The organism is Paraglaciecola algarum, from assembly GCF_021532655.1.
GTDB lineage: Bacteria > Pseudomonadota > Gammaproteobacteria > Enterobacterales > Alteromonadaceae > Paraglaciecola > Paraglaciecola algarum.
Map to the genome: position 1 here is coordinate 1 of NZ_JAKGAS010000018.1, position 55,763 is coordinate 55,763.

Here is a 55,763-nt window from a genome sequence, read left to right on the forward strand (position 1 = left end):
CATCTCACCCGTACAATATGAGATGAAATTAATGCAATGCGCCTAACAATCTGTCCATGAATACTTGACCATTACAATAGCTGTTGGTTTATGTTTAGTGAAATAAATTATGAAATTATTTAACAGGCCGGTTTGAGCGATCAACGGACATTCGAACAACCTCAGTCGAACGACTGCTTAGCCCAAGAAACAGGTCATCATTCGTCATCTAATTATTAATGAATACTTTGTGCGGATTTAAGACATTAACTAACTCATTTAGATAATGTCTTCATAGAGTTGCTAATCGGACATTAATGAAGTTAATTTTTTGTCTATGGTTTCTCTAAAACCGACCTGAATCATTTTTCTTGCGTCTGTAGTTGTTTTTCCCATTGGTGTAAATTCTTTAATTGCATCCTCTAAAAAGGTGATTTGCTCATTAATAGACATCCCTGAATTAAATTTGTTGATATGCATGATGTAAAAGAATTTTTGTTCTAACGGTATATATTTAGCTTTTAAATTCGAATATTCACTTATTACATTGAAATAAGTTTCAATGATTGTAGGAGCTTCACTAACATCGAAAGATTGACTATCAAATAAGTCAGTGTAGTACTTCCCAAATATATGTTGTTTTTGATTTGATGACTTCTCAGGGAATCCTTTTAAGGCTAAAAGTAATTGCCCAAACCTTTCCATACTTATTTTATACTTGTAGATCTTATTATCTGATCTACCTGTGTCTCCAGTCTTACGAGCATAAATTATGTCGTGTTCCTCAAGAAACTGCTCTATTGCAATCTGCTCTGAACTCAACGACTTAAGATCAGTGGCTGAAATTGTATTTTGACTATTCGTATACTCTGCTATTTTATTCACTGAGTTGTCATCAGAATCAGTTACAAATATTCTAACCAGAATCTCACTTTTAGATAGATACTCAGAAATATTTAATGCATCTTTTGAATTGAAATTATGTATGGAACGTACTGTTTGACCACCATTCAATATTTGAAAGTCGTCAATTTCAAGTTTTAATTTTTTGTTGGCGTTGAATGGTGTTGTTTTAATTGTTTTAGCAACAATTGTTATTCCATTGTTGTACATAAAGAATTTTGAAGGGGCTTCTTTTAATGATTTTTCAATATTCTGATTATATTTAGATTTAACTACAAACCCTCTTACATTGTCAAATAATGAACCAAAATCTAAGTTTACTGAAGCAATAGGTCCTAAATCCTCAATATTGTATTTATTTCTTAAAACTTGATCATTGCAAGTTATCCTAACAACTTCACTACTTGTCAACCTTGCAATATATGACTTTGATGATGATAAACTATGCTCTGTGTATGACATCAGTGCTTCAGGCTCTAATATTAAGCTAGCTTTAATAGGCTCTGGTCTTATTGATAAAATATCCGCTATAAATGGTAAACCAATGGGGATTAGTTCCAGATCATAGAGTTGCTTCAATTGTTTTATGTTAAATTCATCAGTTGATATTTCAACGCTTTCATTACTTACAACATATAAATTAAATTTCCAAACATCATTACTATTTAATTTTTCAATAACTTCATCAGCAAACTTCTTTGGTTTGCCATTCATTTCAGTTGTATCTTCGTTGATTATTGCATTAACATATTTTGTTGAAAGAATAGTCTCATTTAAACTTTGATGATTATTGGCTTTAAATTTTTCCCTATATTTAAAGTTGAATAGGTTTATTTGTTTTTCATCATCATCTATATAAACGGCGTCTATTCCAAAGTCTTCATCGGTTGTACCATTTAAATATTTATTAAAATCAGTATCCGTGATTAGTGAAGCAAGATCTTCAATTTCCTTAACACCACATAAAGATTCAAGCATAAAAATATAGAAACCTAAACGAGATTTTTGTACTTCACTTTCTGCTTTTTCTTCGAGTTCAACAGTATCCTCAAGGAGTTTATAATATTTTCTACACTTCAGATTCAAAATCTTAAAATCGTTTATATTCGCCATTACACTAACTCTAAATTATCTTTTATATTCTATTGGGTTACCCTAACTTTAGGAGGTAGATATTACAAATATTATGTAAATAAAAAATCTAGCTAAGTAACACCCACATAAACATATTCCGTTTGCAATCTGGTTAATAGTTATTGCAGTTTTTTAGTCCGCTATTAGTATCAATAGCAGAAAATTTTAAGAAAAAAATAGGTCTTAAAGTAATAATTGGGGTCGTCGTCAATTTAAATAATAGTTTCACGCAAATCTGTTATTTCTTGGTTGAAAATCGGCATCGCTTAAGTCAGCAATATCCCATTTTCTGTCATTTATTATAGAATGACTCGACCGACTGCTTTTAGACTCATAGCTGCCAGTCAGGCAAGTTCTTCTATTAGACCGCAAGTGGCACAAAGTTAGCTATCACCATAAATCATTTTCTTGAAATCAATCATTAATAAACTATATTTATTTGTAAATACCCTCATGGACGAGCATCATGCAAAACCCTCCAGTAATACTAGTAAAAACTTGGCTTCAAACTCTTCAATCAGATATGGAACAAGAATATAAACTTGAAGTAGAAAGAAAGATTATCAAGGTTTTTGGTAGCACAGAAATCGCTATCATTTATCTACAAGATAATGATGTTCATTAATTCTGAATGACCACTTAGTGACCACACTCGATATACTTTATGCAATTTCATGCAAGCTTATGAATCTTTAAGTTATTGATTTAAATGTAAGTTATTGATTTTAAAGCGGGCTAAATGGGTTCAACTCCCGCCAGCTCCACCAAACATACAGAAGACCCTAAATCTTTAGTAAAATCAAAGGTTTAGGGTTTTTCTTTATCTAGCCTTTTGGACCCCCTTTTTGGACCCCTTAAATTCTGTTAGGATGCTAAACGTCATCTATAACAAGGGCTTACAGGTAATGTCGAAAAATCGCGTCCCTAGCGGTAAACGGGGGATCTATTGGAAAAGTAATACATTATACGCTCGAATGGTGGTCCCTAAGGACGTCCGTGAGCACTTTCCTACAGGTGAACTTCTTAAGTCACTCTAGACTAACGATCTAAAGGTAGCTGAGTATAAGGCCGCTCAGTTGTTTCATGAATGGAGATCTCAGATTGAAAAGTACCGAGGCTCCTCTTGTAATGGTCTACCTATACTGATCGTATCTATTAATTAGCTGTTAACTACAAATTCTAGTTGTAACACCTCAAGTTGGCTGGGGCCCAAGCCCTCGCCAACTTTGATATTTCTTCATTAATCTTCAAAATTTTACGCAAATTTTACGCGTTTTAACTCCCCTACCCTGATACATTTAACTGAACACTTTCAACAACAATCGAATTAAATGTATGCGCGCTCTCGCAGTTACATGTACCACCATGGTATTTGCTGTTCTTATAAGTTGGCTACTAGGTAGTTTGTTTTTGCCTATAGGTGGCACATTACTCATATTGCAACTGGGCTCGGTCACTTGTGCAATTTTATTTTCACGCATTAACGGTATTTTAGGGGCTCTGTTGGGCGCCGTTAGCTTCAATTTCTTTTTCACCGAACCTTTGTATTCAATTAGAATGAGCAATGCAGACGATGTCGTTAATATGGCAACTTTTATTATCGTCGCCATTCTGGCAAGCGAATTAACCGCGTTTTACAAGAAACAACAAACAGCGCTTCGAAAAGCCCGATTACAGGCGAATGTACTTCGGTCAGTTTCACACGACTTACGTACACCACTCTCCTCAATTATAGGTTCTATGGAAACATTAGATTCTTACTACCACTCATTATCTGAAGAAGATAAGCGCGAATTAATAAAAGGTAGTATCGCTGAGAGCAAGCGTTTACACACCTATGTCGAGAATATTCTCCAAGCCACAAAAATTCAGAACGATTTACTCATTGCAGGAAGAGAGAAAGTCTCTATCCGCTTTATCATTGATAACCTCTTAGCTAGGTTTAGCACCAACCGGATTTCCGTTACCTATAAAAACAGCAATGAGCATTTTACTGCTAGCGGACCGCTTTTGGAGCAAGCGTTATTTAATATTATCGACAATGCACTTAAATTTAGCAGCCAAGCAGTGAAAGTGATTGTTAGCAACGACGCGAAAAACACATACTTTTCTATCGAGGATTCAGGCATTGGCCTTAAGAATGGCGATACTGAATCACCTTTCCTCTTGTTCTCTTCTTCACGCGATGGTGATGTTGGAAGGGGCGGTATTGGTATTGGACTAAATGTTGCCAAAGGAATAGCTGAAGCCCATAAAGGAACGCTGATACTTCAAAATTTGGAGCAAGGTTGTCGTGCAATTCTATCTATCCCTAATCTAAGCGAGCAGTCTTCATGAATACCGTTCTTATTGTTGAAGATGAAACTCACATTCGCCGAATGATAAGCATCGCTTTGAAAGCTGAAGGGTTTAAAACCAAAGAATCTAGTAACGTGCAAGACGGACTAGTACTTGCCCTTAAAGAAAAACCTGAATTAATAATATTGGACCTTGGCCTTCCCGATGGGGATGGCAAAGAAATTCTAGAGCGTGTGAGACAGACTAGCAGTGTCCCCATTTTGATTTTATCAGCACGACATTCAGAGAATGACAAAGTCGAGCTTTTAATGGCGGGAGCAAATGATTATGTGAGTAAGCCATTCAGTATAAAGGAACTGATTGCTCGCATAAGGGTTCTCCTTCGCGATATAACGCCAGTTATTCCGGAAGCTGAACGCATCAGAAAATTTCAAGACCTTAACCTTGACATGAATAGTGGGGTATTAATCTTTGGAAAGACGCATGTCTCTCTCACACCTAAAGAACTATTGTTGATGGATATTTTAACTAGGGAAGTTGGAGTTTTCATCAATCAGACTGTGCTTATGCGCACAATTTGGGGGAACTACAATAGCGAAGATACCCATTACATAAGGATTTTAGTTAGCCACTTAAGAAAAAAGCTTTCATCACTTAGCACAGATCAATTCTCAATAGAAACTTCCGCGGGCCACGGCTACCGCTTTGTATTTAATCATTCGGAGTAAACTCATGGCACATTTCACGGTAATAGGGTTAGGCCGATTTGGATTGACAGCTAGCATTGAGCTTATACATATGGGGCATACTGTCACAGGAATCGACAAAGACGAGAAGCTCGCTGAACAATACGCAGGACAATTGACTCAAACGCTTATATGCGATGTCACTGATGAAAGGGCGTTAAAAGAATTAAACCTTTGTCAAAGTGAAGCGGTTCTTGTTGCTATAGGTGAAGATATGCAAGCCAGTTTGCTGTGTACACTTCATATTAAAAACTTAGGCGTCAAAGACATCTGGGTGAAAGCGAACACAGCAGCACACCATACAATACTCTCCAAATTAGGTGTGACGCGAATTGTACACCCCGAGGAAGAGATGGGTGCGCGTGTTGCACAGGCATTAAATTATCCCATGGTGAGTGATTATCTAAGCGTTGGCCATGGCAATTATATTGTCGACATACACCTTCCATTGACTTTTCAGCCTACTAGCATAAAACAATTAATCAAAGGTTTTGAAAATTCGATACATTGTTTACTTTTAAAACGTGAGCAAGAAGTAACACAATCTCCATCCGCTTCTCATATTGTCCGCGAACGCGATACGCTTATTATGTACGGCCCTAAAGAGGCCTTAGTCAGAATTGCCCCAAGGTTGAAGTAATGACACGCTGGAACTTGCAACAACGTCCAATATCCAGAAAAGCAAAAAGCGCTTACAAAATACAGGCAGCACCGCCTCTCATTTTATCGCTGAGTTTTTTAGCAGTAATAGCGATTGGTACCTTGCTACTACTGCTTCCCGGCATGACAACACAACCTATATCTTTTTCACAGAGCCTATTCACTGCAACGTCGGCAGTAACTGTCACTGGATTGGTCGTTGTTGATACAGGAACGGTGTTTACTCAAGTAGGGCTCACTGTCATTGCATTTTTGATCCAAATTGGCGGGCTTGGGTTGATGACATTCGCCGTGGTTACCTTAATTGCGCTTGGCAGCAAGATTTCATTTTTACAGCAATCTGCTATTAAAGAGGCATTTAACCAAACAGATCTATCTACCCTCGTTTCTACCGCTAAATCAGTTCTCTTGTTTGCGTTAATAATCGAATTGCTAGGCTTTATTATTTTATCGCTGTTTTGGTTACAGACAAAGCCTATTGGAGAAGCGCTGTTTCACGCATTTTTCTATACGGTTTCTGCTTTCAACAACGCAGGTTTCGCGCTTAGCGCCAATAGCCTTTCCTTGTATGTCGGAAATCCAGTGATCAATCTCACGATAACTGCCCTATTTATCATTGGTGGTTTAGGCTTCTCCGTATGGATAGATTTAAACAAAAAGCGAGCATGGCAAACCCTATCTGTTTATAGCAAGCTAATGATTAGTAGCACTTTTATCATTAACGGCATCGCACTTATTCTGATTTACCTTATAGAAAAAGACAATCCAAACACCCTTGGTGGTTTAGACAGCACATCTAAATTATGGGCGGCATGGTTTCAAGCCGTAACACCGCGCACCGCAGGATTTAACACCGTTGATATCAGTGCGCTAGAAAATGCAACAACATGGCTAACGCTACTGCTTATGTTTATAGGTGGAGGGTCAATGAGCACAGCAAGCGGAATTAAGCTTGTCACTTTTGTCGTGCTAATCATGTCAGCGTATAGCTATTTGCGCCGTGACCCCTCGCCATCAATATTCGGAAGATCGCTATCTAACGAGACTAGAGGAAAAGCCCTAGCACTCACTCTTCTTTCAACTGCGGTATCGTGGCTGGCAATATTCATTCTATCGATAACCGAAAAAGCTGACTTCCTAGACGTGGTTTTTGAAGCTATTTCTGCACTCGGCACGGTGGGGTTATCTAGAGGGTTAACTGGTGATTTGTCTGATCCTGGTACAGTCGTTATTATCTTTTTGATGTTTATAGGCCGCTTGGGGCCGTTAACTATTGCGTATTTTCTGGCTAGCCCTCGTCAGGTAACAATCAAATGCCCAAATAGCACTATTCCCGTAGGGTAAAAGATACATTGAAAGGCGCCCGATGAGGCCTTTCGTACTTTAAATCAGAAGTTACGAAACCAAACTCTTAACATATGACGCTATTGATTCGGACGGACACTTCGAACTTAACGAGGACGGAACCGTTAAGGAGTTCAAAAACGAACCACACCTCGAAGATCTCGAAATGGTCATACATACGCTTTGTTACGTCGTTCTCGACGCGATCGAGTTCGTTGGACAAGCTCTCGAGTATGACGTCCCGGAGAACGAACTTAGAAGTATAGCGGAAGCTCTCGAGGCGTGTCACAAGGACGCGGGTTAAGTTCCCAAATGAGGAGCTGGACCGAGACCGAAAGAAGAAGAGCCGGAAATCTATTTTGGACCCCTATTTTGGACCCCTCAAGACTTACAACCCATTGAATAAAGGCGCTTAAAGGGCTTCAAGGTCAAATGTCGTAGACTCCCGCCAGCTCCACCACTTAACAATAAACCCAGCTTATACGCTGGGTTTATTGTATCTATTAGAGGGTAAACATGCTGAAAATGTTTAGCCAAAATAACTGCAAATATTAAATCCACTCATTTACACCTGCTTTAATGCATAAATGCACCTACTCGGTAATGTAGGTTACAATGGCTTTTTTTGTTTTATTAACGGGCTTTTATATGACTTGTATAACCAATGTAATTCTAACAACCGCGATTCAAGATGGGGCATGGATGAACAGTGATTATGGCAGTGTAGATGAGCTGAATGAATATCTTTGTAATAACTATCAAGGTTCCACTTTAAAAATGGTGCATTGCCATGCCGGTGGAAACAAAGGTATGAGTTGTGATGTATTTATGGCTGCAATAGACTACTTGAATATTGAAGAATTTATTGAGCAATTTAAGCAAATTCAGTGGGATAAGCCATTAGCTGCTCAGCTACTTTTAAAAAGTGAGCCCGATGATATTTTTCAATCCTATTCTCCTGAGTGAATTTTGAGTAAATGGCAGCTTTAGGCTAGTCAATGTCATAGTAAACAATGTTAACTAATTGATTTTCCGCCTATTTAGGCTCAATTAAAAATAAAAAGTGATAATTTATGTCTTGTCCTCCCTGCCCCAACTGTGATTCTGAATTTGTTTACCAAGATCGCAATCAACTAATTTGCCCTGAGTGTTCCTATGAATGGGATCCCACAGAAGTCGCTGCAGAAAATGAGATAAACGTCAAAGATGCAAATGGCGTTTTGTTAGCTGAAGGCGATATAGTCACTTTTGTGAAAGATCTCAAAATTAAAGGCAGTTCCCAGGTACTTAAAATAGGCACAAAAGCAACAATTAGGCGAATTATGGACAGTAAAGATCATCAATTAGACTGTAAAGTTGATGGCGCCAGTGACATGATGATTACAGCTAAATATGTGAAAAAAGCTTAGTGGTAGTTGTTAGTTGGATCCCAAGTTTTAAAAAGGTCGGTTAAAAATGAAAAAGCAATTTTATGCACTGATAGTTATTTTATTAGCACACACCAATAACGTATGGGCGAAAAATACAGACCAAGAGCTACAAGTGCTTTTTGCCGTCAATCAACTTTTACATTCGATCAACACTAATGACTTAAAGTTAATGGCCAAGGTGAGTCGCGAAGATGGTGTGAACTTTATCTCGACAAAATTAGAAAATGGCAAGTTTTCTGTAAGATCCGTTGCTCAATCCAAATATTTACATCCTGAAAACGAACCTCAAGGTCAATATTTTGAAAGGATCTGGGAGCCACAAATAATCCTAAATGAGCAAATAGCCGTTGTTTGGGCAAAATATGATTTTCACATAGACGGCAAGTTTTCCCACTGCGGTGTAGACATATTTAATCTGATTTTAGATAACGGAGTATGGAAAACCGCCAGTATGACGTGGACAGTCCAAAAACAAGATTGTGCTCCCTCACCTCTGGGTAAAATTATCCCTTAATATAAATACAGTTACTCCCGAGTATTTATCGCAGGCCCTGCTGCGATTTTACTAACCACCAAATGGATTTATTCATACAGTTTCATCACCCTTAATTATTGATCTTTAAGGTTTAGTTTTATTCCTTGTCTAAACAGTATATGTTTACCACTTGTAATAATTTTAAATTTTTTCAATACCAGATTAGGGGCAACATGCGTACCTTTACATTCAATATTTTATTAGTAGTCAGTTTAAGTTACGCGCTTACCAGCTACGCAAATTCATTAAACGTTGAAGTTGTCACGCCTAAATTACAAGCTAAAAATCTAGAATTAGAATTAAGTGGTAATGTTGTGGCACTTAATGACGCGCAGTTGACTAGCTTAGAATCCGGTGTGGTTAACACTATTTTGGTTGATGCGGGCGATCATGTTGAACAAGGCCAAGCATTAGTAAAATTAGACGATGCTTTAGCGGTTATCGAGTTATCTCAGGCTCAAGCTGAGTTGCAATCTGCAATGGTCAGATACCAAGAAGATCAAAGACTTTACGAGGAAGTGGTTGGATTAACCAAGCAAAAAGTGGTGGCCAAAACCTTATTAGCTGAGCGTAAGGCTAATTTAGCCAATAGCCAAGCTATGCTTGCTCAAGTCAAAGCTAAACTTAAGTTGCAACAAGAAATAGTCAAACGTCATGTTCTATTAGCGCCTTTTGCAGGCACCATTTCTCATAGAAACGTAGATGTGGGTGAATGGATCAGCCAACAAAATAATATCCTTCGACTAGTGTCTGACGACGCATTACGCATTTATGTGGATATTCCTCAAGAGTATTTTGACCAAATCAATAGTGCTTCATCGATAGATGCCTTGGTTACGCCAGATACATTGTCTAGCGATCCTATGAACTTGACTGTATCAAAATTTATTAAGGTATCTAATTTAAGCAGCCGTACTTTTCAAGCTCGTATTGATTTACCTAAATCAACTAAACTAGTAGCCGGCATGTCAGCAAGAGTAAAGCTGGTTTTACCGACTCCAATGGCCTCTCAAGTGAGTTTGCCCAAAAGTGCGCTTAAACGCCATCCAGACGGTAGTTATAGTGTTTACTCTGTACAAAATAATAAAATCAAACGACTGAGTATTAAATTGCTAAGTAGTAGTTTTGATCAAGTCATAGTTCAAGGAGTAGACCAGGCAGCAGTCATAGTTGTATCGGGCAGTGAGCTATTAAAAGAAGGTACCCCCGTCACTACTACTCAATCTAGCGAGACAAACTAGTGTTTAAGTCAGTCATAAATAAAGGCACTTTAGTTGCCGTAGTTGTTTCGATTATCTGTGTGTTGGGCATAGTGGGCTCACTCAAGATCCCTGTACAAATGATCCCTGATCTTGAAGTTAGAACCATAAGTGTACGTACTGGCTGGTCTGGGGCTACCCCCCAAGATGTAGAAAAAGAAATACTCATAGAGCAAGAAAGATACCTACGTAGCATACCTAATTTAAAACGTATGACCTCATACGCCTCTATGGGCAGTGCCAGTATCGAACTGGAATTTCCCTTTGGAGTCGAAGTAAATGACGCCATGATCAATGTGAATAATGCCTTGAGCCAAGTGTCGTCCTACCCTGAAAATGTTGATCAACCCAGATTAATCTCTAGTTCATTCTCCAGTAATGCATTTTTATATTATTCGTTAAAACCCCAATCGGGAAATCCATTGGGTTTAGATATGGATCTCATCCTTGATTACGCGGAAGACTATGTCAGACCACAGATGGAAAGTGTATCAGGCGTATCCGAAGTGAGGGTAAGTGGCGGCGCTGCTAGGCAAATTCAAATCAAAGTCGATCCCTCACGCTTAGCGCAGCGAGGAATTAGCATCACCAATATTAGAAATGCTATTCGTAATCGGAATAAAGATGCTTCAGCCGGTGATATCGAAACTCAAAAAGAACGCTATTTAATTCGAGTATTAGGCCGCTTTGATAATGTATCTGATCTAGAAAACCTGATCATTCAGCGCAAAGACAACATCAATATTTACCTTAAAGATGTAGCTGAAGTGGTACTCGACCACTATGAAACACGGGGCTTGTCTTATTTCGATGGTGAACGAACCATTCGCCTATCAGTTAGACGAGAAAGCGGCTCAAATGTAATCGATATAAAAGACCAAATGCTCAAAGTAGTTGAGCGTATCAACAGCGATTTATTACAACATAATGGCCTAGAATTAGTCCTCACCAGTGACGATGTGAAATACGTTAAAAGTTCTTTGTTTAACGTATGGGTCAACTTATTGTTAGGTGGATTATTAGCCACTTTAGTCATGTACTACTTTTTACGCTCAGCTAAAGTCACGCTTATAGGTGTTTTGGGTATTCCCATGTGTACCATAGCCGCGTTTATGGCTTTGTTACTTTTTGAACGCACCATCAATGTTATTTCATTAGCAGGTGTGGCTTTTGCCATAGGCATGACAGTCGATAACACAATTGTGGTGCTAGAAAGTATTATGCAAGCCAAAAAACGGGCTAAGAGTAGCTTTGAAGCGGCGATAATTGGTGTGACAGATGTATGGCCTGCGGTACTGGCTTCAACTGCTACCACTATTTTAGTATTTGCCCCTATTTTGTTTGTACAACAAGAAGCGGGACAACTTTATTCAGATATCGCCATTGCTATCTCAGGGGCCATTATTGCTTCTATGTTAGTGGCGATTTTTGTGGTACCTGTTACCTTGGCTAATTTTACTAAAAACCCAAACAAAAACAGCGACAAGCCAGCCAAAGAGCAAATACAGCTGTCAAACAAATGGCTAAAATTTGTTGATATATTTATTCAAACTAAATCTCGAGCGTTGACTACAGTAGCAACATTTAGCATTATCACCTTAGGATTAGCTTATATTTTAATGCCTGCAGCAGAATACTTGCCTGAAGGAGAAGAGCCTAAAGCCTTTTCTAACATGATAGCGCCCCCAAGTTATAACCTTACTGAAATGGAACGTATTGGCGCTGAAATCAGAACTTATTTAGATGACTTCGTGCACGATAGCAGTGAGCGATTTGCCAATGGTAAGACAGATATGCCACCACTTGCCTATTACATGATGTCGGTATCTGCAGGGCGTATTTGGGTGTTAAGTAGCCCAGAAGATGCTAACTACATTCATAACATGATGGATGCGCTGACTACTAAATTTGAAAGTTACGAGGGAATGCGCGCATTTTCCTCAAGAGGATCGATTATCTCAAGTAATGATGGAGGCACTCGCGCGGTTGCTGTGGATATATCTGGCCCGAACTTAGTGGAACTTTATCAAGCGGCTGAAGCGGTATACGAACAAGCAAAAGTGATTTTTGATAACCCACAAATTAACTCTCAGCCAAGCTCCTTAAGTCTCAATCAACCTTTGATTGAGGTTAAACCTAGGTGGGATCGCCTGGCTGAACTAGGTTTGTCTAATAGCGAATTGGGGTATTCCATTTCTGCATTTAGTGATGGAGCATACGTGGATGAGTTTATTTTAGATGATGACAAAGTTGATATATTTATATTTAGTCATGCCGGAAATAAACAAAATATCGAACAGTTAACTAACTCGCCTATTATCACGCCTATTGGTCAAGTCATGCCATTAAGTGCCTTGGCTGATATGCAAGCTAGTTACAGCAGTGATAGTTTAAGACGAGTAGACGGTAATCGAACGGTTTCTGTTTATATTATCCCACCGCGTAATGTCGCTTTAGAAATTGCCGAGCAAAAAGTCAGAACCGAATTACTGACTGAGCTTTTACAAAAAGGCAAAGTAGCCCAGGGCATTAACCTCACCATTAGTGGTGCGGCTGATCAACTCGAGGCCACTAAAACGTCATTATCGTCTAATTTTGTGATTTCAATCGTGTTGAGTTATCTATTGTTAGTAGCCATTTTTACCCACTGGCGTTATCCACTATTTATTCTCACTACCATTCCTTTGGGGATGGCCGGTGGTCTACTGGGTTTGATTTCGGTGAATGGCATCAATGCCGTATTGACTCAAATAGGTTTACCCGCCTTCCATCAACCACTAGATATGATCACTATGTTAGGCTTCTTAATTCTATTAGGTACAGTGGTGAATAACCCAATATTGATAGTTGATCAAACTCGCAAAAACATGCTTCAAGGCGCAACAGATGTAACCACGGCAGTCAGAGCGGCAGTTGAAAAACGCTTAATGCCTATTTTAATGTCCACTTCAACCACTGTATTTGGCCTAGCACCATTGGTACTGATAGCCGGTGACGGCACCGAATTATACCGAGGTGTAGGTATAATTGTGTTATGTGGCATTATATTCTCTACCCTACTTTCACTCACCTTTTTACCCGCACTATTAGTTAGCGTACTAAAAACTCAATTAAAACCCCTTAATGGAGTGTTAAGTGAGAATAACCCCCTAAACACCCCTAAGGGGGTTTAATAGAGATGATTGAAAAACAACATAAACAGTGTAATAATACTTTAAAGGATGCTAAACAACTAAAAGCTACATAAAGCATCGTTTAGGGGTTATTATGAATTTAAAGTTAGACTCAACCAAAACTATTATCTCTGAATTAGGCGACCGAATTCGACTCGCTCGGCTTAATGCTGATCTCACTCAAAAAGAGTTGGCAAATGAAGCTGGAATATCACTAAAAGCAGTCACCAATAGTGAAAAAGGAAAATCCACTTTGGAGTCGTTCGTAGCGATAATGGTCGCTTTAGATCTCACAGAACATCTAAATACATTTTTACCCAAACAAGATATATCCCCAGTTCAATTAGCCAAATTACAAGGTAAAACACGACAAAGAGCCACTGGCACTAAAAAAGCTAATCAAGTCAATGAGGATAAACCCTCGTGGTAACCGAAGTCATAACAGTCAAATATCAAGACCATGACGTGGGAGCTGTAAGTTATGATACTGATAAACAGTTAGGCGCATTCGAATACTTTCCAAGTTTTGTCAAAACGGGCATTCAGTTATCTCCCATAAAAATGCCTTTGTCAGACAAGATCTATTCTTTTTCAGAGTTAGATCACCACACCTTTAAGGGTTTACCTGGGCTAATTGCTGATTCGTTACCTGATGATTTTGGTAATGCGGTGATGAATGCTTGGATTGCAAGCCAAGGTAAATCAACAGCAGATATTAGCCCTTTGCAACGACTTCAATACACTGGAACCCGTGGTATGGGTGCATTAACTTTCGCTCCAGCTTATCGCCGAAAAAACCTTAACGCCTCACAATCAATCCAAGTAGAGTCACTCGTAGCCATAGCCCAAGATGTATTAAATAAACGGGCAGAATTTCAGGTCAATCTAGCTAACCAAGGCCAGCAAGATACTCAAGCTATGCTATCGCTATTATCAGTAGGTATGAGCGCAGGCGGAGCAAGGCCCAAAGCCGTACTTGCCTTTAGCCAAGACTTTAGCCAAGTACGCTCAGGACAAACTAATGCACCTAGTGGCTTTACCCATTATTTAATGAAGTTTGATGGCGTGAGTGAACATAATAAAAATCAAGAAACCTTTGGTGATCCTTTAGGTTACGGCGCCATGGAATATACCTATTATTTAATGGCCAAAAAATGTGGAATTAATATGATGCCGTGCCATCTGCTCAACGAAGGTAAGCGTCGACATTTCATTACCCAAAGGTTTGACCGTATTGGTAATAACAAAGTACATATGCAAACCCTTAACGGTATTGAACATGTAAGTTACAAAAAAATTGGCAGTTATTCCTATGCGGAATTATTTGGCACAGCACGAAAATTAGGTTTATCGCCAGATGATGCCATACAAATATTCAAACGTATGGTATTTAACGTGATTGCCAGAAATCACGACGATCACGCTAAAAACTTTGCTTTTGTGTTAGATAAACAAGACAAATGGCAACTTTCACCAGCCTATGATTTGGCATACAGCTATAAACCAGACAGCCACTGGGTAAGTAAACATTGGATGACCTTAAACGGTAAACAAGACAATTTCACCAGAGATGACTTTTACAGTTTCAAAAAAATTAGTCCACTATTCAACAAAAGAACAATTAACGACATTTTAGATAACACCAAAGAAGTCGTATCAAAATGGCCAAAATTAGCTAAAGAGCAAGCTGTACCTAGCTCTTTAATCAAAGAGATAAACCAAAACTTAAGGTTAACAATATAAGCTTCAATTTAGGTTCAAAAAATATAGCGATATAGCCACTAATCTTGTCTATTATGGGATATTGAAGTCATTAAAAAGGAAAGGAGTACCTATGAAATTAGTATTTAGTCATAACAACAATTTGTTAGTAAGTAATGCCCAGAATACCCTTGAAAATGCTGGGATTGAAACAGTGTTAAAAAATGAACATGCCTCTACAGGTGGTCATACTAACTTTGTCCATTTGGAACTATGGATAAAAGATGATCATGATGAAACAAAAGCCACTGAGTTATTAGACGCTATTAGCAAAGATCAAACAGCTGAAGATTGGGAATGTACAGCTTGCCATGAAAAAAATGGTGCTGCATTTGAAGTTTGCTGGAAATGCCAACAAGCAGTTGAATTATCAGCTTAATCTAACCCGAATCTCGGATAAGCAACGCCTGTCAACCAAGCTATTTTTGCCCCTCTCTGCGTTACTCATCATGGGTTTAGAGCGACTAGACAACATAATGAGTGCCTTGATATGAACAAAAATAGCATGATTTACCCTAACAGCACATCTACTAAGCACCGATGAATTTTTTATATCATTGAAATATATAATAAAATTTACTATCTCCGACATTTCTAATCCAAGACTCGGGTTAATCTATAAAAATTATAATCAAGTAAAACTAATTCGGTAGAACTAGTTTTACTTAATAACTATTTAATTGTTAACGGGTTTTATAACGCTCTATACAATTAAGCTCTTCGAAAGCAAGCACGAGGCGCTCAGCCATGGACTCTTCTAATTTTCGTAACCAAACTCTAGGATCATAATACTTTTTATTCGGCGCATCTGGATCAGAGTTATTGCCAATTTGAGTATGCAAACAATCTTGATTAGCCTGGTAGTAATCCAATACCCCTTTCCAACTAGCCCATTGAGTGTCAGTATCAATATTCATCTTGATCACCCCGTAACTGATCCCTTCTTCAATTTCTGCTGGTGTTGAACCCGAACCACCGTGGAACACAAAGTTTAAGGAGTTGTCAGGCAAGTTATGCTTTTTAGATACAAACTCTTGTGAATTTTTCAAAATAACTGGCGTTAAGTTAACGTTTCCAGGCTTGTAAACACCATGCACATTACCAAACGACGCGGCAATGGTGAATTTTTCACAAACTTGGCTTAGCTCTTCATAAGCATAACTTACATCTTCTGGTTGGGTATACAGTAAGGCATTGTCGATATCTGTGTTATCCACACCATCTTCTTCTCCACCAGTGCAGCCCAATTCTATTTCAATGGACATATCTAATTTAGCCAATCTAGTGAGATACTCTTTACAAGTGGCGATGTTTTCTTCTAGCGGCTCTTCAGATAAATCTAACATATGTGAACTAAATAGAGGTTTACCCGTTCGAGCAAAAAGCTCTTCACTTTCAGCTATTAATCCATCAATCCAAGGTAATAACTTTTTAGCAGCATGGTCAGTATGTAAAATAACCGGAATATTATAATGTTTAGCAACATTGTGAATATAATGCGCGGCGGCTATAGCACCAACAATTGCTGGCTCATGGCCAGATAAAGGCGCGCCTTTACCACAGAAAAATGCAGAGCCACTATAAGAAAGTTGAATGATTATTGGAGACTGGATCTTATAAGCTGCCTCTAATGCAGCATTAACCGAGTTTGTACTCACTACATTCACACCTGGATAAGCAAACTTATTTTCACGAGCTACGCGATATAAAGTTTCCAAATCTTTTCCACTTACTACACCAGCAGGTACCAAATCGACTAAGTTAGTCATTATAACTCCCATAACAGTAATTTTCAGATAACAGATTCAGGACTAAACATGTTAAGTCTAGTATTTAGTTATGATACCTATTAAAACTTAACACTACACCGAACAAAAAACGATATTTAATAACTCAATTAACAGTATTGTTAACTGTTTACTAGCTAAGTTTCATAAATTATAAATTAACGGGTTACATTATAAATCGTACGCGTCTTTCGCAAGACTATAGGTTAGGTCATAAGCTATTTTTTCAGCCTGCTTTTCACTAAGCCTATGATCAGAAACTAATTCTGCTAAAAATGCACAATCCATTCGCCTAGCTACATCATGACGAGCAGGAATAGACAAAAATGCCCTAGTGTCATCATTAAAGCCCACTGTATTATAAAAACCAGCGGTTTCTGTCACTTGTTGTCGATATCGACGCATTCCTTCTGGGCTGTCATGAAACCACCACGCAGGACCTAATTTTAATGCAGGGTAATGTCCAGCAAGTGGCGCTAATTCTCTGGTGTAATTTGTTTCATCTAAAGTAAACACAATCACTTTAAATTTAGGATGTGAACCATATTTATTGAGTAAAGGTCGTAAGTTATTGACATACTCAGTGGCAACAGGGATATCCGCTCCTTTGTCTCGACCAAATTGCTCGAATAAAGATTGATTATGATTACGATAAACCCCCGGATGGATCTGCATCACTAGCCCATCTTCAATACTCATAGCCGCCATTTCGGTCAACATTTGCGCTCGGAAACGATCAGCGTCTTCTGCGCTAAAGTTTGTTGAACGAATGGTTTGATATAAGGCTTCTTTTTCATCATCTGATAAATCTAAAGTACGGGCAGTCGCGTGGCCATGATCAGTTGATGTGGCGCCCATTTCTTTAAAGTAATAACGTCTGTTTTGTAAACTGGCTAAGTAACCAGCAAAGGTATCGATATTGATATTAGTAACTTCAGCTAGTTTAATAAGGTTTTCTTCAAAACCTTCAAACTCTGGATCGGTGACATTATCCGGACGAAAAGCAGTAATGACGCGACCATTCCAATCACTTTGTTTAATCTTTTTGTGATGTCGTAAATCATCAAGGGCACCTTCGGTTGTCGCTATTACTTCAATATTAAAACGCTCAAAAAGTGCTTGGGGTTTAAACGATGGCGTCTGTAACGCTGCTGTTATCGTTTCGTAATAAGTATCTGCATTTTCTGCACACAAAACTTCTTTCATGCCAAACACATTCACAAACACATAATCTAACCAAATATTGGTAGGTGTACCCTGAAACAAATAATAGTGGCTAGCAAACGTACGCCAAATCACCTTAGGATCAGTTTCAACCGGTATACCTGTATCGCCTTTTGTTAGATCTCGGTTTTTAAACCCTAATGCTTGTAAAGGGATACCAAAACTAAACAACATTCTGAGTAAATAATGATCAGGTTGCACTAACAACTCGGTTGCATTGGAAAAGTTTTCGTTATCAGCAAACCAAGATGGATCGGTATGCCCATGAGGACTTACGATAGGTAAATCTTTAATTTTTGCATATAGACGACCTGCTATATCTCTTTGTATGGGATCTGAACTAAATAAGCGATCCGGGTGCAATGAAAGCGTCTCAGCCACAATAATTACCTACTTTTTGTTAATAAAAAAATTCAAAATCTAAATCACACATTGTGATTGTGATCATGCTCATTTGACAGCGCCGAAAGGCGCTACCATTTTCCCACTTTAAAATTGGTAAGGCCACTTACCAATATAAAAGTTTAAACACTATGGGATAAGAATATTTACTCAGTCGTACTCAATTGGATCTTTAATATGTTTGCTTCGATAAAGTAAAAGTCTGCATAAACAATTGAAGTATTGATTTCACTCGCATTAGGTAAGTTACCTGTCGCTTCAGTCAATACAAAACCAAGATCATAATCTTTATTTTTATGTTTGGAGGTTAAGTAATCTTGACTCAATGCCGCCATAATCTTGTCAGCTAACTGAACCACAGTTTGCTTTAGTTCAGCTTTATCAGTGTGAATAGCTAAACGATACAATGCAGAGGCATATAATGCAGCGGCGGAGGTGTCTTTAGGTATTTTATGACCTAAATTCTTATACGCAGACGCACCACACGGCAGCACACTATCACCTTGAATTAACGCTTGTCCATAGGCTGATTTTTTGCCCTGCATGAAGGCTAGAGCTGATTCACTATAAATCTCTTTGTCCACTGTAATTGGGCTATATCCAACGTATGGTAAAATATCATCCTCAATTAAAAAGTCACATAAATCTAATATCCTAGAAAAACGATAAGTATCTTTTGACTGATCCGCAGCAATAACCGCTGCGTTTTCTTGAGTAGCGAAGTAATCCCAATGAGGAACAGCTTCCCCATCCAACAAATACACAACAGAGTCGACTAGACGTTCAACATGGCGTTCAAAGTCAGGAACTTGCATTTCGGGAGCTTGTTTTTTCAAGGCTTCTATTACGTTAACAAAACCATATAGTGACCAGCCTTGTCCACGAGCCCAAGCTGATACATTGCCTAAACCTTGCCAATTCCCAGGTCTTTGACTGCCATATTCGTAAACATGATAAGCGATTGGAAACGCCTGTTCAGTGTCATCAGAAGTATAAAAGTAATGATTCTTTAACGTCTGCTTAGCATGGGAAAATGCTAATTCGCGATGAGCTTGTTCTGAGCTTTCAAACATAAACTCTAAGTTCATCATGTTATCAACAATAACGGGGAATTCCCAAGGATTAGCCACTGGCACTTTATTCGCCAATACAGTACCGTTTTCTTCATAATTAATAAGAGAAAGTGGTTTCCAATCCCAAGATTTTATTAATCCATAACTAGGATCATAACGTGTTGCTAAGGTATCGCGACCAGTTTGTAACGCTTGTTCATATAAGGCACGAGTATCTTTTGGTAAATTGGCATAATGCAAAGCTTCACCAAAAGAGTCATATAATAAAAAGCCTAAATCATGGGTGGTTCCGCGCTTCGTTTCAGATAGTAAAGCAGCCTGATAAAATGTAGCTTTGTCAAACATCTTAGTTTGCTGCTCTTGGCTAAATCCGTCAATTTGATCTGTAACTGACAGTATTTTCCAAAATACGCCGGGGTAAAATCCGTTCGTCCACTTGGTTAACTTTTCCATATAGATTTGATCATGTTCAAGTGCCCGAGGAAAACATACAGAGTCGATTTGTAGACAGGTATCTGCCCATTTTAATTGCTGGTTACTATCCACCACATCAATCATTTTCAAATATTGGTCTTTTATAAACACCAGATTACTTTTTGCTTGTTCAGTATCAAAATCCGTTTTAGGCGCTGACTGTTTTGAATTTGTGTGGGCATTCGAAACATCAATACTTGAGGTTTCTTGTGGTTTATTTGCTTGCTCTCCGCATCCCATCAAACATATAAATAATAATGAACTCATGTACAGTTTCATTTTTTAGTACTCGCTTTTAGATTATTTGCCAAATTGGCCTGACCAAACATAATATTATATAATATTGGTTAACTTTTAAAGAACTAAATATACAAAGACATCCCAATATAAGCTATGACTCTTAAACCTCAAAAATATGATAGACCTAAACTTATATTAAGCAGTTTTTTAAGTAGCTTATGCTTTCCCATTTTAATCGTCATATCGAGATATGACTAGTAATATGATGTCTCATAAGTGATATTGAAACAAGTTTAGCAAAATTCAGTTTAGTCATTATGGTTTTCTAGTTATCAATTTGATATGCTGACCTGTACAAAATGCTTAGGAACAACTTACCCATCATGGCAACTTTTCAACTTGCTCGAGTACAAAAATCAGGTGGTCTTACAACTGAATTGGTTGAATCCCTTAGGGCAGAAATCCTAAAAGGTAATTTTAAGACTGGTGATAAACTTCCATCCTCAAAGATAATAGAACAACAATCTGGTGTCAGCCGCAGTGTTGTTCGAGAAGCTATTGCTCAATTAAAAGCAGAGGGATTAGTTGATAGTAAACAAGGTGTAGGCGTTTTTGTTACGTCAAAGAAAAATACTCAATCATTTCAGATTACTAAAGCTGAATTTGAATCTATTCATAACGCCATTCAAATACTTGAACTACGTATGTCAGTTGAAGTAGAGATGGGCGCTATGGCTGCGGTAAAACGTTCTGATGATCAAATGCAAAACATTACTAACTGCATGTTAAATATGGAAAATAAAATCTCTCAAGGTGAGGATTCTATAGCTGAGGATTTCGCATTTCATAAAGCCATAGCTGATGCTTCTGGCAACCCGTACTTTAGACGTTTTATAGATTATATTGGCTCAGGTGTTATTCCCGCAAGAGAGATGATTACAAACTATGAAAATGGTTTTGGCAGTGACAAGTTATTGGCAGTCATTCAAGAAGAACACAGACAAATTTGCCGAGCTATTGAATCTCAAGATAGTGATTTAGCCAGAGCTTCTATCAAGGCTCACTTAGGTAACAGTATTAAGAGGCATAGCCAAATTGAGGAATCTTTTAATATCAATCAAGAGCAATGATTGATTATTAGATTTTTTAATCTGATGCAATTCAAAGTTTTATAGTAGGTTTCGAGGCAAACCTACTGTTCCTTTCCCTAACAATACCTGTGGGTAAAAGAGGTTGTTTGATTTAATCTTAGTTATATGAAGTCTGAGCTAAGACAAATCATATCTTGCATGTATTACAATCAGGGTTCTTAGCAATTTTAAATGTTTGCCAATTCATACTTGAAGCGTCAAACAACATTAATTTATTCGCTAAAGGTTCACCAAATCCGGTTAAGACTTTAATTGCTTCTAATGCTTGCATAGCCCCAATCACTCCCACTAATGGCGACATCACACCGGCTTCTACACACGATAAATTCTGTTCAACAAACAACTCACTTAAACACTCATAACAAGCGTTATCGGGGTGAGGAATAAAAGTGCAAATTTGACCTTCCATACGGATCGCAGCACCTGAAACTAAGGGTACTTTTTGACTAATGGATACTTGATTGAGTATATTTCTAGTGGCTAAATTATCGCTACAATCTAGAATAATTTGATGTTGCAGTGCCTGTGAGCAGAGTTCTTGGTGATCTAAACGTTTTTCTACACAGTTAATTTTACAATTTGGATTAATTAACATCAAAGCTCTTTTGGCCGATTGGCATTTAGTGTCACCTAAGTCAGCCTCACCGTGTAACACTTGCCTGTGCAGGTTAGACAGCTCAACGCTATCGTCATCCACTATAGTTATACCACCAATGCCAGCTGCCACTAAGTACTGAGCAGCAGCACAACCCAATCCCCCTACCCCAATGACTAAAACTTTACTATTTAACAAGATTTCTTGTTTTTCTAAATCGAACCCAGGTAATAATATCTGGCGACTATAACGCATAGCTTGTTGAGTGGTTAACGTTTTTTTGTTCAATATATTGCTCATCTAGCTGCTGGTCATCAAGGCTTAACGTGATAGTTTTGCATAAATTGAATAAAATCTTGTTCTGCTAATGGGCGACTAAAATAATATCCCTGAATTTCATCACACCCCATGTCCTGCAACACTGTTAATTGTTCTAGTTCTTCAACGCCTTCAGCAATCAGTGTCAATTGCAGATTTCGGCCTAGTTCAATTATGGCTTTTACAATAGATTTGTCTGCTGAATCAGATGCGATGTGACCGACAAAAGATTGGTCAATTTTCAGTTTATCAATATTAAACTTTTTCAAATAACTAAGTGAAGAGTAACCGGTACCAAAATCATCAATTGCTAATTTAACGCCTAAATCCTTCAAAGCTTTGAGGGTTTCTAAAGTCTCCACTTCATTATAAATAATCACTCCCTCAGTAATTTCTAATTCTAAGTTTTGAGCTGGTAACCCCGTTATTTCAAGCACTTCGGTAACATTATTTAAAAAGTCTGGGCGCGCAAACTGCACAGGAGAAATATTGACAGCCACCACTAAATCATTAAATCCGTGAGAAATTAGGTGCTGAGCTTTTTCGCAGGCAGTGCGTAAAATCCAATCCCCAAGTTCAACAATCAAGCCTGCAGATTCTGCTAAAGGAATAAACTCAGCCGGAGAGACCCAATTACCATCTCTAAACCAACGTATTAATACTTCTGCACCAATTACTTTTTGGCTTTGAAGAGACAACTGGGGCTGAAAATATAATTCAAACTCTTCAGAAACGAGAGCTAACTTTAGATCATTCACCAACTTTTGTTCGTGAGCTAATTTAGCGCCTAACTCAAGATCAAATACCGCGTAACTCTTATCATCGCTACGAGCTGATTTATCTAGAGCAGCCATTGAATTAATATGTAATTGAGTGTAATTCTGACCGTGCTCAGGATAACAAGAAAATCCAAAATCTAATTTCACTTGATATTGATGATGAAACTCTTGGTAGCTAATTTTTTGCTCTATTTGCGCAACTAAAGAGTCTATTTGCCCTTTCTTTAAATAATAAGTACTAATCAGTGCAAAACTTTTTTCACCAATTCGGTAAGCCTCACAAGTTCCATCACCTAACTTGCTAATAATGTCTTGGATCGAGATCCCTACTTCTTTAACAACATGCGAGGCCGTAGTTAAGCCACTACTGGAAACGAGTTGTCCGTACGAGCGCAGCTCAATTAGACCTAACGAAAATCGCACCTGATTGGCACTAAGTTCCTTTACCGTTCTTTCTAATTCATAACGTTTTTTAAGGCCTGTATCAGGATCATGGCTAGCGCGGTACTCCAATTCTTTTTCAACCTTTTTACGCGCAGTAATGTCATTTAAATGCACATCCCATTGCAGTTGATCTGCCAACCAATGAATTTCGCACTGAAAATAAAAGTCATCAATCGCATATTCAAATAGCAATGAATCGATGTTTTCGTCATCTAGAATAACCTGTTGATATGATTCAATATTAGGCGCGAGTAAAAACTCCGCTTGCCCTATAGGTTTTCCAAGTTGTTTAAGTACACGATCACTAGCTGGGTTACAAAACGTCACTGTATTTTTTGCATCTAAACTAATAACAGGATTCGGATTTCGTTTAGGGAATAAAGATAATCGTTCGTTAGCGGCCGAACTAACTAGATAGGCTTTCCATGCCTTAACCACGCTATACACAATAAAAAGGGTGGCTAGTGCATAAAAAATCACAAAAAAGTTAACTGTACCCAAATCTCGAACAATGTAATTTTCAGACTTTTTTACATTATCTTTGGTCAATTCAATCAGTTGCTGAATTTGTGGAATAACCGCTAATCTAACCTCACTTAATTGGCTTAGGTGTTCACGAGCCATGTTCCAATCAGTATTATCAGAGCGGATATTTTGAATAAAAAGATCAGTTAACTTATTAAATTCTTCGTATCTATTTTTAGTTGTCACTATAGGAGGAACGTCACCAAACACCTCCAACAATTCGACTAACTCTTTTTGAGCTTGCTGTTTGGTATTCAAATAACCATTAATGAACTTATCTTCATCTTCTGTAGCATAAAACTCATATAGAAACCGTTCTTGCTCTGTCAAATTATTGTTAAATTCACGGAGTAAATCGTAAGTGGGTAATTTTTGAGTGAGCAAGCCTTTGGTGTTATCCGCGATTTGATTACCTGTGTGGTAAATAAACCCACTGATCACCACGCCTAACAGCAATATAACCACAAAAATAATATTGATGTAGGAGTGTGATGGTTTATTGGTCATTTAGTTGACCTCTTAAAAAACATGAATATTATTTATCTAGGTGGAAACATACCACCCATCCCACCAGGACCTCCTGGAGGCATCATACCTTTCATGTTACGCATCATTTTCTTCATGCCTCCGCCTGACATTTTTTTCATCATTTTTTGCATCTGAGTAAACTGTTTCAACATACGGTTTACGTCTTGAATTTGGGTGCCAGAACCCGCTGCAATCCGACGTTTTCTGCTGCCTTTAATTACTTCTGGTTTAGCTCTTTCTACTGCGGTCATAGAGTTAATAATGGCTTCCATTTGATTAAAGGATTTATCGTTCGCTTTATCTTTTACTTGCGCGGACATATTGCCCATACCCGGCATTTTATCCATAAGTGACATCATGCCCCCCATGTTACGCATTTGCTCTAACTGCTCCTTAAAGTCCTGTAAATCGAATCCTTTACCTTTTTGAACTTTCTTAGCCAGTTTTTGCGCTTTTTCTTTGTCTACTTTGCGTTCTACTTCTTCGATTAAACTAAGCACATCACCCATGCCTAATATCCGAGAAGCCACTCGTTCAGGGTGGAAGGGTTCTAACGCGTCTAGTTTTTCACCCATACCCAAAAATTTAATCGGTTTACCGGTAATGTGTCTCACCGATAAAGCGGCACCACCACGAGCATCACCGTCAGCTTTAGTTAAAATAACACCAGTAAGAGGTAGGGCTTCATTAAAAGCTTTAGCGGTATTGGCTGCATCTTGTCCTGTCATGGCGTCAACCACGAATAACGTTTCGACAGGAGTAATGGCTTTATGCAAAGCTTGAATTTCTTCCATCATGTCGCCGTCTACATGCAAACGACCAGCGGTATCCACTAATAACACATCAAAGAATTGTTTTTTGGCGAACTCGATTGCACCGGTCACGATATCAATTGGTTTTTGTTCAATTGAGGATGGATAAAAACCTACATCCACTTCACTTGCAAGTGTTTCAAGTTGTTTGATTGCTGCAGGGCGATATACGTCTGCACTCACCACTAATACTTTTTTCTTGTCTCGCTGTTTTAATAAGGCGGCTAATTTACCCACACTGGTGGTTTTACCGGCACCTTGCAGACCCGCCATTAGAACTACGGCCGGAGGTTGAGCGCTTAAATCTAACGACTCATTCACCTGCCCCATGACAGATTCGAGTTCAGATTGGACAATTTTTATGAATACTTGCCCTGGATTTAAACTTTTACTGACTTCAGTGCCCACGGCCCTGTTTTTTACTTGACTAATAAATTCCCGAACCACAGGCAAAGCCACGTCAGCTTCTAGTAGAGCCATTCTTACTTCGCGTAAGGTATCTTTAATATTATCTTCGGTTAATCGACCGCGGCCACTGATATCTTTTAGCGTTTTACTTAATCGTTCTGTGAGATTTTCGAACATCTGCTTTTTCACCTACAATTGTCATTAATATCATTATATCGAATGTAAACGCAGATAAGAATGGCTAATAACATAAGCTTTTGATATCAGTGCATCTTTGTAAACTAAATTGTTTAAGCTTTATCAGCCCGCGCTATGTCATGTACGCAAAAATAATGATAGTTTTAGCTTTGATATCAACTATTACAAATATACGGACATGGCTATTTTACGAAAACACTTTGCTCAAATGCGATTCTTTAGACCTATAACTCATCTTAAATTTAAAGGCTAATACATGTTGTTAGTGTATATTTGTTTTGCGTTCTATTTAGTGACGTCTGGTTTAGTGGTGACAGGCATGTTCCGCGAACAAGGTCATAACAAAATACTGGCCTTAGCCACTGCTACCACGGCCATTGTTTTACATACCTTTATATTAAAATCCACCATATTAATTGAACCTGGGCAAAATATGAGTATGCTCAATGTGGCCTCTCTCATTGGTTGGATAATCAGTATTACTATGTTATGTGCTTCGTTTAAGGTACCTAATACTATTTTGTTACCTGTGGTATATGGATTTACTGCCATATTAGTTATGTTAAGCCAAACCATGCCCAGTGCACATGTCATTCAAATGAGTGTGCAACCCAGCTTAATTATTCACGTCAGTTTGGCTCTATTCGCCTATGCGTGTTTAGGCATTGCATTTTTGTATGCTTTGCAATTGTTTTATATCAACTTAAGATTAAAAGAAAAAAACGCCTCCATGTTACATTCATCTTTGCCCCCACTTATGGCTGTTGAACATATTTTATTTAAATTATTATTAATCGGAACGGCCTTACTTACTCTATCGCTAATAAGTGGTTTTGTATTTTTAGATGATATGTTTACCAAAGAGCAAGCTCACAAAACTGTGTTGTCTTTAATAGCTTGGGCTATTTATGCCACTATCGTTTTGGGCCATGCAAAATTCGGCTGGAGGGGAAAACCTGTGATCATGTCTACCATAATTGGCAGCGTATTATTGACCCTAGCTTATTTTGGTAGTCGTTTTGTGCGAGAAGTGTTACTTAACTCTTGAATACATAAGCAATAGCACTTAAAGTGCAACTTCACTTTTTATAAAGGATTTGCCCAGTTGGACAGCATCACCACCAGTAGTTTATTCATTATACTGGGTGTTTTAATTTTACTCTCCGCTTACTTTTCTAGCTCTGAAACAGGCATGATGTCAATCAATAGATATCGCCTAAAACATCTTGAGAATGAAGGTCACAAAGGGGCGATTAGAGTACAAAAACTTCTACAACGCCCAGACCGATTAATTGGCTTGATCCTAATTGGCAATAATTTGGTAAATATTGCAGCATCTTCCATCGCTACCATTATTTGCATGCGTTTATTTGGCCACTTAGGACTCGGTGTGGCCACTGCCATTACCACCTTTTCTTTAACTTTAGTGGTACTCATTTTTGCCGAAGTCACCCCCAAAACCTTAGCGGCTTTATATCCAGAAAAAATCTCATTTCCCAGTTCCTTCATCTTATTACCTTTGATGTTTGTGCTGTATCCATTTGTATTTTTAGTCAATGGTATTTGTAACGGATTATTGGCATTATTTAGAATTAGTCCAATCAACGATGATGGTAAAAACTTAAGCCGAGAAGAGTTAAGAACCGTAGTACATGAAGCCGGTGCGCTCATTCCACAAAAACACCAAGACATGTTGGTAGGTATTCTAGATTTAGAAAAAGTTACGGCTGAAGACATTATGGTGCCTCGCAGTGACATAGTATCAATTGATATTAATGACGACTGGAAGGATATTCAAAAACAACTCGTCAACTCTCAACATACTCGAGTGTTGCTTTTTCGAGATAGCATTGATGATGCAGTGGGTTTTGTACATGTACGAGACGCTCTCAGATTATTATCTAAAGATCAATTCACCAAATCGTCACTCTTAAGGGCGGTACGTGAAATATATTACACCCCCGAATCGACTCCTCTACATACCTTAATGTATAAGTTTCAAGCCGCTAAAGAACGAATAGGTTTAGTGGTGGATGAATATGGTGATATCCAAGGTTTAGTTACCCTAGAAGATATTTTAGAAGAAATTATAGGCGACTTTACTACCAGTTTCTTGCCAGACCATAGTAAAGAAGCCGATATGCAAACTGATGGAAGTGTACTCATCGACGGCAGTGCAAACATCAGAGAGCTCAACAAAGAACTAGATTGGCAATTCCCTACTGAGGGACCAAAAACTTTAAACGGCTTAATTTTAGAATACCTTGAGGAAATTCCTGAAGCGAATATCAGTATACGTTTAGCAGGTTATCCGATAGAAATTATCGAAATGAAAGATAATATGGTTAAAAAAGTGAGGGTCTTACCAGAATATTTTCGCTCGGCAGAGTTAGAGCAAACTGAATAAAAACCAAAATCAGTACAACAATTATTTACTGTTCTTGTTCTTTATTTTGTCGATTCACTTTAATTTTTTTCTTTAATGATTCTACTTTTTCATTCAAATTACTAAGACGATCTATAATTCCCTGAAGCTCGTCGTCATGAGTCAGTTGAGATTCATCAACATGGTGTTTTAATACCTGTTGCAAATAGGCTGGTAAACTTTTAGTCGTCATATTATGTCTATCGGCCGAGTACCACCTTTTCTAAAGCTAAATCGCTGAAAAGTTAAAAAATACTTAATGCCATTCGGCATAACAACTAATTAGGATGGTAAACACATTCCAACAGCCCAGCCGATTCAGACAAATCGTAATCAATCACCACAATACTAGAGGTATCGAATAACATAGCACACTTATTAATAGTCACCTCTTCTACAAAGTAACTTATAAAAGGCATATGACTAACCAACAATACATAGTTTTGCGTATCTGCTGGAGTAATTAAACTGTCGATATAATCATGGGTTAACTGGTAGTTTCCACTAGGAATTATATCCTCCGATACTATTTTTTGCTTACAAGATATTTCTTTAAGAAGCTCTACATAGGTTTGTTCTGCGCGAACAAAAGGGCTCACCATAGCCAAATCAATGGACTTGTCTTTGCCTAAATATTGACGTAACCAAGTGCTAGCAATTTGAGCTTGTTTAATACCATTTGGAGTTAAACATCTGGCGCTGTCTAAAGGCCCGTATGTTTCAGCTTCTCCATGACGCATGATAATTAATTTCATATATTTGGCGAGTTTTTATTGGTAACAACAATATAGCAAATAATTAGATGAAAAATCCTTAACATCTTAAAATTAGTTTATGCTAGTGGGTATTTCGTAACTAAGGTTGTTAGCAAGGAGTTTAAGTTTTGCGTAAAAGTGAGCATGATCATCGTCAATTTAAATACACAACTCTGGATAATGGATTACGTGTATTTTTAGTTCAAGATACAGATTGCGAAAAAAGTGCTGCTTCTATTACCATTAATTCAGGACATTTTAATGATGACAAAAACAGCCCAGGATTAAGTCATTTATTAGAACATATGTTATTTTTAGGTGATCATAACAACCCGACTGCGAATCACGTTTCAAGTTTTCTAGAATCAATAGGGGGCAGTATAAATGCCCAAACTGGTACTGAGTACACCAGTTATTTTCTAGACTTCCCAGATGATTATCTGGCCAAATGCCTCAAACTTTTCAGTACTATGCTGATCAAGCCCATATTTGATGAACAATTATTGAAAAATGAAATTCAAGTCATTGACGCTGAATTTCAGGCAAAAGTTAGAGATGATTTACGTCGCCTTTACCAGGTTCATAAAGAAACCTGTAACCCCAATCATCCTTTTAGTCGATTTTCTGTGGGTAACAAAGAGATATTTGAGACATTTTCTAGTTCAGAATTACGTACAAAGTTAATAAACCTTCATCGGAAAAACTACCAACCACAACAGGCGTGTATGTGTGTTATCAGCTCTGAAGATTTATTGGTTATTGAACAGCAAGTAACACAAAGTTTTGCTACATGGCAAACTAACAACACACACAACACTCTTGAATTACCGAGTCTCTATCAGCCTGATAACTTAGCCATTAAAGTTAACATCGAACCAATTATTCACACACAGCGTCTCATAATTACTTTTGCCCTGCCCAGCCAAAAACAGCACTTTAGAAGTAAACCTTTGACAATTTTAAGCCACTTATTGGGTGACGAGGGTGAAGGCAGTTTATTGTATTTTTATAAACAACAGGGCTGGGCAACAAATTTAAATGCAGGCGGTGGCATTGAAGGCAGTAACTTTAAAGACTTCAATATTAACATTCAGCTTACAAGCTTAGGCATAGAAAAAACTGATACGCTGATCCAAGTTCTATTTGCATTTATATCCCTGATTAAAAATAACGGTATCGAGAACTGGCGAATAGAGGAAGTTGCCACAATTAATCAACTAATGTGGGATTTTTCAGATGCGACAAAAAGCATAGATGAAACGCTCCACTTAAGCCAAGCTATGTTCGAATACCCTGCGGAGTTTCTATTAGCTGGCGAGCACATTTTAGATCAAGTCAATGCTGAATTAGCGCTAGGTTTATTGGACTATTTTGTGCCTACAAATATGCGCATAAAAGCTATCTGGCCTAAAGTAAAAACCAATAAAATTGCTAATTGGTATAATACTCCTTACGCGGTAGAGAAGTTAACTAATCCAATTCTTCAAGCTTATCTTAATCAAGAGAGCCGAGAGGAACTTAACTTAACTACATTAAACTTATCTAAGCCCAACCCATTCTTACCCCAAAAACAAATAGCTAAACCTATCAACCAGGAATACGACACACCTATTCAACTTATTAACCAAGCTGGATTACAAATTTGGTATGGGCAAGACAATAAATTTTCTCAACCTAAAGGTGACTGTTTTTTATCTTTCGATTGTCCAGCCGTAACACAAGGCATTGAAGTTGTCGCAGCAAAACGTCTTTGGATTGCACTATTAAATGAAAAATTAAACCAAAGATATTATCAAGCGAATTTAGCAGGTATGTATTTTCATTTTTATCCGCATCAAGGTGGATTTTCATTACAAACCAATGGCTTTAGTCAAAATCAACTAACCTTCTACACTAAACTTCTCACTCAAATAGTCGAACACGAAGATTTTATTCACAGTTTTGAGCAAGTAAAAAACCGCCAATTATTAGCTTTATCCAATAAATTATTAAATAAACCGATAAATAGCTTGTTTTCACGACTCGCAGTATTAATGCAACAAAATAATTATTTACCTTTAGATATGGTTAATACTACGCAAAGTGTTACACCAGAAATTATATATCAAACTAAAAAACAGTTATTAAATCAATTTCACTTAAAAGGTTTGATGTATGGAGACTGGACATCAGACGAAGCGGATCAGATATCCTCTGTCATTAAATCTTTTAGGGCTAACTATAAAGTTGCTGGTAAAACTAAAAGAGGCGTAGCTGATATTCGCCAAGACAATACATATATTCACCAGGTTGATAGCCAACATACTGACTCTGCAGTGGTTATCTATTTTCAATCACCAGATGCAAGTATTCTTAATACTGCATTAACCATCATAGCTGAACAAATCGTAGCTGGGCCGTTCTTTCATACTTTACGTACAGAACAACAATTAGGCTATTTAGTTGGAAGCGGTTATATTCCCTACAATCAACATCCGGGTTTAGCATTTTATATTCAATCACCTCACGCATCAGTTGAGCAGTTGATCCAAGCTATTCATCAATTTATGCAAAACTTCAGCAACAACCTATTGGAATATTCGAGTATTTGGCAATCCATTAAAAAAGGTGTTATTAAGCAGCTTTCAGAAAAAGACACAAATTTAAGTATGAAAGCTCAGAGATTATGGATGGCTATTAGTAATAACGATTTTGACTTTTCGAATTCACAAAAAATGTTTCAAACAATTGAAAAGCTGGAATTAAGCGACTTAGTAAGCTTCTTCGAAAAACTAATAACCAAGCAAGGCTTTGGTGAAATTATTCTGCACTGCGGACCATTATCAACACAATCCCAAATTAATAATTTTGCCCCCATACTTGATCCCAAAATATTCAAAAAAACAATAGGATATCTTTAAACAAAATTGAGACTTGCATGTTTTTCCGGCAAACCTACCGTTTTTAGCTATTTTGTACGACTTTTCTTACATTACCACTTGTAGCGCAGCCTCAAATTAGGCATATTTAGTTACTAGCGATACGGATACGCTACAAATTAATAATAATAAAAATAGGGTAGATTTCTACCATAGGTGTAACGTGAATATTCGTAGTTTAATCAATCAAATATTGTTTCTTTTTCTGTTGGGTATTGGAATTCTAAATCCGCTACTTGCTGCCAATAACGCTTTTGTTAATTACAACAAATCACATAATTTAATCCAAAACACAGTCACTGACATTGTCGAAGACAAAGACGGTTTTATCTGGTTTTCCACTTTTGAAGGTTTAAGCCGATTTGACGGCTATGAGTTTAAAAACTACGTACCATCAGAAAAAACCAACAACGCTCTGCCCGCTGGGTTTATTAAAAAATTACAAATCGATACTCAAGGGAACCTGTGGGTTGCTACAGTTAATGGTTTAGCTAAATACAATACATTACAAGATAACTTTAGCATTTATGATAAAACCAATAGCACTTTAAAAAGCAATGAAATATACACTCTCGCCATTGATCGCAATGGTGAATTGTTAGTCGCTACTGATGAAGATTTGTATTTATATGATAGACAGTCAAACAACTTTTTACCTTTTATTGTAAACGGTGAAAAACTCCCTAATGAAGTCAAAGTCATCTTCAGCGAACAAGACAAAACTTGGATAGGCAGTTTAAGCCAAGGCTTATTTTTATTAGACCACGTTTCAAATACACTCCACGACTTAAAAAAGGAAAACAAGTGGGAAGTGCAAATTCCAGCTAATTACATTTACGAAATAAAACAAATTAATAATGAATACTGGATTGGCACAGAACAAGGTGCCTATGTTGTCAACATAATAGCTGCTGAGACAATCTCATTAAATACAAGTAGCTCCCCCGCCATAGTAGGCCAAGAAGTACGTAGTATTATTCAAGATGGTGGCAATAATATTTGGCTAGGAACGAGCACAGGTATCAGTATTCTTGATGCTAATAAAAATACTTTAGTTACCTACAATGAGCAAAACAATATAGATTTCGGTTTAAATAGTAGTCATTTCTTTAAGTTATTTGTAGATTCAAATAATTCTATATGGTTAGGTACCTATTCGGGAGGGGCATACAAACACAACCCAAACAATAGCAAAATTAAATTATTCAACCATTCTGCTAAAAATGAGAACTCTTTATCGGGAAACTTAATATGGGGAGTAAAAGAAGATGTTAATGGTAATATTTGGCTAGCAACCCAAACTGACGGTATCAATATGTTTGATCCCAAAACTAAATCATTCAAACGATACTTGACAGACTTTAAACACCATATTTGGTCCATTACAATAGACGATATTCAAAGAATTTGGATAGCTAGTAATGGCGGCATTTTTGTATATAAATTTAATGGTGATGAACTTGAGTTAGTACAAAGCTTATTACATGACCAAAGCGTACAAAAAGTCAGTTTTATTAATGGTAAGATTTGGCTCCCATCTAACGAAAACAAGATTAAATGGATTAATACTAGTGATTTCACAATAGAGTCAATTACCCTATCTAATCCAAATACCAACTCAGTCAATCCACTTTTTTTAGATAGCAATCAAAACCTTTGGTTTGATACCAATGTTGGCATATTACATTTTAACGTTGTGACTCAAAACATAAGTCATTTAATCTTAGATATAACGGACAACAATTTAAACTATTTCAATAGTGTTATAGAAACTAAAGACGCATTTTGGTTATCGTCTTTAATTCATGGGGTTTTAAAAATTGACAAAAATACTTATAAAGTCCTTTTTGAATTAAATATTGAAAATGGTCTGAGTAGCAACCAAGTATTAAGTTCAATAATATATAAAGACAGCCTATGGTTAACCTTTACTAGTGGCATTGATGAAGTTTCCATAAAAACAAATGAAGTACTGCAAAATATACAGCCAGAAATGTTTAATTATAATGAATTAAATGAAGGAGTTGGGTTACTTACCAATAATGAAAAAATATACTTCGGCGGTACCAATGGATTCTTGATATTTGATCCAAATCAATTATCAGTTAAAGCTCAATTGCAAGGACTTACGAACAATACAAACGTCCAACCACCTATTATTACTCAACTCAGGCTTTTCGGATTACCCACATCGATTCATTCCAATTTAAGTCCACTTAAACAACCTATACACACGGTGAGTGAATTAAATCTACCTTATGACTCAAACATATTGAGTTTTAAGTTTGCGCAAGTGAATCCAATCTCTCCTAAAGCCGTAAGCTACCGTTACAAATTAAATGGTTTGTCAGACAAATGGATTGAGACAGTATCTGAATCGCCTAGATACGCACATTTCTCTTATTTGGATTTCGGTCAATACGAACTTTTAGTTCAAAGTAAAACGCCATTATCTCAATGGTCTGAAAGTAGAAAACTAAAAATTAATATTGCACCGCCCTTTTGGCTGCAAAAAAATGCGCTGATAATATATGGCATCATTAGCATACTTATATTTTTATATATTATAAAAGAAGCTAGAAGACGTAATGCAATTCAACAATCTATCCAAGAAAATGAAGAGCGTCTTAAACTTACCTTGTGGAGTAGTGGCGATGAATTATGGGATTGGGATATATATCAAGGGCAAGTATTTCGGTCAAATACTTGGGGGACATTAGACTTCCCTCAGGATGACATCCGGGTCAATAGTTCATATGAAGCTAACATTCACCCAAATGACATCCAAAGGGTGCAAGAATCTCTGAATGCCCATATAAAAGATAAGTCTGAGCATTATGAAGTGACCTATAGAGCCAAGACTTATAAGGGTGATTGGTTGTGGGTGCTGGATAGGGGGAAAGTTGTTGCTAGAGACAATAATAATCAAGCACAACGTATGACCGGAACTCTTAAAAACATTAGCCACTTAAAGGTAGCTGAAGAACAATTGAAACTATTTAAACGCTCAATCGAAACTATATCCGACGGAGTGTTTATCACTAACACAGACTTCAAATATATCTCGGTAAATAATTCTTATTGCAAATACACAGGGGAAACCCGCGAACAAGCTTTAGCCAGTTATTTAAGTTTTCACCAGTATCCGGGCGCATTTACCGAGGAAGTGAAAAAAGCCTTAAAACAAAAAGGAAATTGGAATGGTGAGGTAGAATCTCGTCGGGTGTGTGGTGAAAAATATGAAATGGAACTGAATATAGATGCCATCACTGACGAAGATGGAAAAATAAGCCATTATGTGGGGGTGTTTTCTGATATTACAGCCCGCAAAGGTACAGAAAAAGAACTACTTAAACTGTCTAACACTGACCCATTAACTGAGTTACCTAACCGTTCGTTCTTCTTGGCTAACCATGCAAATATAGTGCGTCGAAACACCCCACATGCGCTAATTTGTTTAGACATGGATAACTTTAAAAAGATAAACGACTCTTTAGGGCATCAGACCGGCGACCTACTCATTAAACAAATTGCTAATCGTTTACAAAAGTTAGCCGGTACAACAGCTACCTGTTATCGCTTAGGTGGCGATGAATTTAGTATATTAATAGACAACACCACTGACATACACAAAATCACCCATTTTGCTCAGGCCATTTTAGATGTTATGGCTCGCCCATTTATTATCAATAAACAAGAATTTGTATTAGGTGCGAGTCTAGGCATAGTGTTTTACCCTGAAGATGGTATTTCGCCCCAAGAGTTACTTAAAAACGCCGATACAGCCATGTACTTTGCCAAAAATGCTGGAGGTAATAAGTACCAATTTTTCAGTGGTGAAATGAACCAAAATGCTGTTAGACAGTTACAAATTGAAAACTTAATTAGGCATGGCCTTAAAGAGGATCTATTTACAGTCTTTTACCAACCTAAAGTAGATATTGCTAGCGGCAAACTAGTGAGTATGGAAGCTTTAGTGCGTTATGAACATCCCGAAAAAGGCCTTGTCAGCCCAGCACAATTTATTCCCCTGGCCGAAGAAACAGGTCAAATAATTGACATTGGTGAAGTAGTGTTAAGAAAAGCCTGCCAAGAAACTAAAAAATGGGTCGATGCGGGGCTATTTACAGGCCGTGTTGCCGTCAACATATCTGCCAGACAGTTTGAAATACCCGATCTTGACGACAGGATCATGAACATATTGCAACAAGTTGGGCTTTCACCATTACATTTAGAATGTGAAATTACCGAAGGCACTCTCATGCAAAATCCAGAAAGTGCACTGACAATGATGCAACGTTTAAGAGAGCGAGGTATTCACTTAGCATTAGATGATTTTGGCACGGGTTACTCTTCCCTTGCCTATTTAAAGCGTTTCCCTATCAATACGCTAAAGATTGATAAAGCTTTTATAGATGATATAGCCAAGGCATCGGAAGATAGATACATGACTCAATCTATTATCACGATAGCCCACAACCTAGGTTTAAAAGTGGTAGCAGAAGGTGTGGAAGATGAAGATCAGTTGTCAATTTTACGTCGTTTCAAATGTGAGATGTTACAAGGTTACTTATATAGTAAACCTTTAAATACCCTTAGATTTGAAGCTTTACTGAAAGAAAATGACCAATTACGTAAAATAATTCAAAGCGTGAAGGCTTAAGTTAACCACTTTTACGACAAAATTTGCCGCTTAGCGGCAAATACCTACCCAATTAGGAATGTATTGCAACGTCTCGTGTTACTTAACGTATAGCAGATATTTGCGAGATTGCATTCTCCCCCAAAAAACTGAACACGAGTGATTTTTTAACCTGCTTTGTATGACATATTCATGAAATATGGATGACAAAATGATTGAATTAATAAAGTTGGCACGTATTAAGCTATACCTATACTGACCGACATAAAAATGTCGGCAAACTTAAACGTCAATAATTAAATAACCGAGGAAAGTAAACGATGTTAAAAGCTTATGCAGTAGCAATGGTATTAGCCACAACCACTCCAGTAGCAGCTAAAGCGGAAGAAAGTGTTCAGGCACCTACCAAAAGCCAAGCAACTTCAACTAAAACTGTAGCTACAACTAAAAGTAGTGTTAGAAAAGGTAGTATCAGGTTTTAAAGACAACAACATCGACGCTTTCACAGCAGAGATAATTTGACATCAAAAGAGAGGGAACCTCTTTTTATCCTCAAAAGGACGAGTAGCCAAGTATATTCTTATACTTGAAACAATACGCTTTCAATGCCTCTAGACTTTAACAATTTCACTCTTTGTCTAGATTTAAATAATGGATAGATAAACGGTCCAAAAACCAGTCCCGCAGCAGCCCATTTCTTAGCAGTCAATCCTGTTTTATAAGACTGAATGTAATACACCACACTAAACACTATCGAAGCTAACACAAACAACATATTCACACCCTTGCCGATTAATTTTAACACCCTAGTAACCTTTGTACTTTCGTAATTAAAAATACGTTACGCCATAACAACCAATCGGTAGTTTATGCTGTCTATTTTACTAAATAACCAAGCAAAAAAAAGCTGGTTCAAGTATTAATTGAACCAGCTAGGTATATCAGATTATTCTTTAATAGAAAATAATGCCATCCTTTAATAAAAGAACTTCTTAATAAAAAGAACGTCCTTCATCTGACATTTTTTGTAAACAGGTAGCAGGTGCATAATTATCACCTAATAAGTTTTGGTAATGTTTTAATCTAGCAACTACATGAGAAATACCTAATGAGTGCATATAGCGGAATGGTCCACCTAAGAATGGAGGAAACCCAATACCAAATATTGCGCCAATATCACCATCTCTAGCACTACGAATTACACCTTCATCTAAACACATAGCTGCTTCATTTAACATCAATAATACACATCGTTCAGCTATTTGTTCATTACTCATTTTACTCGCAGGGGTTACACCCAATAACGTATAGATAGTTTGATCGACTTCTTTGCCAGGCTTTTTGCCAGAATAATTGTAGAAACCTTTTTTATTCTTCTTACCTTTACGATCGTCTTCTAGTACCTTGTCAAAACTTGGGTTAAAGGCAAAACGATCACCAAATTGAGCCTGCAAAATAGGTCCAATCTTAGTGCCTACATCAATCCCCACTTCATCCAATAGTTTGACTGGCCCCACCGGAAAACCAAACTTTACTAAAGCCTTGTCTATATTTTCAATAGGCTCACCAGCCATTAAAGCTTCAGCGGCCGCATTCATGTATGGCGCTAAAATACGATTCACATAAAACCCTGCACCGTCTTTTACTACAATAGGTGTTTTACCTTGTTTTTTGGCAAGCTCTACCGTAGTAGAAATAGTTAAATCAGAGGTTTTTTCATGGGCAATCACCTCAGCTAAAGGCATTTTGTCTACCGGAGAAAAATAATGTAAACCAATTACCTGCTCTGGCCTTTGTGCTTTTTCTGCAATTTGAGAAATAGGAATCGACGAGGTGTTTGATGCAAAAATTGTATGCTCGGCACAATTGTTTTCCACTTCTTCTACCATCTTCTGTTTAAGCTCTAAATTTTCAAAGACGGCTTCAATCACCACATCAGCGTTGCCTAAACCAGAATAATCTAAGGTACCCGTCAATAAAGATAACTGCTTTTGCATTTCTGATTTTTTAATGAAGCGACGTTTTACTTTTTTATTCAGTATGTCGTAGCTGTATTTAATCGCATTAGAAATACCTTCAGGGCGAATATCTTTAATTCTCGCTGGTAATCCTGCTTTGGCTGCAGTCACAAAAGCAATGCCTCCGCCCATTAATCCACCACCTAACACACCAATTTTAGATAATGAGGCAGACTCAACTCCATCAACACCATTTTCTTTTTTCATTTCAGTGGTGGCAAAAAAGATACTTCGCAGTGATTCAGACTCTGGAGTTTTGACTAAATGACCAAAGTGCCCCGCTTCCACTTCCAAACCTTTGATCATGCCTTTATTTAAACCAGTTTCAATACAATCAATAATCAGCTCTGGTGAAGGATAATTACCTTGAGTTTTACTTAAAGTTTGTTTGCGAGCTTGATTAAACATAGTCTTACGACCAAAAGACGTTTTCTCCAAAAACTTACCCATTAGATTTAGTTTAGGGCCCTGACGTTTGGGCTTTGATTTTTTAGCCATTTGAATAGCCACATCAAGCAATATGGCTTGAGGTACCATGTCATCCACAATGCCGTATTTTTTAGCTTGTTTGGCTCTAACTGGGGCACCAGTTAACATCATTTTCATTGCTTGTTGTACGCTAATTAAGCGAGGTAATCTTTGCGTCCCACCACTACCAGGTAACAAGCCTAGTTGCACTTCTGGTAAGCCCATTTGAGTCTTAGCATCATCACTACATACACGATAATGACAAGCTAACGCTAACTCTAATCCACCTCCAAGGGCTGGGCCATGAATTGCTGCCACAAAAGTGATAGGCATATCTTCGATACGTTTGAACATGTCTTGACCGCTTTTAGCAATGGCCGTGGCATCTTCTGCTGTTTCACAAGCTGCCAACATACTGATATCAGCGCCAGCTACAAATGAGTTTGATTTACCGCTAATCAGTACCACGCCTTTAATACTGGGATCAGCTTGAATTTGTTGAAGCACAGCCTCTATTTGCTCAGCAAACTCCATTTTTAAGGTGTTCATGGTTTCGCCTGGTACATCCATAGTCAATATGGCGATACCATCGTCGCGAACATCTAGAGTAAAAGCGTTTGATGTTGGAGTGTTTTCATTAGTTGTCATTATTCAATACCTATACCCTATTCTGTTTCAACGATCATAGCTGCTGCAAGACCACCGGCCGCGCATGCGGTCAATAAACCAGTACCACCACCTCTACGATTAAGTTCATTCAACATTTGCGTGATCATACGTGTACCCGTTGCAGCAAATGGATGTCCATAAGCTAAAGAGCTGCCCATTACGTTAAATTTGTCCATATCCACTTCACCAGTTGCTTGGCTTCTGCCCAACTTGTCTTGAGCAAATTTGTCACTGGCAAACATTTTAAGATTAGCCAAAGTTTGCGCAGCAAAAGCCTCATGCATTTCAATTAAGGTCAGATCATTTAGGTTCATACCGGCTCTATCCAATGCCATAGGTGTGGCATAAGACGGCCCCATCAGCATATCTTGCCAAACATCAATTGCCGCCCAAGCGTAACTTTTAATATAACCAAGGGGTTGGTAACCCAAGGCTTTCGCTCGACTCTCAGTCATCATAACAATAGCAGATGCGCCATCAGTTAAAGGTGTAGCGTTGGCAGCGGTAACCGAACCATGTTGACGATCAAACACAGGGCGTAACTTAGCATAACCTTCCAGTTTAGAATCAAAACGCACGTTATTGTCTTTTTCAAATGGAGCTTTATAAGGCTCGGGATATGCGGTCATAACCTCGTTGGCTAATTTACCATCAGTCCAACTTTGTGCAGCTAAGGTATGAGAACGATGGGCTAGCGCATCTTGGTCTTGACGACTTATTTGATGGGTTTTAGCCATCTGTTCGGCAGTTTGTCCCATAGACAATCCAGTAGAATATTCGGCTACTGCAGGCGGTACAGGTAATAAATCTTTTAAACCCAGTTTTTTTAATACTTGCCATTTCTGACCTAAGGTTTTGGTTTTTTGTAAATCAACTAAAGCACGGCCTAGTTTTTTAGACACACCGATTGGCGATACAGAAGTCGAATCTGCCCCCCCCGCTACGCCCACGCTAATATTACCGGCCATCATAGACTCAGCAATACTCACTGTTGATTGAAAGCTAGTAGCACAAGCCCTAGATACACTATAAGCATCGGTTTTTATATCCATGCCTGTGCCTAACACTATTTCTCGGGCAATATTTGGCGCTTCAGGCATTTGTACCACTTGGCCATAAACTAATTGTTCTATTATCTTTGGATCAAGATCATTGCGGGTCAACATTTCATTAACCACCATCTTACCTAAGTCAACAGCGGGTACACCGTGAAAGTTAGTTGCCATTTTGGCAAAAGGCGTTCTCAAGCCTGCCACAATAGCGATCCTGTCGCCTTCTCTGGTTTTAACTATTTGTTTAGTCGTCATTATTTAACCTTCTTGCCTTATCACTAATTAGTACACAAACACAGTGGTCTGACCTGTAATTTTGAGATGATTGTACAGAGATACACCCACGACTTCAAGTATGGTCATACCAGAACAGTTAGTTAGCTTTAAATTACATTTAAAACAAATAGTTAAGTATTAGTTAAGTAATTTAAAATCTGTCTAAGTCTAGTCTATCTAAGTATTATTGTTGAGTTAATTTACACCCCATTAATACCCTGTTGTTCTAAAAGCATTAGCAAAATTAAAAGCTTTGTAACATTGTTTTTCTAGGGATGAACCTTATATCAGGTAGCATTGTCTTTAAGGGCATTCAGTTTTTATAAAAATTTCCGAGTTTAGTTAATTCCCAGTTAAGAAGGAAAAAGTTTACGTCATGCCAGTCGCTCAATTTAATCAATTACAAGCTTATTTAGACAGTCAAGTTATCGGCCAACAAACCCTAACCAGAAATATTTTGGTCGCCTTATTAGCAGATGGACATTTATTAGTAGAGGGCCCTCCTGGATTAGCAAAAACTCGAGCGGTTACCGCCCTAGCTAAAAGTGTTGAAGGTGACTTTCATCGGGTGCAGTTTACCCCAGATTTATTACCAGCAGATTTAACCGGTACAGATATTTATCGTCCTGAAACAGGCAATTTTGTGTTTCAACAAGGTCCTTTGTTTCATAATCTAGTATTAGCTGATGAGATCAACCGAGCACCAGCTAAAGTGCAATCAGCATTACTTGAAGCCATGGCCGAGGGACAAATTACTGTAGGTAACAAAACCTATAATTTACCCGACTTGTTTTTAGTTATGGCCACCCAAAACCCTATTGAGCAAGAAGGTACCTACCCTCTTCCAGAAGCCCAATTAGACCGCTTTTTGATGCACCTAGAAATCGACTACCCAGGTGCCGATACAGAAATGGAAATATTACGTTTAACGCGTAATGAAGCTATGCACAAAGAGCCAGTGAGTCCGCCATCTTTGTCACAAACCGACATATTTAACGCCCGTCAAGATATGCTGAAAATTCACTTAGACGACAGTTTAGAACAATATTTAGTACAACTCATTATTGCTACCCGCCAACCCGAAAAGTACAACCAAGAGCTTGCCACTTGGATTGAATTTGGTGCCAGTCCAAGGGCCACCATAGCTTTGGATAAATGTGCCCGTGCACATGCTTGGTTAATGGGTCGTGATTTTGTTGGCCCAGACAATATTCAAGCAGTATTTCATAATGTGTTACGTCACAGAGTATTACTAAGTTACGAAGCTGAAGCCGAAGGCATTGGTCGCAATCAAGTGTTAGATAAAATTTTGCAGTTAGTCCCTGTTCCTTAAGCAAATACGTTAAGTGAGTCTTTTAATAAGAAACTCTTAAGTTATGACTTTTTAGTGACAAGAATGAACAGGTAGAAACATGCAAGATATTGCACAATGGCTAACAAAACACCACAGCAATGGTGTTGATCTTGGTATCAAGGAATTAATCCACTACCAAGCTAAAACAGGTTTAATCAATCTATCGCCTCGCAAAACGGTGCAAGCTAAACTTGCCGGCGCTTATTTGGCCAAAACTAAAGGCCGAGGTATGGAGTTTGACGAAGCCCGTCATTACCAACCTGGAGATGATATTCGCGCAATTGACTGGCGTGTAACGGCTCGTACTGGCAAAACCCATACAAAATTATATCGTGAAGAAAAAGAGCGCCCTGTATTTGTACTAACAGATTTGTCATCTAGCATGCAATTTGGCACTCAACTATTGTTCAAATCCGTCCAAGCGGCCCACCTTAGCGCCCTTATAGCTTGGGCTGCGCGTAAACGAGGGGATCGTATTGGGGGATTAGTATTTAATCAGCACCAGCATATTGAGTGTAAACCGTTTACCCGTCAAAAAGCGGTATTGTCGTTACTTAACAGCATGATTAAAATCCAGCAACAGCCGCAAGATCAACAAACACCTCAAGTCACCCTAGCGGATGCTTGTGCCAGAATTCGCCGCCTAGCACACCCAGGTAGTTTAATTTTTATTATCAGTGATTTTAGTCAGTTGGATGAAGTCGCTAAACAACATATTTCCCAGATGAGCAAACATTGCGAAGTTATCGCCCATCCAATTAGTGATCCTTTTGAGCATCAATTACCCAAAGTCAAAACCAGCCAAAGAGTGGCATTAAGCGACGGTAAAAATAGGCAACAAATAATATTAGGCGAAAAGGCCACTGAACAGCAATACACTAATCAACATCAAACTTACTTTGAAAAACTTAAACACACATTAAAACAGTGCAAAGTACAAGTCATCGATATTAATGCAGGGGTGCCTTTGGCGTCGCAACTAGATCCTTTTTCTGGGGGAAGACGTTAATGAACCCCTTAGAGAACTTACAAGATATTCATTCCCCAGCCGAAATTGGGCTCTGGCCTTTAGCTTATGGGTGGTGGATATTAGCTATTTTAATAGTGATAGCCATAGTGCTAACCAGCAAATGGCTAATCGCTTTTTACCGTGTGCGCAAAAATAAAAAGTGGGCCTTACAGGAGCTCAATAAATTAAATGAACAAGCCCCCAATTACGCAGCTCAAATAAACCAATTGTTAAAACGTGTGGCTATGGCTTATTTCAGCAATATTTCTGTGCAAAAACTGCATGGCAGTCAATGGGCAGAGTTTTTAGCTAACGCCTTATCAGACAAACAAGCCGAAAAATTATCCCCCGTCATACAAGATATGCAAAATAGTTTGTATCGTAAGCATGAGGCTGAACATACTGACCAAATAGAGTACAAACAACTGGCAACCACTTGGATAAACCAAGCTCTGCCGCCTAACAAAAAAACCAAACAAAAACTGGAGCAGAGTTATGCTTGAGTTTGAATGGATATGGGCATTGTATGCCTTACCTTTACCACTATTGGCATTATTATTACCTAGCAAAAAACAAGGCCAACAAGCGGCGCTTCGGGTACCGAGTTTAACTGCTGGTATAGAAACCACACAAACACATAAAGGTACGAATAAACTTAAATTACTATTAGCTGCAATTGCTTGGATATTATTAGTCATAGCCACAGCTCGTCCTCAATGGTTAGGTGAGCCTGTGAGCATTCCTGCAGAAGGTCGCGATTTAATGATAGCAGTAGATCTATCTGGCAGTATGAAAATTGATGACATGCAAGTTAATGGCCGACAAGTGGACAGGCTAAGCATGATCAAATTTGTATTAAGTGACTTTATTCAGCGCCGCGTAGGTGATCGCCTAGGCCTGATTTTGTTCGCTGATACTGCCTATTTACAAGCACCATTAACTTACGATAGAGAAACAGTTGATCAACTGCTTAAAGAATCCTTAATTGGCTTAGTGGGTGAACAAACCGCTATAGGGGATGCCATTGGACTGGCCATTAAACGTTTTGAAGCCCGTGAAGAATCCAACAAAGTATTAGTGTTATTAACCGATGGGCAAAATACGGCAGGTAACATCACCCCAGAACAAGCTAATGAACTAGCCGTAAATAATGGCGTGACCATTTACACTATAGGTGTAGGTGCAGACAAAATGTTAGTGCAAAGCTTTTTTGGCAACAGACAAGTGAATCCGTCGCAAGATTTGGATGAAGACATGTTAACCGAAATAGCCACCTCTACTGGCGGCCAATACTTTAGAGCCAGAGACGCCCAGTCACTACAACAAATATATGCCACTTTAGATGAGCTTGAACCCATAGCACGAGAAAGCAAACAAATGCGCCCATTAAAGGCCTTGTATTTTTATCCTTTAGGATTGGCATTACTTATCACAGTGTTAATGGCCTTATGGCCGTTACTAAAACAATTCACGCAATTTATTGTTAATCAGAACAAACACCTAACAGAGGGCAAACAATGATTGACCAATTGTCCTTAATGAACGAGTTTCATTTTATTCGCCCCCACTGGTTGTGGGCGATTATTCCATTATTAATCATAGTGGGGCTAACTCGCCACATTCAAAAACAGCAATCGGGCTGGCAATCGGTATTAGCGAGTCACTTGTATCAACATTTAATGACTTCAGACGGCGCCAAACAAACCCGTCCCCCACTTTTTTTATTAGCCTTGGCTTGGGTAATAGCAACCTTGGCCTTAGCTGGCCCCACTTGGGAGCGATTGCCACAGCCGGTTTATCAATTAAACACAGGTAAGGTAGTACTAATTGATATGTCTTTGTCAATGCGCGCCACGGATGTGACTCCCAATAGGTTAACCCGAGCTAAATACAAAGCCATAGATTTAGTTAATGCTATTACCGAAGGTGAAACAGGTTTAGTGGCTTATGCAGGAGATGCATTTACCATTAGTCCGCTAAGTTCAGATGCACAAAACTTAACCACCTTAATACCTAGTTTAACCCCAGAAATAATGCCTATTGCCGGTAGCGATCCCGCCTTAGGTTTACAGGCAGCTATAGAGTTATTACAAAATGCAGGTTATCAACAAGGTGAAATCTTTTGGATCACAGATGGAGTTGAAAACCAACAAATGAAAGAAGTCAGTGAAATTCTAAATGGCTCACTGTTTCGTTTATCTATCCTAGCTGTTGGCACTGAAGAAGGCGCCCCTATTCAACAAACCAATGGCGAATTATTAAAGGATAGTCGAGGAGCAATCGTTATCCCTAAGTTAACCACGAGTAACTTAAGCTCATTAGCTAGTTCTGGCGGTGGCAGATATGCGCCTATGCAAACAGACGATAGCGATATCGATTATTTACTTGATCAAAGCCTGTTAGAGGAAGAGCAAGACGAGGAATCAAAAGAAGAAAACGAAAAAGATAGTTTCGGGGATAAATGGCAAGAAATGGGTCCTTACTTGTTACTGCTATTATTACCAATTGCAGCTTATGCCTTTCGACGTGGCATAATTACAGTATTACTGGCGGCGGTTTTATTGCCGGTCTACACTCCTCAAGCCCAAGCGGATTGGTGGCAAGACATGTGGCAAACCAGTGATCAACAAGCCATGAAGTCCTATAAAAGTACCGACTTCGAAAAGGCTGCTGGTCAATTCGACGACCCCATGTGGCAAGGTAACGCTCATTATAAAAATAAAAATTATGAAGAAGCCCTAAAGTCTTATTCTCAAGCGGCAAAGGCTGATGCTAACAATATCGATGCCTTATACAATATGGGTAACACTCTAGCCCAAATGCAAGAGTTAGATAAAGCGATTGCGGCCTATGATCAAGTATTAGCACAACAGCCTGAACATCAAGATGCCTTAACCAATAAAGCACTGTTAGAAAAACTCAAACAGCAGCAAGAGCAACAGAATCAAGATCAACAAGACCAGTCTGACGGTGAGGATGGCGAACAATCTGAGCAAGATCAGCAACAAGGTGATCAACAACAAGATGGTGAAAACCAACAAGGCGATCAACAAGAACAACAAGAACAACAAGAACAACAAGATGGCCAAGACAGTCAGTCTCAGCAGGAACAGGACCAACAAGATTCCGAGCAAAATTCCGAGCAAAACGAGCAACAAGGCTCCCAAGGCGAAGAAAACGAACAACAAGGCTCTGAAGGTGAAGAGAGCGAACAAGCTCAGCAACAAGCTGAAGAAGAAAACGAAGAACAAAGTGAAGAACAGCAAGCCCAAGCTGCGCAAGCACAAGAGACGGAGTTAACCGACGAACAAAAAGAACAAATGCAACGCATGCAGACTTTGTTAAACCGGGTTCCAGATGATCCTGCATTTTTGTTAAAACGCAAAATGCAAATCGAAGCACAAAGACGCAAAAGAGAAAGGTTACCAACTAATATTCAGGGGAATTGGTAGTAGTGAATAGTTTAATAAAAATATTTAACCGTTTAAGTATAGTGTTACTGGTTTTGAGTGGCTCTGTGCAAGCCCAACAAGTGGAAGTCACCGCTAGCGTTGACAAAAATCCAGTGATGGTTGATGAATCGTTTAACCTAACTATAGTGGCAAATGGCGATGTGGATAGAGGTGCATTTGATTCTTCAGCTCTTTTAAAAGACTTCACTGTGGGCAGAACGTCTGTCAGCTCCCAAACCCAAATGATCAATTTCACTACCACTAGAAGCACTACCTGGACAACAACAATTATTCCTAAAAAAAGAGGAATTTATACCATCCCAGCATTTGATATTGCCGGTAGTAAAACCAAAGAAATAGACTTAGTTGTAGTACCCGTAACAGCGGGAAAATCGTCACAAGGCCGTGATTTATTTATTACTACAGATGTCGACGTAGACAAGGTTTACCTACAGCAGCAAGTGCATTACACAGTTAAATTACATTTAGCTAAAGATCTGCAAAGAGGTAGTTTATCTAGTCCAACCCTAGAAAATGCCGACATACGTCAAATTGGTAAAGACAAAGAATACAATGAAATTGTCGACGGAAAGCGTTACCGCATTATTGAACGTTCTTTTGCGATTATTCCCCAACAAAGTGGCACCTTTAATATTGAAGGGCCTTTATTTGAAGGTGAAGTGGTCGACAATAGCCGCCAAAGTTTTGGATTTTTTAATCGTAGTAAAGCGGTCAATCGCGTGGGCCCTGCCCAACAAATTGAAGTATTACCCATTCCAAGTAACTACAATGAGCATTGGTTACCCAGTGAGTTCGTGCAAATAGATGATGAGTGGCAAGGTAAGGATGGAGACTATATCGCCGGTGAACCCATTACTCGTACTATGACGTTAACAGCTATTGGCGTGATTGAGGAGCAATTACCTGAATTAAATAGTCAATATCCAAACACAGTCAAGACCTATCCAGATCAAGCTGAAACTACTACGATTGAAAAAGACAATACGCTGATTTCACAACGTAAAGAATCTATTGCCATAATACCCAGTCAAGCTGGCAAACTAACCATTCCAGAGGTTAAAATTCCTTGGTTTAACACTATTACCCAAAAAACTGAATACGCCACCTTGCCAGCCAAAACTATTCAGGTCGTACCCGCCGCAACTCAATCCGGTAGCGCACTCCCGATAGCCCCTACTTTAGCGCCAGCTGCCAATTCAACTCCAGAGCCAAGCAATACAAATACACAATCCATAGTGCAAATAACTGGGGTGGAACAATATTGGCAATGGCTGAGTATCAGTTTATTGGTTTTATGGTTAGTCACACTAGTCGCTTGGTGGAAACACGCGACAAGCTTTAAGGGTAAAAGGCAATCAAAACCCTCTACAGTCAGAACCAGTGATAATGAAAAAACCGCATGGAAGGCCTTAGAAAAATCGCTAAATACTGGACGAGCACAAGATATTCATAATCAGCTCACCACTTGGCTAGCCCATTTAACCAAAGATAAAAATGCTACTCTAGAGCAAAATTTAAAACGAGTGAATAACCCAGTATTGACTCAACATATAGACGAGCTGTTGGCCGCTCGGTACGCTAAATCTCAAGCTAGTTGGCAAAGCACTGAATTACATCAAGTGTTGCGTGAAGTGAGAAAAAGTTGGTCACAGCAAGATAAAGCTAGTTCATCGCTGCAGCCCTTGTATCCAAATGGGTAGTGTGTTGTTGTACCCTAAAAATCTGCTCCATCATTTTTGGGTAATTGGATAAATTAAAATGTTTTCACGAAAGCAAAACAATAAAGCCTCGGTCTCTAATGACATGGCAAATAAACAACAACGCTATGAAGCATTAGTACTGGCTTTACATAGTGATATATACCGTTACGCGATTTGGTTAGTTAAAGACAAAGCCGTAGCGGAAGACATAGTACAAGAGACCTTTCTTAGAGCTTGGAAATCCTTGGATTCACTCAAAGATGAAAAAGCCGCTAAGTCATGGTTAATTACCATATTACGTAGAGAAAACGCTCGAAGGTTTGAACGTAAACAGTTTGATTTGGTGGATATCGACGATGTTTCAGTAATAGATGAGTCATTAAGTAACGAAGTTCAAATCGAACATAGAGAGCTCAGAGCCATCATGGCTTCGTTAAGTGAAGAATATAGAGAACCCTTAATGTTACAAATCGTTTTTGGCTACAGTGGTGATGAAATAGCTAAACAACTAGATTTAAATAAAAACACCGTCATGACTCGGCTTTTTAGAGCCCGTAATCAAGTTAAGGATGCATTGGAAAAAAGTGACACTCAGTGGGAGGTGCAAAATGGATGATTTAGAATTTCGTCGTACCTTGTACGCAGACCCTAATTGTACTGATGAAAATATTATAAAAGCCGCGGCAGACGATCCCAAAAAACGAGCCTTTATAAAAGAGTTAAAAGAGTTAGATGCTAAAATGTGTGATGCCAGCCAAGTCAATGTGCCTAAAGACTTAGCCAGTAAATTGATATTACGTCAAACCATGCATTGTCATGAGCTCAGTAAAAAAAGAAACCGCATCAACTTAGCACTTGCCGCTTCTGTAGCATTTGTGATGGGCATTAGTTTTACTTTATGGCAACAAAGCAACTTAATTAACATGGCAGAACATGCCATAGCCCATGTTAGAGCTGAAGGCAGTTATGCCCTTGATGCCAATGAAAATATCAGTATCGAGCAAGTAAATGCCAAACTCGCCAGTTTTGGTGGAGAGTTATCAGGGGAAATTGGCCAAATTTATTATGCTAATTTTTGTGACTTCGATAATGTCAGAAGCCTGCACATGGTAATGCAACTCAACGGCCAAAAAGTTACCGTGTTTGTGGTACCCAACAAAGCAGAATACGACAATAGTAGTCGCTCAAAAGATAAAACCTACCAAAGCCAAGCTGTTGATTTTAATCGGGCTAGTTTAGTAGTAGTAGGTGAAGATGGCGCAGATATGACGCAAGCTAAGCAAACGTTAAGTCAAAACTTTAAGTTTTCAGCTTAATAGTTTTGTGAGGGGCACAAGTGCCCCTGTTGTCTTTATTAAAAGCATACCCTTCGCGCACATTGCATGTGATGTGCGCACCAAGATAATACCAATCTGCATAAATAATTGGCCTCTCAGCGAGATTTTAAAAGGGAACAACCATTACTACATAGTGACCCCTTAATCACAATCCGCTGGACGCTTTCTGAGTGACGACTTATTTATGCCGATTGGTATAATTCAACTCAGTCACCGCAATTTCGGTAACTGCTGCTGCGTTACTCTACTTCCGCCATCCTTGTCGGTCGCATGCGTTTTATGCCTTTGTCACTAAGAAAAGAAGGATACTAATGACAATAAATTAACGCCAAATCAAGCGGGAAATTACAGTTAGGCTAAAATGCACAAAGCGTCAGCCAACTGTAATTTTTCCGTTTAAGCGTCTTGTGTGGGTAATAACTTGTTATGATTTTATAGTAGCTCTTAACATCCAAGCTGTTTTTTCATGTACACGCATACGGTCAGATACAAGAGCTGATGTTGACTCATCGTCTGCATTTTGCGCAATTTTTAAAACTTTACGGGAAGTTTTAATTACCTGCTCGTGACCCTTAGTCAATAACTCAACCATTTCGGATGAACTTGGAACACCATCAACTTCTTTGATAGAGCTGAGTTTTGAGAACTCTTTATAAGTTCCTGGTGCAGGAACATCAAGAGTTCTTATCCGTTCAGCAATATCATCAACAGCAATAGCTAACTCTGTATAATGTTCTTCAAACATCAAGTGTAACTCACGAAACTGTAAACCCGTTACATTCCAGTGAAAGTTGTGTGTTTGTAAATACAAGGTGTAAGAATCAGCTAATAAGTGCTTCAAACCATTTGATATTTCTGTTCTATTCTCTTTGCTAATACCAATATCTATCATTTTATTTCCTCATTTGTAAAACTTGATTGATGATAATGCCAACTGAAGCGATTAAATTATAACGAGCCTGTAGAAAAAGTCCCAGCCTTAAAATTAATACTAAAAACACATCAAAAAACGCGTTGCTAGGTGAAACCTGGATAGGTTTGACGATGGCAAACCAAACAGAATCAACATAAAACCTCAAGGCCTTAAGAAGGGGGGCCGGGATTCTCGGCGTCACCCTTGTTTAATTTGTTAGTATTTTCTGTGATTGCTACGTAAATAGTCCGCCATTTTGGTAGAACATGAAATAGCAATGTAATGAACGTAATCAAAAACACTAGAATACAAAACCACCCTATGGCTACGTATGTGTTGGTACTCATTTTTTCCGTGCTTGGGGCAATTAGTTCATTAATATGGATGAATGAAACTAACGCTAGAATAACTAATCCATCTGCCACAAAAAGCCAGAACATGATCCGAATGACTTTTGACTGGCTTATTGGTGACAACAACCAAAGCCGATACTCAGGGATATTTTCAATACTTTCGTGGCAAGAAGTTATGATTTCTGAGAAAACTTTTGTTGAAGCCACAGACCACAAAACAAACACGCCAAATAGTACCGAATATATAAGTGAGAAAGCTATTCTTGGTACCTCTAAACCGAGGGCTTTTATACTCTCTGCATCAGATAGAAACTGTTTACCAGTAATTAAATCAATTAGGAGAACAAGATTGATTAACGCGAGCGTACCTAACAGCTTATACCAGCCTGCCCTCGCAGATTTAAAAGCTTCTCTTATAAGTTCAACTTCCATATGCATTCTGCTTATAATACTACTCCCCCAATTTGGGGGAATTGTGAGTATTTTGCCACGAAGTGGCAGCGAGTAATTTTCCCAAGCCAACTTGCAGACTGAACAAAATTGGTTTGTTATGTTTAAGATACTACATTGTTTTTCATTGTTTGAACCGATTTACGCATAACCTTTGATGCTATAGGGATGGCAACAAATGCGTGTGAAAAAATGACAGCACTAGGCACTAACCAACTGGGAAAAGCAAAGATAAAAACTACGGCAATAATTGTAAAAAAAGCGCCCCACGTTAATATATGATTCCAGCCACAAAAATAATATTTACGCCATATTACATCTGCCTCACTTTGAGAAAGATTTTCTTTTTGAGCTAAATCCTTTTTAGATAAATACACTATACCCCCTGTAAACATAACGACCACAGAGGCTGCGCGGATTAATGCGTCCGGCGCGTAGGCCGATGATGCCTTTGCTTATTATGCGTTTCACTACCATAGGCTAGAGTCATTCAATGCTTAGAGATGGTGTGATGTGGGAAGCACCAAAAGCAATAAATTAACTATTGACGCCATAGTCTCTTGTTATATGCCGTTTATTCCATAGTTATACACTAAATATGAGATTTATAATTTATCCATTGCTAAATTATAAATCTCTTGATGACTCTAAGTCAGCTTTATGTTCTATAAATGTCATATCGTTTTCAGCTTAGAAATAGATGTATAGCAACCCGATCAGATACATCTGTGCAAACAAGCCAATCATATAGAAATAACTACGCGGGCTAGGGTTTTTGTTAGTCGCAATAACATAAAACAACACCATATGAGCTAAACGAGCTATAAAAAATATAATACTAACATTAAGTAAATGTTGTGGTGATATACCCAACATAATAGCAACGAGCACGCTCAATATAAAAATGGGCACGTTTTCTAACGAATTTAAAAATGTACGATGACTTCTAAAGACAAAAGAAAAGTGATCCAGTTCGGAGCTTACAACACCCGGTATGTATTCGCTTTGTTTTCTATGGGCTATAGTCGCCACTAATTGTTGTATAACTACCATGGCAATCAAAGATAAAACTATAAATAGTACGTAAGTGTATTGTTCAAACATTAAGAGTTCCCCAATTAATTTAATTTGCATGCAAAGTATAGTAAGATAATTACCTGTCTGACGCAACTACTTTGCACGCAAACTAAATATGCAACAATTAAAACTCTCTAATCAATTATGTCATCGGTACTATGTAGCCTCGAATGCAATCACACGAGCTTACCGTCCTTTTTTAGATAAATTAGACATTACCTATCCTCAATATTTGGTATTAATGGCTTTATGGGAAAAGGATAATGTTGATGTAAAATATGTTAAAGAAAAAACCCATATCGATGGCGGAGCTTTATCTTTAATACTTAAAAAACTCGATACTAAAATGTTATTGCAGTTACGCGCTTCAGATAAAGATAAGCGTATTAAATTTATTAAATTAACGGAAGCTGGATGGCAAATGCAAAAAGATGCTAGTTCTATTCCTGAGCAGTTGATGTGTCAGGTCACTGATATTACCCGTGATGAAGCTGAGTTGCTTAAAACACTAACCGATAAAGTCATTGCTAATTTGATCTAGTAAACAAACATACCGCCGTCTTAATGGGCAACCGAAGCAACGCGTAGGTTGTCCCGTGGAAGCCGCGCTTTTTTTTTCCGGCTGGAGCGTAATTGAACACTTTGTTATGTGATGATTTAATACACATCATTTCATCCCTGCACCGACAGTAGCACGAACAGGAACACCTGATGGGTCAAAGCCTTCTAGGCAGAATACATTGACACCATAGTGATCGGGTGTAACTCGCTTCCGATGGAACGGGTAAATACCACATACCTTGCAAAAGTAGTGTTCGGCTGTATGAGTATGGAATTGATAAGTAGTTAGCGAATCGCTGCCCGATAAAATGCGCATAGCGCTTTCATGAACTTTAACCATGAGAGCATTTTTACGGATACAAATAGAACAGTCGCAAGTCGTTAATTCCGGTAGATCAGTATCGATCTCAAACTGAACTGCGTTGCAGTGACACGACCCTTGAAAAGTTTTCATATTATTCATACTAGTTTTTGTTTTTCCGACCTCAAGACATATAACAGTGTGTTTTGATTGATTTCTTTGCAACCACAAAATAGCTAGAAGCATCTTTATATATCTCTTCAGATTCTAGTGTTTGAAACCCACCAACCGCAAGTAAGCTTTCTACGTCAGAGCTAGTAATCCTTCTTATAGGTATTGGAATTAGACCAAGCTTACACAGCACGCTGACGAGCTGGATTTGCAAGCTCACTAGAAATGACATCTTTTGACGCAAACAAGGTGTTACAGAGATAAATAAACCATCTGGCTTTAGTAAATCTTCAACTCTGAGCATTACATCCTGTGGATTAGGGACTGTATGCAACATATTGAATGCGAGAATGACATCAAATTTTTCATTTGAATATTTACTGTCAAATATATCGCCTTGTTCAAAGCTTACGTTTTCGATGTTTGCTACCGCAGCTTTTCCCCTAGCTATCTCGATCATATTCGATGATATATCAATTGCTTGAATTTCTTTTACTAGGTCAGAAAACTGACAAGCTGCAGTTCCAGTACCACAGCCATAGTCGAGAACCCTATCGCTATCCTTTAGAAATCTCTTAGTGTTTTCTCTAGATCTATTATGGATATACTCAAATCGCTCTTCGGTTTTGTCATAGCTCTTAGATGCCCCATCCCAAAACTCTTCAGATTTACTCATTTTCTATGCCTTAACGCTTAACATATGGGGATTTTAGGAGCGCTTTTGGCCGAAGGCCAGCGAGTAAAATTCCCACCATGATGTTTTTGTTATGTGCTCGGGTAAACCTCACAATCGTCTCCAAAACCGTGATTTCCCGCTTTTACAGTTTTGCTTTTGTTTCGGTATTCGTACCGAAATGATTTAGAAAAACCGCTCATGGAATGAGTTGCATGAACCATAACTGTAATAAAATCTTGAACATCAGAAGTCCAGATTGAATCAATATCTATAGCTTCTGTAATTCTGAAGGCGTAACGCGCATTTGAATCTTTCTTGTTGTATGGCGCAATGTGATAAATATCTCGGTGTTTTACTTCTTTGTGTTCAATAAATGGCCCAGACGCTGAATTCTTGGTTTGGCTTTTTAAAATCTCGACTTTGACATTGTTCAAGCCATGCCTACATTTGTTAATAAACTTAATTTCTATATATTTTTTATCTGAATTTTCAAAGTTAACGGCAATGTTAGGGGATATTATTAATTTAGGTTTGAGAAATGAAAATGAAAACCACAAGAATAGCGCCGATGCTGCAATTCCAGATAACACACCAGTTGAGATAGAGATTAGGTATTCCATATTTATACTTTCCTACATTTCGATTTATCCGAGCACATAACGAGGCTGTAGAAAAAGTCGATATTGACTGACCATTCCTTCGCCTTTATTTAATTTTTTAAGTGTTATGAACTTTGCCTTGGATAAATCTATTTTGCAAAGTTTTTTACTCATGTTAAGTATTTTCAGTTTTTTGGCGTTTATCTAGTGGGATACGGCGGTTGTGGGGGATAAAACTGGGTGGAGACGGCTTAGGACTTAGCTAACTATGCTGTTATCTGCCCATAATTCTTGAGCTTTTCGATATTCTGTATCAAACAGAATAAGTGCCACTGGCCTTGCACTTTATCTTTACCTCGAAGGCTAAAACGATTCAGTTTTTTGTT

At 38.2% G+C, this 55,763-nt stretch carries 48 protein-coding genes; 28 read left to right on the forward strand and 20 right to left on the reverse strand.

Annotated features, from left to right (window positions below):
- Positions 1–282: 282 nt before the first annotated feature.
- Positions 283–1,995, reverse strand: a complete 1,713-nt coding sequence (locus L0668_RS19615; RefSeq protein ID WP_235314428.1) for an AIPR family protein — start codon at positions 1,993–1,995, stop codon at positions 283–285.
- Positions 1,996–2,482: 487 nt separating this feature from the next.
- On the opposite strand from L0668_RS19615, the gene L0668_RS19620 reads away from it, so the two are divergent.
- From L0668_RS19620 to L0668_RS19680, 13 genes are all read left to right on the forward strand, one after another.
- Positions 2,483–2,641, forward strand: a complete 159-nt coding sequence (locus tag L0668_RS19620) for a hypothetical protein (RefSeq protein ID WP_235314429.1) — start codon at positions 2,483–2,485, stop codon at positions 2,639–2,641.
- 710 nt (positions 2,642–3,351) lie between these two features.
- Complete coding sequence (locus L0668_RS19625; protein WP_235314430.1) at positions 3,352–4,353, forward strand: sensor histidine kinase; 1,002 nt, start codon at positions 3,352–3,354, stop codon at positions 4,351–4,353.
- The gene (locus tag L0668_RS19630; RefSeq protein WP_235314431.1) at positions 4,350–5,042 is read left to right on the forward strand and encodes a response regulator; all 693 of its coding nucleotides are present in this window, start codon (positions 4,350–4,352) and stop codon (positions 5,040–5,042) included. The genes L0668_RS19625 and L0668_RS19630 overlap by 4 nt, the downstream gene beginning before the upstream one ends.
- A gap of 4 nt (positions 5,043–5,046) precedes the next feature.
- A complete protein-coding gene (locus tag L0668_RS19635; RefSeq protein WP_235314432.1) occupies positions 5,047–5,700 on the forward strand; it encodes a potassium channel family protein in 654 nt (217 codons plus the stop codon).
- Positions 5,700–7,064, forward strand: a complete 1,365-nt coding sequence (locus L0668_RS19640; protein WP_235314433.1) for a TrkH family potassium uptake protein — start codon at positions 5,700–5,702, stop codon at positions 7,062–7,064. Before L0668_RS19635 ends, L0668_RS19640 begins: the two co-directional genes overlap by 1 nt.
- A 648-nt stretch (positions 7,065–7,712) precedes the next feature.
- Positions 7,713–8,030, forward strand: coding sequence for a hypothetical protein (locus L0668_RS19645; protein WP_235314434.1), 318 nt, complete (start codon positions 7,713–7,715; stop codon positions 8,028–8,030).
- 107 nt (positions 8,031–8,137) lie between these two features.
- The gene (locus tag L0668_RS19650; RefSeq protein WP_235314435.1) at positions 8,138–8,473 is read left to right on the forward strand and encodes a zinc ribbon domain-containing protein YjdM; all 336 of its coding nucleotides are present in this window, start codon (positions 8,138–8,140) and stop codon (positions 8,471–8,473) included.
- Between the two features lie 46 nt (positions 8,474–8,519).
- Positions 8,520–9,008, forward strand: a complete 489-nt coding sequence (locus L0668_RS19655; protein WP_235314436.1) for a hypothetical protein — start codon at positions 8,520–8,522, stop codon at positions 9,006–9,008.
- Positions 9,009–9,202: 194 nt separating this feature from the next.
- Complete coding sequence (locus tag L0668_RS19660; RefSeq protein WP_235314437.1) at positions 9,203–10,270, forward strand: efflux RND transporter periplasmic adaptor subunit; 1,068 nt, start codon at positions 9,203–9,205, stop codon at positions 10,268–10,270.
- A complete protein-coding gene (locus tag L0668_RS19665) occupies positions 10,270–13,461 on the forward strand; it encodes an efflux RND transporter permease subunit (RefSeq protein ID WP_235314438.1) in 3,192 nt (1,063 codons plus the stop codon). The genes L0668_RS19660 and L0668_RS19665 overlap by 1 nt, the downstream gene beginning before the upstream one ends.
- Before the next feature lie 94 nt (positions 13,462–13,555).
- Positions 13,556–13,891: a helix-turn-helix domain-containing protein gene (locus tag L0668_RS19670; protein ID WP_235314439.1), complete on the forward strand. Its 336-nt coding sequence runs from the start codon at positions 13,556–13,558 to the stop codon at positions 13,889–13,891.
- Positions 13,885–15,204: a type II toxin-antitoxin system HipA family toxin gene (locus tag L0668_RS19675; protein ID WP_235314440.1), complete on the forward strand. Its 1,320-nt coding sequence runs from the start codon at positions 13,885–13,887 to the stop codon at positions 15,202–15,204. Before L0668_RS19670 ends, L0668_RS19675 begins: the two co-directional genes overlap by 7 nt.
- Before the next feature lie 91 nt (positions 15,205–15,295).
- Entirely contained in the window at positions 15,296–15,601 is a 306-nt protein-coding gene (locus tag L0668_RS19680) for a putative signal transducing protein (protein WP_235314441.1), read from the forward strand.
- Between the two features lie 304 nt (positions 15,602–15,905).
- Here the strand turns inward: L0668_RS19680 and fbaA are convergent, their stop codons facing one another.
- The 3 genes from fbaA to L0668_RS19695 form a co-directional block, all read right to left on the reverse strand.
- Positions 15,906–16,991 (reverse strand): class II fructose-bisphosphate aldolase, encoded by a 1,086-nt coding sequence (gene fbaA, locus L0668_RS19685; RefSeq protein ID WP_235314442.1) that lies wholly within the window; start codon positions 16,989–16,991, stop codon positions 15,906–15,908.
- Positions 16,992–17,180: 189 nt separating this feature from the next.
- Positions 17,181–18,614 (reverse strand): glucuronate isomerase, encoded by a 1,434-nt coding sequence (gene uxaC, locus L0668_RS19690; protein ID WP_235314443.1) that lies wholly within the window; start codon positions 18,612–18,614, stop codon positions 17,181–17,183.
- 167 nt (positions 18,615–18,781) lie between these two features.
- On the reverse strand, positions 18,782–20,449 hold the full coding sequence (locus L0668_RS19695) for a glycoside hydrolase family 88 protein (RefSeq protein WP_235314444.1): 1,668 nt from the start codon (positions 20,447–20,449) through the stop codon (positions 18,782–18,784).
- Between the two features lie 356 nt (positions 20,450–20,805).
- On the opposite strand from L0668_RS19695, the gene L0668_RS19700 reads away from it, so the two are divergent.
- Positions 20,806–21,552, forward strand: coding sequence for a FadR/GntR family transcriptional regulator (locus tag L0668_RS19700; protein ID WP_235314445.1), 747 nt, complete (start codon positions 20,806–20,808; stop codon positions 21,550–21,552).
- 148 nt (positions 21,553–21,700) lie between these two features.
- Here the strand turns inward: L0668_RS19700 and moeB are convergent, their stop codons facing one another.
- From moeB to ffh, 3 genes are read right to left on the reverse strand one after another with little or no spacing between them, the layout of a single operon-like run.
- Positions 21,701–22,468 (reverse strand): molybdopterin-synthase adenylyltransferase MoeB, encoded by a 768-nt coding sequence (moeB, locus tag L0668_RS19705; RefSeq protein WP_235314446.1) that lies wholly within the window; start codon positions 22,466–22,468, stop codon positions 21,701–21,703.
- A 14-nt stretch (positions 22,469–22,482) separates the two neighbouring features.
- Entirely contained in the window at positions 22,483–24,741 is a 2,259-nt protein-coding gene (locus L0668_RS19710; RefSeq protein ID WP_235314447.1) for an EAL domain-containing protein, read from the reverse strand.
- Between the two features lie 32 nt (positions 24,742–24,773).
- Positions 24,774–26,159 (reverse strand): signal recognition particle protein, encoded by a 1,386-nt coding sequence (gene ffh, locus L0668_RS19715; protein ID WP_235314448.1) that lies wholly within the window; start codon positions 26,157–26,159, stop codon positions 24,774–24,776.
- Between the two features lie 277 nt (positions 26,160–26,436).
- On the opposite strand from ffh, the gene L0668_RS19720 reads away from it, so the two are divergent.
- Together L0668_RS19720 and L0668_RS19725 are read left to right on the forward strand one after the other, a co-directional pair.
- Entirely contained in the window at positions 26,437–27,228 is a 792-nt protein-coding gene (locus L0668_RS19720) for a cytochrome C assembly family protein (RefSeq protein ID WP_235314449.1), read from the forward strand.
- Between the two features lie 57 nt (positions 27,229–27,285).
- On the forward strand, positions 27,286–28,587 hold the full coding sequence (locus tag L0668_RS19725) for an HlyC/CorC family transporter (RefSeq protein ID WP_235314450.1): 1,302 nt from the start codon (positions 27,286–27,288) through the stop codon (positions 28,585–28,587).
- 25 nt (positions 28,588–28,612) lie between these two features.
- Here the strand turns inward: L0668_RS19725 and L0668_RS19730 are convergent, their stop codons facing one another.
- Both L0668_RS19730 and sixA read right to left on the reverse strand, forming a co-directional pair.
- A complete protein-coding gene (locus L0668_RS19730; RefSeq protein WP_235314451.1) occupies positions 28,613–28,798 on the reverse strand; it encodes a hypothetical protein in 186 nt (61 codons plus the stop codon).
- A gap of 85 nt (positions 28,799–28,883) precedes the next feature.
- Positions 28,884–29,360, reverse strand: a complete 477-nt coding sequence (gene sixA, locus L0668_RS19735) for a phosphohistidine phosphatase SixA (RefSeq protein ID WP_235314452.1) — start codon at positions 29,358–29,360, stop codon at positions 28,884–28,886.
- 128 nt (positions 29,361–29,488) lie between these two features.
- Between sixA and L0668_RS19740 the strand changes: the two genes are divergently transcribed.
- The 3 genes from L0668_RS19740 to L0668_RS19750 all read left to right on the forward strand — a co-directional run bounded on the left by L0668_RS19740 (position 29,489) and on the right by L0668_RS19750 (position 37,402).
- Positions 29,489–32,260, forward strand: a complete 2,772-nt coding sequence (locus L0668_RS19740) for an insulinase family protein (protein ID WP_235314453.1) — start codon at positions 29,489–29,491, stop codon at positions 32,258–32,260.
- Between the two features lie 181 nt (positions 32,261–32,441).
- A complete protein-coding gene (locus L0668_RS19745; protein WP_235314454.1) occupies positions 32,442–36,941 on the forward strand; it encodes an EAL domain-containing protein in 4,500 nt (1,499 codons plus the stop codon).
- Positions 36,942–37,240: 299 nt separating this feature from the next.
- Entirely contained in the window at positions 37,241–37,402 is a 162-nt protein-coding gene (locus L0668_RS19750; protein WP_235314455.1) for a hypothetical protein, read from the forward strand.
- A gap of 98 nt (positions 37,403–37,500) precedes the next feature.
- Here L0668_RS19750 and L0668_RS19755 read toward each other — a convergent pair whose 3' ends face one another.
- From L0668_RS19755 to fadI, 3 genes are all read right to left on the reverse strand, one after another.
- Entirely contained in the window at positions 37,501–37,725 is a 225-nt protein-coding gene (locus L0668_RS19755; protein ID WP_235314456.1) for a hypothetical protein, read from the reverse strand.
- A gap of 187 nt (positions 37,726–37,912) precedes the next feature.
- Positions 37,913–40,054 carry a fatty acid oxidation complex subunit alpha FadJ gene (gene fadJ, locus L0668_RS19760; protein WP_235314457.1) on the reverse strand — a complete coding sequence of 714 codons (2,142 nt, stop codon included), beginning with the start codon at positions 40,052–40,054 and terminating at the stop codon, positions 37,913–37,915.
- A gap of 17 nt (positions 40,055–40,071) precedes the next feature.
- Complete coding sequence (gene fadI, locus L0668_RS19765) at positions 40,072–41,382, reverse strand: acetyl-CoA C-acyltransferase FadI (RefSeq protein WP_235314458.1); 1,311 nt, start codon at positions 41,380–41,382, stop codon at positions 40,072–40,074.
- Between the two features lie 397 nt (positions 41,383–41,779).
- Between fadI and L0668_RS19770 the strand changes: the two genes are divergently transcribed.
- The 8 genes from L0668_RS19770 (at position 41,780) to L0668_RS19805 (ending at position 50,255) form a co-directional block, all read left to right on the forward strand.
- The gene (locus L0668_RS19770) at positions 41,780–42,736 is read left to right on the forward strand and encodes an AAA family ATPase (RefSeq protein WP_235314459.1); all 957 of its coding nucleotides are present in this window, start codon (positions 41,780–41,782) and stop codon (positions 42,734–42,736) included.
- 79 nt (positions 42,737–42,815) lie between these two features.
- On the forward strand, positions 42,816–43,766 hold the full coding sequence (locus L0668_RS19775) for a DUF58 domain-containing protein (protein WP_235314460.1): 951 nt from the start codon (positions 42,816–42,818) through the stop codon (positions 43,764–43,766).
- Positions 43,766–44,269 carry a DUF4381 domain-containing protein gene (locus L0668_RS19780; RefSeq protein ID WP_235314461.1) on the forward strand — a complete coding sequence of 168 codons (504 nt, stop codon included), beginning with the start codon at positions 43,766–43,768 and terminating at the stop codon, positions 44,267–44,269. Before L0668_RS19775 ends, L0668_RS19780 begins: the two co-directional genes overlap by 1 nt.
- Positions 44,262–45,287 carry a vWA domain-containing protein gene (locus L0668_RS19785; RefSeq protein WP_235314462.1) on the forward strand — a complete coding sequence of 342 codons (1,026 nt, stop codon included), beginning with the start codon at positions 44,262–44,264 and terminating at the stop codon, positions 45,285–45,287. The genes L0668_RS19780 and L0668_RS19785 overlap by 8 nt, the downstream gene beginning before the upstream one ends.
- A complete protein-coding gene (locus L0668_RS19790) occupies positions 45,284–47,218 on the forward strand; it encodes a vWA domain-containing protein (RefSeq protein ID WP_235314463.1) in 1,935 nt (644 codons plus the stop codon). Before L0668_RS19785 ends, L0668_RS19790 begins: the two co-directional genes overlap by 4 nt.
- Before the next feature lie 2 nt (positions 47,219–47,220).
- Entirely contained in the window at positions 47,221–48,939 is a 1,719-nt protein-coding gene (locus tag L0668_RS19795) for a BatD family protein (protein ID WP_235314464.1), read from the forward strand.
- Between the two features lie 58 nt (positions 48,940–48,997).
- Positions 48,998–49,555, forward strand: coding sequence for a sigma-70 family RNA polymerase sigma factor (locus L0668_RS19800; protein WP_235314465.1), 558 nt, complete (start codon positions 48,998–49,000; stop codon positions 49,553–49,555).
- Positions 49,548–50,255, forward strand: a complete 708-nt coding sequence (locus tag L0668_RS19805) for a DUF3379 domain-containing protein (RefSeq protein ID WP_235314466.1) — start codon at positions 49,548–49,550, stop codon at positions 50,253–50,255. The genes L0668_RS19800 and L0668_RS19805 overlap by 8 nt, the downstream gene beginning before the upstream one ends.
- A 445-nt stretch (positions 50,256–50,700) precedes the next feature.
- Here L0668_RS19805 and L0668_RS19810 read toward each other — a convergent pair whose 3' ends face one another.
- From L0668_RS19810 to L0668_RS19825, 4 genes are all read right to left on the reverse strand, one after another.
- Entirely contained in the window at positions 50,701–51,168 is a 468-nt protein-coding gene (locus L0668_RS19810) for a Dps family protein (RefSeq protein WP_235314467.1), read from the reverse strand.
- Positions 51,169–51,359: 191 nt separating this feature from the next.
- Positions 51,360–51,974 (reverse strand): hypothetical protein, encoded by a 615-nt coding sequence (locus L0668_RS19815; protein WP_235314468.1) that lies wholly within the window; start codon positions 51,972–51,974, stop codon positions 51,360–51,362.
- A 122-nt stretch (positions 51,975–52,096) separates the two neighbouring features.
- Positions 52,097–52,369, reverse strand: a complete 273-nt coding sequence (locus L0668_RS19820) for a hypothetical protein (protein WP_235314469.1) — start codon at positions 52,367–52,369, stop codon at positions 52,097–52,099.
- 313 nt (positions 52,370–52,682) lie between these two features.
- Complete coding sequence (locus tag L0668_RS19825; protein ID WP_235314470.1) at positions 52,683–53,096, reverse strand: MAPEG family protein; 414 nt, start codon at positions 53,094–53,096, stop codon at positions 52,683–52,685.
- 88 nt (positions 53,097–53,184) lie between these two features.
- On the opposite strand from L0668_RS19825, the gene L0668_RS19830 reads away from it, so the two are divergent.
- Positions 53,185–53,610: a MarR family winged helix-turn-helix transcriptional regulator gene (locus L0668_RS19830; protein WP_235314471.1), complete on the forward strand. Its 426-nt coding sequence runs from the start codon at positions 53,185–53,187 to the stop codon at positions 53,608–53,610.
- 126 nt (positions 53,611–53,736) lie between these two features.
- On the opposite strand, the gene L0668_RS19835 is transcribed toward L0668_RS19830, so the two are convergent.
- From L0668_RS19835 to L0668_RS20800, 4 genes are all read right to left on the reverse strand, one after another.
- Complete coding sequence (locus tag L0668_RS19835; protein ID WP_349815660.1) at positions 53,737–54,177, reverse strand: GFA family protein; 441 nt, start codon at positions 54,175–54,177, stop codon at positions 53,737–53,739.
- Positions 54,116–54,778, reverse strand: coding sequence for a class I SAM-dependent methyltransferase (locus tag L0668_RS19840; RefSeq protein ID WP_235314472.1), 663 nt, complete (start codon positions 54,776–54,778; stop codon positions 54,116–54,118). The genes L0668_RS19835 and L0668_RS19840 overlap by 62 nt, the downstream gene beginning before the upstream one ends.
- An 89-nt stretch (positions 54,779–54,867) precedes the next feature.
- Entirely contained in the window at positions 54,868–55,398 is a 531-nt protein-coding gene (locus L0668_RS19845; protein ID WP_235314473.1) for a hypothetical protein, read from the reverse strand.
- A 245-nt stretch (positions 55,399–55,643) separates the two neighbouring features.
- A partial coding sequence (locus L0668_RS20800; protein WP_441295212.1) for a transposase occupies positions 55,644–55,763 on the reverse strand: 120 nt, incomplete at its 5' end.

Coding starts and splice junctions, on each gene's coding strand:
- L0668_RS19615 (WP_235314428.1), bottom strand. CDS start 1,995: ATGGCGAATATAAACGATTTTAAGATTTTGAATCTGAAGTGTAGAAAA.
- L0668_RS19620 (WP_235314429.1), top strand. CDS start 2,483: ATGCAAAACCCTCCAGTAATACTAGTAAAAACTTGGCTTCAAACTCTT.
- L0668_RS19625 (WP_235314430.1), top strand. CDS start 3,352: ATGCGCGCTCTCGCAGTTACATGTACCACCATGGTATTTGCTGTTCTT.
- L0668_RS19630 (WP_235314431.1), top strand. CDS start 4,350: ATGAATACCGTTCTTATTGTTGAAGATGAAACTCACATTCGCCGAATG.
- L0668_RS19635 (WP_235314432.1), top strand. CDS start 5,047: ATGGCACATTTCACGGTAATAGGGTTAGGCCGATTTGGATTGACAGCT.
- L0668_RS19640 (WP_235314433.1), top strand. CDS start 5,700: ATGACACGCTGGAACTTGCAACAACGTCCAATATCCAGAAAAGCAAAA.
- L0668_RS19645 (WP_235314434.1), top strand. CDS start 7,713: ATGACTTGTATAACCAATGTAATTCTAACAACCGCGATTCAAGATGGG.
- L0668_RS19650 (WP_235314435.1), top strand. CDS start 8,138: ATGTCTTGTCCTCCCTGCCCCAACTGTGATTCTGAATTTGTTTACCAA.
- L0668_RS19655 (WP_235314436.1), top strand. CDS start 8,520: ATGAAAAAGCAATTTTATGCACTGATAGTTATTTTATTAGCACACACC.
- L0668_RS19660 (WP_235314437.1), top strand. CDS start 9,203: ATGCGTACCTTTACATTCAATATTTTATTAGTAGTCAGTTTAAGTTAC.
- L0668_RS19670 (WP_235314439.1), top strand. CDS start 13,556: ATGAATTTAAAGTTAGACTCAACCAAAACTATTATCTCTGAATTAGGC.
- L0668_RS19680 (WP_235314441.1), top strand. CDS start 15,296: ATGAAATTAGTATTTAGTCATAACAACAATTTGTTAGTAAGTAATGCC.
- fbaA (WP_235314442.1), bottom strand. CDS start 16,991: ATGACTAACTTAGTCGATTTGGTACCTGCTGGTGTAGTAAGTGGAAAA.
- L0668_RS19695 (WP_235314444.1), bottom strand. CDS start 20,449: ATGAGTTCATTATTATTTATATGTTTGATGGGATGCGGAGAGCAAGCA.
- L0668_RS19700 (WP_235314445.1), top strand. CDS start 20,806: ATGGCAACTTTTCAACTTGCTCGAGTACAAAAATCAGGTGGTCTTACA.
- moeB (WP_235314446.1), bottom strand. CDS start 22,468: ATGAGCAATATATTGAACAAAAAAACGTTAACCACTCAACAAGCTATG.
- L0668_RS19710 (WP_235314447.1), bottom strand. CDS start 24,741: ATGACCAATAAACCATCACACTCCTACATCAATATTATTTTTGTGGTT.
- ffh (WP_235314448.1), bottom strand. CDS start 26,159: ATGTTCGAAAATCTCACAGAACGATTAAGTAAAACGCTAAAAGATATC.
- L0668_RS19720 (WP_235314449.1), top strand. CDS start 26,437: ATGTTGTTAGTGTATATTTGTTTTGCGTTCTATTTAGTGACGTCTGGT.
- L0668_RS19730 (WP_235314451.1), bottom strand. CDS start 28,798: ATGACGACTAAAAGTTTACCAGCCTATTTGCAACAGGTATTAAAACAC.
- sixA (WP_235314452.1), bottom strand. CDS start 29,360: ATGAAATTAATTATCATGCGTCATGGAGAAGCTGAAACATACGGGCCT.
- L0668_RS19750 (WP_235314455.1), top strand. CDS start 37,241: ATGTTAAAAGCTTATGCAGTAGCAATGGTATTAGCCACAACCACTCCA.
- fadJ (WP_235314457.1), bottom strand. CDS start 40,054: ATGACAACTAATGAAAACACTCCAACATCAAACGCTTTTACTCTAGAT.
- fadI (WP_235314458.1), bottom strand. CDS start 41,382: ATGACGACTAAACAAATAGTTAAAACCAGAGAAGGCGACAGGATCGCT.
- L0668_RS19770 (WP_235314459.1), top strand. CDS start 41,780: ATGCCAGTCGCTCAATTTAATCAATTACAAGCTTATTTAGACAGTCAA.
- L0668_RS19775 (WP_235314460.1), top strand. CDS start 42,816: ATGCAAGATATTGCACAATGGCTAACAAAACACCACAGCAATGGTGTT.
- L0668_RS19780 (WP_235314461.1), top strand. CDS start 43,766: ATGAACCCCTTAGAGAACTTACAAGATATTCATTCCCCAGCCGAAATT.
- L0668_RS19785 (WP_235314462.1), top strand. CDS start 44,262: ATGCTTGAGTTTGAATGGATATGGGCATTGTATGCCTTACCTTTACCA.
- L0668_RS19790 (WP_235314463.1), top strand. CDS start 45,284: ATGATTGACCAATTGTCCTTAATGAACGAGTTTCATTTTATTCGCCCC.
- L0668_RS19800 (WP_235314465.1), top strand. CDS start 48,998: ATGTTTTCACGAAAGCAAAACAATAAAGCCTCGGTCTCTAATGACATG.
- L0668_RS19805 (WP_235314466.1), top strand. CDS start 49,548: ATGGATGATTTAGAATTTCGTCGTACCTTGTACGCAGACCCTAATTGT.
- L0668_RS19810 (WP_235314467.1), bottom strand. CDS start 51,168: ATGATAGATATTGGTATTAGCAAAGAGAATAGAACAGAAATATCAAAT.
- L0668_RS19815 (WP_235314468.1), bottom strand. CDS start 51,974: ATGGAAGTTGAACTTATAAGAGAAGCTTTTAAATCTGCGAGGGCAGGC.
- L0668_RS19825 (WP_235314470.1), bottom strand. CDS start 53,096: ATGTTTGAACAATACACTTACGTACTATTTATAGTTTTATCTTTGATT.
- L0668_RS19830 (WP_235314471.1), top strand. CDS start 53,185: ATGCAACAATTAAAACTCTCTAATCAATTATGTCATCGGTACTATGTA.
- L0668_RS19835 (WP_349815660.1), bottom strand. CDS start 54,177: ATGCTTCTAGCTATTTTGTGGTTGCAAAGAAATCAATCAAAACACACT.
- L0668_RS19840 (WP_235314472.1), bottom strand. CDS start 54,778: ATGAGTAAATCTGAAGAGTTTTGGGATGGGGCATCTAAGAGCTATGAC.
- L0668_RS19845 (WP_235314473.1), bottom strand. CDS start 55,398: ATGGAATACCTAATCTCTATCTCAACTGGTGTGTTATCTGGAATTGCA.